Source organism: Pigmentiphaga sp. GD03639 (assembly GCF_029845405.1).
GTDB classification, from domain to species: domain Bacteria; phylum Pseudomonadota; class Gammaproteobacteria; order Burkholderiales; family Burkholderiaceae_B; genus Pigmentiphaga; species Pigmentiphaga daeguensis.
The window spans coordinates 1-57671 of sequence record NZ_JAOCLR010000020.1; the positions used below are offsets into that span (position 1 = coordinate 1).

The following is a 57671-nucleotide window of genomic DNA, read 5'->3' on the forward strand; positions in this document are numbered from 1 at the left end:
GGGCGAACTGCTGGACCGCACGCAGAACAAGCTGGAAACACTGACGGCCCTGGCGCTGCGGCTAGGCGTGGACTTGGGTGACGCCGAGGCTTTCGGGCGGGCGGTGCAGGCGGTAGAGGCGGCACAAGAAGCACGCGCAAGAACACCTTGAGCAACGGCGTCGCAGGATTCTTGCCTTACCTGCGCAGCGGAGCGAGCAGGTCGGACAGGAAGTCGAGCAACGCCCGGGTCTTGGCAGGCAACAACTGGGAGGTCGTCACCGCGTAGACAGGCAGGCTGGTGGCGCTCCAATCGGAAAGCACGGGAACGAGCCGGCCAGCCTCGACTTCGGGAATGGCGAAAACGTCGGCCATGACGGCAATGCCATTTCCCGCCACGGCCAGATTGCGGATGAAGCCCACGTTATTGGCTGCCGCGCGACCCCGTACTTCGACTTCCACGGAGCGTCGAGAGGCCCGCAACGTCCAACGCCGCTCGATCTGGTCGGAACCCCGTTCGCTGCGAAGCACGCACTGGTGCTTCGTCAGGTCCTGCGGGATGCGCGGATGTCCGAAGCGGGCAAGGTAGTCGGGAGAGGCATACAGCCGCCTGGGCAAGTCGCCCAGGCGCCGGATGACAAGCGATGAATCGGGAAGCTCTCCCATGCGCACCGTGACGTCATACCGCTCCGCAAGCGGATCCATCCACTTGGGAGTGAAGTGCAGGTCCAGCGTGACGTCGGGGTACCGATCGAGAAATTCCTGCACCTTGTCCGCGGTGAGGCGGACCGTGAAATCGATGGGAGCCGCGATGCGCAAGGGGCCATTGGGCCGGGACGGCGCCGTCTGCGCCAGCTGCGTTGCCATGGCGATTTCATTCATCCCCCGGCTGCATTGTTCGAAGTAGCGCTGTCCCTCTTCCGTCAGCACCAGCGTCCGGGTGGTGCGATTGATCAATTTGACGCCCAGCTCTTTCTCCAGCGCGGCAATGCTGCGGGAGGTAGACGACTTCGGCATTTCCAGCGCGTTCGCCGCCGCCGTGAAGCTACCCGTTTTCGCGACCTCGAGGAAAACGCGGACGTGATGAATCAGGTGGGGTTTCATGACGATCTTGATTGTTCCTTGCTGGGAACAATGTTATCCGGAAAAGCTATTTGTGGAACGAACCGGCCTCAATAGAATGGCTGCGGCGTAACGATCCGGTGCCTGTACGGCCTTGAGAGATCGCCGCCCAAGAACAAGGAGACAGCATGTTCGAAGAGCAATTTGTCCGCGTACTGGCGATTTCCGCCTTGCTGGGCTTGATGGGGATGGCGGGTTGCGGAGGAGACGACAGTGCGCCGGCCGCCGCGCCGGCAGAAACTTTCGCGGCCGCCACCAGCTGTGAAAGCCTCCGGAGCCTTCGGCTTCAGAACGTCGAGATCACCGCCGCCCAAGCCGTGCCTGCGGGGACTTATCAACCGGCTGGAAGCACCTCGGCTTTCGGCAATCTTCCCGCATTCTGCAGGGTGACCGCCAGTCTGGCGCCGGTACCGGGGTCCAGGATCGGCATCGAGCTGTGGCTGCCCGCCACGTCTTGGAACGGCCGGTACCAGCAGTTGGGGCAGAACGGCTGGGGCACGGCGTTCTCGTCCTACTGGGGCTCGATGGCGCCTCATCTCCGGAACGGCTACGCCATCGCCATCACCGACGGAGGGCACGCCGCGACCGCCGTCACCGATGCCACGTGGGCGATCGGCTTTCCGGAGCGCATCGTTGATTTCGCGTATCGCGCCACGCATGAGACGGCGGTCGCGTCCAAGGCGATCATCAAGGGGTTCTATGGGAAGTCCGCGGTCTACTCCTATTTCAATGGCGCTTCGACCGGGGGCAGAGATGGCCTGATGTCGGCGCAGAAATTCCCGACGGACTTCAATGGCGTGCTTGCCGGCTCGGCGCTGATCAACTGGACCCGCGTGGCGACGCAGAAGCTCTACGCGAGTCAACAGTTGCTGAAGGCCGGGATCCAGGGCGCGGCGGGCGCCTCCTTGCTGGATCTGGCAAGGAAATCGGCCATCGCCGCGTGTGATGCCGACGACGGCATTTCCGACGGCATCTTGCGGGATCCGCGCTCCTGCCGATGGGATCCTCACGCGCTTCTGTGCCATGCCGGCCAAGACTCATCGAGCTGCCTGACCAGCCTGCAAGCCGATGCGCTGACGACAGTCCTGTCCCCGTTGCGCGACCCGGTCACGCTCGAATACCTGTACCCGGGGTACCTGCATGGGTTCGAAAACGACTGGACAGGGTTTGGCTACGTGAATGGCACGCCTGCACACGCGGCCACGGTCTACAAGATCGCGCTGGGGCAGCCCGACTGGGATGCTTCCACGTTCGACGTTCACTCTGACCTGCCCCAGGTCGAGGCCACGCTCGGCTTCATGAACGCCGACCAGCAGGCTGACTTGAGCGCGTTCAGGCAGGCCGGGGGCAAGCTCATCCAGTATCACGGCTGGCAAGACGCGGTGACGATGCCGGAACGCATCGTCCAGTACTACGAGGAGGTCCGGAACCGCACGACAGGTGGCGACCTTGCCGCGGAGCAAAGCTTCTATCGCCTGTTCATGATGTCAGGGGTCGGGCACGGAGGCGCCGGCGAAGGTGCGTGGCACTTCGGGGCGATTGCGCAGCAGGCCGTGGCGGGCGATGCCGAACATGACGCCGTCCTGGCACTGCGCAATTGGGTGGAGAAGGGCGCCGCGCCAGAAAAATTCGTTGCGACGAAGTTCCAGGACGGCGACGTCACCAAGCCGGTGATGTTGCAGCGCCTGATGTGTCCGTACCCCCGTCAGGCTGTCTACAGGGGCAGTGGCGAAACGCAGTCGGCCGACAGCTTCTACTGCGGCTAGACCGGGGATCGTCCGTATTCATCAACTTTTCAAGGCACTGGCAAATGATAAAGAGACGAACATTCCTGGGCATGTCCTCGCTGTTGGCCGTCCCACTGATCTCGCGCGCGAACGATTACCCGCGGATGCCGATCAACCTGGTGACCCCCCTCGCGGCGGGGGATGCCGCGGACCGCGCGGCGCGCCTGATCGGGCAGGAACTCTCGAAGTTGCTGGGCGTTGCCGTCACGGTCATGAACCGCCCGGGCGCCGGCGGTTCGCTGGGGACCCAAGCCGTCATCCGGGCGCCCAAGGATGGATATACCTTGCTCTACGCACAGAACAGCCCGTTGACCATCCGGCGCGTGATCGATCCCGAGGCGGCCAACTACGATCCATTGACGGACCTGACGCCACTGGCGCTGACGACCAGAAGCCCGTCGGTGCTGGTGGTCCACAAAGACGCGCCTTTCAAGACCATCAAGGAAATGGTCGACCTCGCACGACAGCGTTCCGGCGGCATCAACATCGGAAATGCCGGACCCGGATCCGTCGGCGAGATAAGCGTCCAGTTGATGAATGCGGCGGTGGGCGCGCCGTTGAATTCGGTGAACTACAAGGGCGCGGCGCCCGCCGTGACCGACCTGCTCGGCGGCTACATCGATGCGGTGATCCTTGCGCTGGGCGCCGTAAGCGCCCATATCCGCAGCGGATCGTTGCGCGCTTTGGCGATCTCGTCGCCATTCCCGGATTTCCCCGCCATCCCGACGCTGCGCAAGCTCGGATACAACGCCGATCTCCTGGGCGTATGGTTCGGCTTTTTCATGCCCGCCGGCGTTCCCGGGCACGTCATCGACACCTTGCTTCCCGCGCTGGAACAGGCGGCACGCAGCCCCGCCATCTCGGCGCAATTGCTTCCATCGGGCATGACGCAGGAATGGGGATCCCGCCAGGCGCTGGCCGAGGAAATTGCCACCGAGTATCGATCCATCAAGGAGCTGCTCGGTCCCACTTCAAAGAACGGAAAATGAAGGATCAGTGATGTCGAAAAGCATTCAGGTAGCCATTGTGGGTGGTGGCATCGGCGGGCTCGCCGCCGCAGTGGCGTTGTCCTATCGAGGAATCCAGGTCGCGGTCTATGAACAGTCGAGCGTGCTGCGGGAAGTCGGCGCAGGCCTCTTTGTCTATCCCAACAGCCTGAGGCAGCTCGAGCGGATCGGCCTGGGCGAAGCCCTGGCCCGGGTCGGCGCCAGGGTGGGCCAGGGGTCGGAGTATTACCGCATGGACGGTTCGGTCGTCGGCAAGATACTGACCACCGACTCGAGCGGCTGGAACGGGATGTATGGCATGCATCGCGCCGATCTCCTGAAGGTATTGGAGGATGCGATGCCCGCGGGGTCCATACATACCGGTCATCGGTGCATCGGCTTCAGCCAGGATGAAGCGGGGGCAAGCCTGACCTTCGACAACGGCCACGTCGCGCGCGCGGACGTCGTGATCGGGGCCGATGGCATCAATTCGGTCTTGCAGAAATACGTCGTGGAACCGTCGGCCCCCGAATACGCGGGATTCCGGGCATACCGGGGCTTGATCTCCTCTGACCGGATTCCCGAATGGAGACGGGAGGCACACCAGGTCTGGATGGGGGACGGCAAGCATTTCATGGTGTTCCCGGTCCGCCGAGGCGAAATGGTGAACTACGTCGGCTTCGTCCCGACAACGAGCGAGACGGCGGAATCCTGGTCTGCCGTCGGCGACCGTGATGAGCTCGCCGCGTCATTCGCCGGCTGGGACCCGCGCGTGACCGGATTGCTCGCCAAAGTCGAAACGTGTTTCTGGTGGGGACTGTTCGACCGCAGGCCGCTCGAGAAATGGGTGAACGGACGCCTGGCATTGCTCGGCGATGCGGCCCATCCGATGCTTCCCCACCTGGGGCAAGGCGCGAACCAGGCCATCGAAGATGGAACGGCCCTGGCGGTCCTGCTGCAAGGATGCGCCGATGGCGACTCGGTCCAAGACGCGCTGAAGCGCTATGAGGCGCTGCGGCGGCCCCGTACCGCGATGGTGCAGGCGGAAGCCCGGAAGAATGGCTTGCGCTATGACTCCAAGTACGCGGATCTCGGACAGCGCGACCGGGAGATCGCCAACTCTTCGACGTTGCGCAAGTCGCTGTATGACTACGATATCGAGAAGGAGGCCATCGAATGGCAGAGTCCTGGCCAAGGGGTCAGGCCAATCGTGAAGGGCGGCGAAAAGGTTTGAACACGTCGTCCAGGAAATCAAGGAACGAGCGTGCCCGAGGAGGCATGAAACGGGACTGAAGATAGACGGCGTAAAGCGTATCGCTGGGTACGACATGCCCGGCCAGAACGGGGACCAGTCTGCCCTGCGCCAGATCGTTCTCGATCATGATCGAATTGATCTGCGTGATGCCGATGTCCTGAAGCACGGCCTCGCGCAGCTCATCTCCGCTGTTGACGACCAGGTTGCCGTGCGGCGTGAATGACCGGGTGCGTCCTTTTATCCCGAATCGCCAAAGACGGCGCCGTCCGTTGAACAGCAGACACATGCAGTTATGGGAGCGCAGGTCTTCGACGGTGCGAGGGATCCCGTGGCGCTTCAGGTAGGCGGGGGTGGCGACAGTTACTCGCTGCGTGCGGGCCAATTCCTTCACAACCGATCGTCCATCCCGCGGTGAGCCAACCCGTACGGCCAAATCCAGTTGGTATTCCACCAGGTCGATCATATGGTCGACGAGTATCAGCTCGAGCTGGATGCCGGGGTTCGATGCAAGGAAGTCCGGCAGCCGGGGCGTGACGTAGAGCCTGGCCATTGCATGGGGGATGCCGACCCGGAGACGGCCGGATGCCGCGTGCTTCCCCGCGGACAGCTGGCGTTCCGCATCGGCCAGGCTCTGGAGGATAGGGAGGCAGTGGGCCAGGAAGGCCGAGCCTTCTTCCGTCAGCGCGACGCCGTGGGTGGTACGGCTGAAAAGCCGCGCCCCGAGATGCTTCTCGAGCTGCGACACGCTTTTGGTGACGGCGGATGGGCTCAGACTCAGCTGGCCGCCTGCAGCGGTGAAGCTCCCCAGGCTGGCGACCTTGGCGAACACGGTAATGGCGGCGAACTTATCCATGAACATCGGTTCGGAAGAAATGGAAAAACCATTATGCCGGGAAGTGACTTCCCTTCAAGGCAAGATTACCCGATCATCTCTTCGTAAGAACATTTCAACGATACGGAGACATCATGCGCCCTTGCCTGGGCCCCGATCCCCAGACGCGAAAGCCCCATTACCTAGCGCCTGCGGGCGCGACGGACTGCCATGCCCATGTGTTTGGGCCGTCCACTCGCCATCCTTTCATTCCCGAGCGCAGCTTCACTCCGCCCGATGCTCCGGTAGAGAGTTATCTGAAGATGCTCGACGTACTGGGCATCGACCATGGCGTACTGGTGCAAGGCTCGGTTCATGGCGTGGATAACCGCGCGGTAGCAGCCGCCGTGAAGTCCAATCAAGAGAGGCTGCGCGGAGTCGCGATCATCGGTCCCGACACGTCCGATAAGGAAATCCGTGAGCTTCACGACCTGGGCTTTCGCGGCACGAGACTATCGACAGTCGTGAAAGGTACACCCAGTTTCGACCTGCTCGAGTCCATTGCCGCCAGGGTGCGGCCTTATGGGTGGCACGTCGTGGTTCACGTCGATCGTTCGCGGGAGCTGGCGGACCTGGCGCCGCGCCTGGCCGCCATCGGTTGCCCGTTGGTGATCGACCACATCGCCCGCGTTCGCCTGGGGGAAAGCCTTGAGGGGCCGGGCTTCCGAGCGCTTGTTCAGTTGCTCTCCGGCGGCGACTGCTGGGTCAAGATATCCGGGCAGCATCGGATGTCGGCGATGGATTTTCCGTGGACCGACATGCAGCAACTGGTGCGTGCCGTGGTCGACGTACGGCCCGATCGCGTCCTGTGGGGAACGGACTGGCCGCACCCCAACCAGTACGACGGCATGCAAAACGATGGAGACCTGCTGGACGCGTTCGCCCAGTGGGTGCCGGACGAGGCGCTGCGCCGGCAAATCCTGGTCGCCAACCCCGCTGTTCTCTACGAGTTCTAAACAACATGGCCAAGTTCATCATTCGTTCTTCGTTCACGATGCTGGCCGTATGGCTCGCCCTTGGCGCGGGTGTCGCACATGCCCAGGACTATCCGTCGCGTCCGATCACTGTCATCAACAGCTTTGCTCCGGGAGGCAATGCGGACATCGTTCTACGGCTGGTCGCCGCCCGCCTGAGCACCGACCTCGGCCAACCCGTCGTGGTCGACAATCGTCCCGGCGCCAACGGCGTCATTGCCGCCGATGCCGTCGCGCGGGCACGGCCGGATGGCTACACCTTGTTGCTGGTCAGCGGGGCCTATCCCACCTTGGTCGCGACATCCAAGAGTTTGCCGTTCGATCCGGTCCAAGGGTTCTCCTGGATCTCCATGCTGATCACCTATCCCCTGGCAATTGCGGTGCCGGCCGATTCGCCATTCAAGACGCTGTCGGACCTGGTCGCGGCGGCCAAGGCCGCGCCGGGAAGGCTGAATTATTCATCGGCTGGCGTGGGCTCGCTCTTCCACCTTGCCACCGAGTCGTTCGAATCGAGCGCCAGCATCGACATGACGCATGTTCCTTACAAAGGGGGGGCCGCGCCTCTTACGGAGTTGTTGAGCGGCAGCCGTCTTGATCTGACCTTCAATACGCTATCCGTGGTCGAGCCGATCATGAAGGCGGGCCGCGTCCGGGTTCTGGCAATGACTTCCGCCACCCGTTCCCCGCTGTTGCCTGACGTGCCCGTTGTGGCCGAGTCATACCCCGGCTACGAGGCCTCGTCATTTCTGGGAATAGCCGGGCCGGCGGGCATGGCCCCCGCGGTGATCGAACGGCTGAACCAGGCGTTGCACCGGGTACTGGCGACACCCGAGATGCGCCAGCGGTTCGCCGATCTTGGCGGCACGCCGCTGCCGGATTCTCCCGAGCACATGCGACGAGTCATCCAGTCCGAGACGGCAAGATGGAAAGACATCGTCGCCACGAAGAAAATAGATATTCAATAGGATTGAGAGAACTGGCATGAAGTGCGAACCTGGAACCCCCGGCTATGTTCGACGGGTCGTGACCGGCCACGACGAGAACGGCCGCGCGGTCGTGATTTCCGATGGTCCCGCTCCTTTCGTTCATACCTCCGATATGCGCCCCGGTTACGCGTCGACCGATGTGTGGCGTACGGACGGTACCCCCGCTCCGATTTCCGCCGTGGCTCCGGAGCCGACGCTGGGACCACGCCGGCAACTGCCCGCAAAACGGGGCAGTGTCATCCGCATCAACACGCTGGTTCCCGAAACCGATGCGTCCCGCAGCTTCGACAAGGAGCAAGTGGCGAAATTGTTCGCGGGGATGGGCAATGCCACGGCGTCCACCTATGCTGCCGAAGGCAGGCATCCGATGATGCATCGAACGGAGACGGTGGATTACGCGATCGTGCTTTCAGGCGAGATCACGATGCTGCTGGACGATAGCGAAGTCACGCTGAGGGCCGGCGACGTCCTGGTCCAGTGCGGGACAAACCATGCCTGGTCGAATCGTGGCACGGAACCCGCTCGAGTGGCATTCATCCTGCTGGATGGCCAGTATGAGCCGGGGTTGAAAGAGAAGTTGGGGTAAGGCGTACTTCAAGCCGCCATGGTGACTGGTTCGCTCACGCCGCCTGGTCCCTCCAGTTCCAGGAAGCGCTGCGCGTCGAGCGCGGCCGTGTGCGGCACGCCCGGTCTCACTCGGGTACTTTCTGGCCCACGGTCGCCGTTTCCTGGCCGCCCTGGGCTGGCGCCTGGGTGGCATCGGCGGATTGACCGGTGATCAGGAATGTCGCCTCGTCAGCCAGGCGCTCCAATAGTTCCTGATCGCGCTCCGTGATGTCCCTGGGCGCATCGTCCAGGATGCAGAGCGCGCCGAAGACCTGATCGTCTGACGTCATCAAGGGAGCCGCCGCATAGAAGCGGGCATGCAGGGTGGTGCTGATACGATGATCGGCCAGGCTTGGCTCGCGCTGGATGTCGGCAATGGCGATGGGCGTTCCCCGTTGCACGACGTGATAACCGATGCCGTCCTGGCGAGCGATTGCCAAGAGGCCTGACTGATCGAAGGCCATGTCCGGTAGTACCTGGTTCTGCCCCACGATGTATTCGTTCCGGGTATCGATGATGGCAATCACTGCCCATTCGACGCCGAAGGCGTCGGCGGTCTTTTTCGCCAAGTCATGGAGATCCTGCCGCATCGACTCGTTCGCGGCGCAGTGCGCCAGCAATGGTTCTACTGGCTTCCCCGCAGCGTCGCCGGTTTCGACCGGCGTGGCGGCGACCCGGGCAGGCGCTTGCATGATGCGGATGCGTTCGACGGCTTCATTCACCGACGTGGCAAGTTCATCCGCGCCGATGGCGTTCCGCGCTTCCTCCATGGGAAAGGACTCGGGCAGGTTCAGCAGTGCGAGGACGGTACGCGGATGTGGCCATCTGCGCCGTATGCGGCGGCAGAGCTGGCGTGCCGCGGCAATCGGCTGTTCGCTCATGTAGCCCAGGACGACGATGTCGGCGTCGTCGAGCTTCAGCCCATCGAGGTGGCGCGAGGTGAGCGCGCTGGCGGGACGGAAGTCGGCGGAGATCCCCGCCAGGCACAGGGCATGGGCCAGCATGTCGGCCGCCAGGGTGTCGACTTCCCATTTTCCCGCTATGCAGACGACCCTGGGCTTGCCTGCGCCTGCGTCGCCGCCGGTATGGTCTTCCCGGAGTGCTTCGATCAGCGTCTCCATGCCGTTGATGACGCGCAGATGGTGCTCGGGGGTCGCCTGGCCTTGGTAGTCCTGGCTTGCCAGCCCCAGGACAGGAACGGCCACGTCGTTGTAGAAGGCCTGCACCGAGGATCGTTCGATTTCGACCTGCGCGATGTCCAGAGCTTCGTCCGAATCGTCCGCCAGCAGGCGTTGATATACCCGGGTAGGCAAGTCCAGCGCCGGCGAGGTGCCGAGCAGCGTATCCAGGAATTGCAATTGAGGCAGGTTGCGGCCCACGACCAGCAGGCACACGGTGAGCGGCGTGGAGAGCACCAGGCCGACCGGGCCCCACAACGCAGTCCAGAAGGTGGCCGAGACGATGAGTGAAATCGCGGACAGGCCGGTGCTCGATCCGTAGAGCAGGGGTTCGACCACGTTGTTGCTGATGACCTCCAGGACAATGATGAGCCCGAGGGTCCACAGCACCATGCTCCATCCCGGGTCGACGGCGAAGGCCAGGCCCAAGGGGAAGACCGTCGAGATCATCGGTCCTATGTAGGGAATGAACCGCATCACGGCGGCGATCGTCCCCCACAGCAAGGCGCCGGGTACGCCGATCAGCCACAGCCCGACTCCCATGGGCAAGCCATAGGTGACGTTGACCAGCAATTGCATCAGCAGGTACTTGCTGATTCTCGTGCCGGCCTCTTCCATGGCATCCGTGGAGCGGTGCAGGTTGCCGCCAAGCAGGCGAAGGAGGCGCATGCGCAGGTCGCTGCGGTCCACCAGCATGAGGAAGACGAATACGAAGATGATGCCGGCGTTCGCCAGCGGCGCGAGCGCCGGGACGAGCCATGCCTTGGCCGTGTCGAATGGCGTGGGCGGTGCCGGAACCACGCTCACGCGCTGCGGCGCATCGTCGGCGTGCGTTGCCGGCGACTCCACCTCTTTCTGCACGGTGTCCACCGTTTGCATGGCGCCGTCCAGCATGCCCGGCCCGGAAAGATTCTTGCGCAGGTCCGCGAGCTTGGACCGGATCGTGGACTGATAGGTGGGCAGTTCCTGGCTGAGCGCGCGAAGTTGAGAGCCGAGCACCAGCCCGAAGCCACCCATCAGGATCACGACCACGATCATCGTGAGCATGACCGCGGGCAATCGGGAAAGGCCGAGTCTTTCCAGCTTGGCGATCGCGGGGCTCAACGCGAAGCTGATCAGAAAGGCCACCGCCAGCGGTATCAATATTTCCTGGCCGAAGAACAGGCCGGCAATGATGATCGCGGCACTGGTCAACCCCGCGGCGAGCCTCACCGCACTCAGGGAAGACAGGCTCCGCAGGATGTCGCCGTGAGCAACCAAGGGTTCGGCCGCGCCCTTGTTCGGTTCAAGGTCTTGCGTCATCACCCCGGCTCCTCCGCGCTGCCCGACTTGCGTATCCTACTGAATGGGATGGCAGGGCACGGCGGAAAACTGTCTCAAATCGTTCCAGCCGATCAGAGGGGAGGGCCCAGGAGCGTTGAGCTGCCTAACCATTTCGTCCTGATCGCCGGCCCTTCATCTACCGCGGATGCCGCGCCAGCATGCTCTCGGCGATCCGCTGCGCGGTATTGACCGAATCCGTCATGCCGAGATGGCCATGTCCCACGGCCAGCCACAACCCGGGTTCAGTGGCCGGGCCGATGACGGGCAGCGAATCGGGCATGCAGGGACGATGGCCCATCCAGTGTGTAGCCGTTGCGTTAGCCAGTCCGTCGAAGGTTTCGCGTACGATGCGTTCGAGCAGGCGCGCGCGGCGCATGTCCGGGGGACGGTCGAGGCCCGCGATCTCGACCGTGCCGCCTACCCGCAGTCCGTCCTCCATCGGGGCCAGGAATATCTTGCGGTCGGCCAGCACCACCGAGCGCGAGACCAGCCCGGCACAGCCCGAGAACTGTGCGTGATAGCCGCGCTGGCTCTCCAGCGGCAGCCGGATGCCGAGCGGCTCCAGCAGGCGCGTGGACCATGCGCCGGCGGCCACCACCACCCGGGAAAAATGTTCGCCGCCTCGTCCGGAATTCAGCTCCCATCCGTCGCCGTCGCGCTTGAGCGCCCGCACCTCGTCGCGCCGTACCTCGCCGCCGCGCGCGGCGAACGCCCGCACGATGGCCTGGACATAGCGCAGCGGATTGAGGATGGTTCCGTCGTCGGGCAGGAATACGCCAACCGTGTAGCGCTTGCCCACATGCGGTTCCAGTTCCAGGATGCCGGGACGGTCGAGCAGCGTGAAGGGCAAGCCGTGCGAGGCGCGCAGCCGCCACGCGGCTTCGTCCTGGGCGTGGGCACGGCTGTCGGGATAGAGGTGAAGCTGGCCGCGCTGAAGGATGAGTTCCGGGACGCCGACTTCGCGGGCAAGGGCCTGGTGCGCCGCGACGGCGCCGGCGTGCAGGCGTGCCAGCGTGCGCGACGCTTCCGCGACCTTGGCGGCGCGGGCCGACGCCAGGAACCTGAGCAGCCAGGGCAGCGCTCGAGGCAGGTAGCCCAGGGGAAGGAATAGCGGGCTTTCGGGATCGCGCAGCATGCTGGGCAGCGAGGCCAGGATGCCGGGCATGGCCAGCGGGGCGACGGAACTCATGCTGATCGCGCCCAGGTTGCCGAAGCTGCAACCGCGGCCAGGCTCGTCACGGTCGATCAGCACGACGTCGGCGCCACGTCGGCGCAAGGCATGAGCGATACATGCGCCGACGATGCCCGCGCCTATCACGGCGATACGCTGTTCCGGGCCGGGCGATGGCGTTGCCGCTATCCGCATATCTCGCGGAATACGCGCATGTAGTTCGCGCCGACGATCTTGACGACGGTGGATTCGGCCATGCCCCGGCGCAGCATGGCGGCGGTCAGGTTCGGCCATTTGTCCCAGGTTTCCAGGTCCAGCGTCTGCGCGTTCGGATCGAAGCGGTCCTGCGGGCGCCAGCCTACCCAGTTGAAGCTGCCGCTCTCGGGCCGGATCATCGACGGCGTCCAGGCCAGTGCGTTGTAGTAGGGCTTGCCCCAGTCGGTACCGACGCCGACGTGATCCTCGCCCATTACATTGACCAGGTGCTGGAGGTGGTCGACGACGGTGTCGAGCGTGGCCCAGCTGCGCGGCTTGCCGTGTTTCTCGGCGCGGCCGTCGCCTTCGGCCGGCAGGATGAAGGCCGGCAGCACCACCACGCCGGCGTAGCCCCCGCCGTCGGCGATGGCCTTCAGTACGTCATCGGGCAGGCCGCGAGGGTGGCCGCTGAGCGCGCGAGCGGCGGTGTGCGTGGCCACGACCGGAGCCCGGGATGCGGCCACCGCGTCGCGCGCGGTGTTCGCGCTGGCGTGCGAGAGGTCGACCATCATGCGGCACGCATTCATCTTCTCGATCAGCGCGGCGCCGAAGCGGCTCAGGCCGCCGTCGTTCGTCTCCAGGCAGCCGTCGGCGAAGCGGGTGCGCAGGTTGTATGTGAGCTGCATGCTGCGTACGCCGAGTTCGTGCAGGACTTCCACCCGATCGAGGTCGGCCCCGACGGGCTCGGCGTTCTGCAGGTTGTACATGACGGCGTGCCGGCCGTCGCGGTGCGCAGCCTCGAGTTGCGCGGCGCAGGTGGCCAGCGTCACCTGTCCGCCCAGCGAGGCCATGAGCGTTTCGGCGCGCCGCGCGCTGGCGATCGTCGCGTCCAGGGCGGTGTCGGGCGGACCGGATGCGTACAAGGTGTAGTTGCATGCCGTGACACCCGAGCGCCGCCAGTACGAAAGATAGGTTTCGCGTGTTCCGGGATCGTGCGCGCACTGCGCGATGAGGTGTTCGGCCATGGCCTTCTTGATGGCGGGGCGCGAGCCGCCCTGGGCCTGCAAGGCCTTGCCGATCTCGATCATGGCGGGCGTCAGCGCCCATTCGTCGACGAAGCTGGGCGCGAGCGAGTCGATGACGATGTGCTCGGCGTGGATGCGGCGGGCGGTCTCTTCCGCTTGCGCCGCCGTGGGTGTCGGTCTGTTCATGGTTGCCCCGCGTGTCATTGCGGCTGGATGCCGGCCAGGGAGACCAGCTCTTTGAGCTTCGCGATGTCCTGCTTGATGATCGCCGCATACTCCTCCGGCGTGCCTCCCAGTGGGCGGGCGCCCGCCGCCTGCATCTGCCGGATCGTCTCGGGCGATTTCAGGATCGCATTGATTTCGCGATTGAGCCGATCCACGACGTTGCGCGGAACGTTGGCCGTGGTGAGCACCCCCTGCCAGCTCCTGACCGCGTAGCCCGGCAGGCCCGTTTCGTCGCAGGTGGGGGCATCGGGCAGCAGCGCGCTGCGTCGGACGTCGCCCAGGCAGACCACCTTGAGGCTGCCGTTCCGCAGGTAGGGCAGGTAGGCCGTGACGGCGTCGATGGTGACCTTGACTTCGCCGGAAACGATGTCGCGTATGGCTTCGCCGGTGCCTTTGTAGGGCACGTGATTGACCTGGATGCCGGCCATGCTGGTGAACAGGACCTGCGCCATGTGGCTGGACGAGCCGATACCGGTCGAAGCCATGCTGACGCCGCCCGGGCTCGCCTTGGCGTAGGCGATGAACTCGGCGGCGCCGCGCACGGGCAGGGACGGATGGGCGATCAGCGCATTGAGCGTGGTGGTCACCGTGGTGATGGGCTGGAAATCGGCCACCGGATCGAAGGGCAGCGATTTGTAGAGCGCGGCATTGATGGCGTGGGCCGCCGAGGTGTAAAGAAGGGTGTAGCCATCGGCGGGAGCCTTCGCCACGGCACTGGCCGCGATGCTGCCGCCCGCGCCGGGACGGTTCTCCACCACGACCGACTGCCCGAGCCGCTCGGACAACTGCAGCGCGATCATGCGTGCGGACAGGTCGGTGGCGCCGCCCGCCGAGAATCCGACCAGCATGCGGATCGGCCGACTGGGGTAGTCGTCGGCCGCGCCCGCGCGAGGCGCGAAGGCCAGCCCGCCCGCCAGGACGGCGGCCAACGGCGCCCCCAGAGAGAACTTCAAGCCCCACGCTGTTGCATGTTTCATGATTCTTCCCCCGGTTTCGAGCACTATCATTTCCGCGGATGCGCTACTGTCCCCAGCATACAGACGCCGAAATCCGCGATCCAATCCTGTTTTTCTCTGAACCCATAAAAATCGCCTATACCCGATTCCGCCATGTTCAAAGTGCGTCAGCTCGAGGCTTTCCACGCAGTGATGGTCGCGGGAACCGTGACGGGGGCCGCCGTGCGGCTCGGGTTGTCGCAGCCCGCCATCAGTACCCTGATCGCGGGGCTGGAGTCCGATCTCGGCTTTGGCCTGTTCGTGCGCGAAAAAAGCCGCCTGCAGCCCACCGAAGAGGCCAAGTATCTCCACGGCGCGGTGGTGGGCGCGCTTCAAGGGCTGGACGGCATAGCGCAGCTCGCGGCAGATATCCGCGATGCGAAGGCGGGCAGCTTGCGGATCGCGGCGCTTCCCATGCTGGCGCTCGAATTCCTGCCGCGCGTCGCCGCCCACTTCCTGCGGGACTACCCGGGCGTCAACGTCACCTTGCAGGCACGCAGCTCACCCACGGTCGTGACCCTGGTCACCACCCAGCAGTTCGACATCGGATTCTCGGAGACGGCGTATGACCCAGGATGGGTCGACGCCGAAAAGCTCCGCCTGCGCTGCGTCTGTGTCCTGCCCGCACAGCATCCGCTGGCGGGAAAGGATGTCATCCGTCCGGCCGACCTGAGCGGACTGCCCATCGTGACAGCGCCGCGCGACCACATCCGCACGCAGCGCCTGCAGGAGCTGTTCGCCGAAAATGGCGCCACCCTGTCCATCAAGGTCGAGACGCCGCTGTTCGCGTCGATGTGCGCGTTCGTGGCCGAAGGGGTGGGCTACAGCATTGTCGATCCCGTCACTGCCCACGATTTTTCGGGGCGCGGCCTGGTTGCGCGCCGGTTCGAGCCGGCCTTTTTCAATGACTTCGCGATGCTGTTTCCGGCGGGCAAGCCTCGGTCGCTGGTCACGCAGGCGTTCGTGCGCCGGGTTGCCGAATTCCTGAAGGACTATGACTAGTGTCTTGTCCTGCGTCCGGCGGTTGTTGCTCAGCCGAGTAACCAAACCGACATATCCGCCTGTCACCATGCGCGGTCCGAGAATGCTTTCCAGTTCGTGCGGATGCGATCAATCTTTCCAATCTCCCTCGGGACGGGACGCAAAGGCCGGCCAGAATGCGTGCCATGGCTGCGGGGTTGATCGGTTCCGGACTGATGGCCTGGGGAGCATGCGGGTCCGATCCAGCCTCGGGCGCCGAGTCGCCACGCGTTTTCTCTCCTGAGGATTCGAGTTCCGCCCAGCCCGCGGCGGACCGGGCACAGGCTGTGTTCGAGTTCGACATTCCCGCGATGCCGCTGGCCGACGCGCTGCACCGCTATGCCTCGCTGACCCGCCGCGCCGCATTGGTTCGCAGCGAAACGGTTGCCGGCCGCAGGTCGTCGGCGGTGAAGGGGCGTTACACATCCGACGAAGGTCTGGCGCAATTGCTGGCGGGAAGCGGTCTGGAGGCGGAAAGCATAGCGAACGGCCCCGCGGATGCATTCGTGCTGAAGCCCGTCCAGGGTCTGGCGTGGTCCATGGCGTCGGCGCTGAATCGTGCCGGCGACTATCCGGCCCGGGTCCAGGCGCGCTTGTGGGACGCCTTGTGCGATTCGCCCGCGACCATGCCTGGCGCGTATCGTGCCTTGCTGCGGTTCCGGATCGACGGCCAGGGGCGGGTAGGGGCGGTCCAACTGCTGGAATCGACGGGAGACGCGGTGCGCGACCGGGCGGTGCGCAGTGCGATCGGCCTGGTGCGGATGGAGATGCCGCCGCCGTCCGGCATGCCGCAGCCGTTGACCATGATCGTGCTGCCGAACGATCCCGGCGATCCGGCCGGCTGGCGGCACTGCGGAGCGCCCTGACCATGTCCCAGGGCGCGCAACCCATTCTGCTGGATTACCTGACCAAGCGTTACGGCGAACTGAAGTTGCGGCTGGCGCGCGTACTGCGCAATGCCGATCTGGCCGGCGATGCGTTGCAGGACACCTGGCTGCGGTTGAACAGCGAGAAGTCCGGCGGCATCGGGTCGGTGCAGAGTCCGAGGGCGTATCTGATGCGCATGGCGGCCAACGCGGCGGTGGACATCCAGCGCCGGCATGGCCAGTCGTTGCCGCATGAGGAGGTCAGCGCCCTGCTGGAGCTGGCGGATCCGGCGCCCGGCCCGGCCGAACAGGCCGAGGCGCGCTCCGACCTTGCCGCCTTGGTCGCTATGTTGAACCGTCTGCCCAGCCGGCAGCGCGAAGTCATCGTGCTGGTGCGCCTGGAAGGCATGGCGCAGAAGGAAGTGGCCCGGCGCCTGGGCGTGTCGCTGCGAACCGTGGAGATGGATCTGAAGCGCGCGCACGAATATCTGGATGCCCGGATGGCAAATGAAAAATAGTTGCGGTTATGGCGGTCGTCAAACCGTCATAGTCGATCCATGGGAAATCCGGCCGGCGCTGGCCAGGACGGCTGGCACCCACGACAAGTTCATGCGATGAGACGCTCGACATCTTTCGACAGCTCTTCGGCCTCGGCCGACGCGATCCAGCGGCAGGCGCGCCTGTGGCTGCGCACGCTTGCGTCGGGCGACGTCAAGCCCTGGGATGCCGAGGCGTTCAAGCGATGGCTGCATGCCAGCCCGGCTCACCAGCAGGCATTCCGGGATGTCCGGCGGCGGTGGGACGAACTGGGCCCCGGCGTGGCGGAGATGCTGCGAACCAATGCCCAGGCCGCGGCCTTTCACGAGCGCACACTGCGTGTTCCGAGGCACGGCCGACGCGCGTTCCTGGGGGCCGCCGCGGGGGTGGCCGCGGCAGCTTCGGTGGCGGTGCTTTATCCGCCGGCGGGGGTGTGGCCGCCCTTTGCCACATGGGGGGCCGATTTCCACACCGCCGCCGGTGAGCAGCAGGCCCTGAGCCTTGCACATGTCAACGTCACACTCAATACCCAGACGCGCATCCGGCAACAGGGCGCGGGTACCGGCATGCATGGCATCGAGCTGCTGGCGGGCGAGGCCGCCATCGATTTCGACGGCGCGGGCCGGGCCTTCACCGTGATGGCCGGTGCCGGCCGCAGCACGGCGCAGACGGGAAGCTTCGAGGTGCGGAACCTGAAGGGGCGGGTCTGCGTGACCTGCATCGCCGGGCTGGTCCGTATCGAGCATCCGGCCGGCGGCGCCATGTTGCAAGCGCGGACGCAGGCCGTCTATGACGAGACATCCTTGAGCGGAGTGGCCGCGGTCGATCCGGGCAACGTGTCCGCATGGCGCAGGGGGGAGCTGGTCTTCAACCATACCCGGCTGGGCGACGTGCTGGACGAGATCAACCGCTATCGCCCAGGGAAGATCATGTTGCTGAACGATGCGGCCGCACAGCGTCCGGTAACGGGCCGTTTCGTGATCGCGGCGCTCGACTCGGCGCTTTCCCAGCTTCAACACAATTTCGATTTGCACGCCCGTTCGCTGCCCGGCGGATTGCTGATTCTCAGCTGATCGAAAAAACCTGCGGTTTTTCCAAACCACGTTCCGTCTTAGCGCATCGGATCCGGAAACGCACCGGCGGATGGTGCGGGATTCGCGCGGATACGGCCGGCGGCGATGCCGCCGGCATGGCAATGGCTCAACTATTGGCGGGATCGGTCATGGGTACACGGGGGCGCGGCGACATGGGACGTGGGATGACACGCAAGGAGTGGCGGCACTTCAAGCCGGCGCCCGTGGCGCGCGCCATCGCCATGGCGTTGGCGGCAGGCGGCATGGTGGGAAGCGTCCAGGCGCAGCAGGCCTTCAGCCCCGCATGGTTCGCCGCCAAGGGGGCGGCGCAGGCCAACGCCGCGACGACCGGCCGCCTGCCCAACGGCGCGCCGGCATCCAGCCTGGCCGGCATCAATGCGGCGCAACGCGCCAATGCGCAGCGCTCGTACGAGAACCTGAACCTGGCCGCCCGCGCGATCGCGGCACAGCAGGCCGTGCAGGCAGCGGCGCGCGAGGCCGCATGGGGCCGGGGCCCGGACCTCGTCGACGGCTTGGGAGAGGGCGGCCTGAAGGTGGACGGGAACAGCCTGACCGCCGGCTGGCTCAACGCCCAGGCTCCCGTGCAGACGCAGTCGGCAGGCAGGACCGAAGTGGTCATCGGCCAGACCGCCGAGAAGGCGATCCTGAATTGGGAGACGTTCAACGTCGGCCGGAACACCACGGTCAGGTTCGACCAGCGTGGAGGCGCCCAGGCCGACGGCTCCAACACCTGGATCGCGCTGAACCGGGTGAACGATCCCAGCGGCCGCCCCAGCCAGATCGCCGGCCGGATCCAGGCCGAAGGCTCGGTCTATATCGTCAACCGCAACGGCATCCTGTTCACCGGCACGAGCCAGGTGAATACCCGCTCCCTGGTGGCCAGCTCGCTGCGGCTGACCGACGAACAGTTCAAGCTGGGCATCAACAATCCCCGGCGGATGAGCAACGGGGGCAACGATTTCGCCATTCCCCAGTTCGGCGAGTTCACCACCGAGCAGCCTGTCATCTATGGGCAGTCGGGGTACCAGCCCGGAGACGGCACGACACCGGACAAGCTGGGAACCATCGACCGCTTCGTGCCGGGAGCCCCGCCCGGCGAGGTCGTCGTCGAGGCGGGCGCCACGCTGGCCACAGGGCAGGGCGGCAAGCTGATGCTGTTCGCGCCCAAGGTGCGCAACGCCGGCGCTCTGTCGGCGCCCGACGGCCAGGTCATCCTGGCGGCAGGAGAGAATGTGTTCCTGGCCACGCCGCGCCTGGACGACCCCGCGGGCGTGCGCGGCCTGGACGTCGCCGTGTCGGCCGTGCCCGGCTGGGCGTTCACCGGCGGACAGGTCGCGGGAGCGCTGGGCCTGTCGCCGGTCTATGGCGATGCGCAGTTCGTGGCCGGCCTGCGCGATGTGGTCTTTCCCGAGATGGCCCAGCGGGCCGCGCAGGTGGGCTACGAGGTGGTCAACACCGGCAACATCCGGTCCGACCGCGGCAACATCACGCTGCAGGCGCGCGACGTGCGGCAGCTTGGCGCGCTGACCGCGACGACCGCGCTCAACAATCGCAGCGGCTCCATCCTGCTGCGTGCCTGGGGGCTCGGCACGCACATGTATGCGGACGGCATGAACGAACTGGTGAACTGGTCGGCCGGCACGCTGACGCTCGGGCCGTCCAGCGTGACACAAGTTCTGCCCGATGCATCCGACATCGGCGAGATCGAAGCCTCCGCGCTTGCCACCCGCTACCAACCCGGCCGGGTGGACCTGTATGGGCAGTTGATCGATCTCAAGCCGCAAGCGGGCGTGCTGGTGCCGGCCGGCACCATCAACCTCGAGTCGGCGGTCAATCCTCTGTTCACCCAGCAGCCCTGGTACAAACCCGGCAGCGTGGGCGATGCCAGCCGGATCTACATCGACAGCGACGCGTTCTTGAGCGTGGCCGGCGTGAGGGACGTGCTGGTGCCCATGGCACGCAATTTCGTCGAGGTCGAGCTGCGCATCAACGAGTTGCGCGACTCTCCATTGCTGCGCGACTCGTGGCTGCGGGGGTCGAAGCTCATTGTCGACCGTCGCGCCAACGGCATCTTTACGGACGGTCCGATGGCCGGCGTCAATTGGGTGCAGAAAGACAACGGCAGCGGCCAGGTGGGCTACGTGCCGGGCGAGTGGATAGGCACGCCCCTGGGCGACGTCGCCGGCTGGGTGGGCGTGGGCAAGACAGACCTGGCGGAGCTGTCGGCCGATGCGGGCACCATCACGATGCGGGCAGGCGGCTCGGTCATCACCCGCGGCGGTTCGATGCTGGACATCTCGGGTGGCTCGGTGCGGTACACGGACGGTGTCAACACGGCGACCAAGCTGCTGGGGGCGGACGGCAGGCTCTACACCATGGACCGTGCGCTGCCCGATATCGGGTATGTGGGCATCGCGGGCCAGTACGCATCGTCCAGCCCGCGCTGGGGAGTCAAGGAGACCTGGCGCAGTCCGGTCATCGGCGCCAATGCGATGGAAGGGGGGTACGTCGAAGGCCGCAACGCGGGATCGGTCCAGGTCTTCGCCGGCGATGCGATGGTGCTGGAAGGCGAGGTCTGGGGCGGTACGATCATCGGCGATCGGCAACAGTCGGGTGGCAACGGCGGGGGCAGGCTCGAACTCGGAGGCGGCTCGGTCGAGGACAAACCCTGGTCGCCCGGCAAGATCGTCGTCGGCAACGATCCGCTGCGGCTGGGCGCGGACTTCGTCTCGACTTCGGCCCTGGGTGACGAGTTCTACATGGCCGACCCGTCGAAATCGCGCAAGCTGACACACCTGCTGGCCGATGGGCTCAGCCGCTCGGGCCTGGGAGAGATCGCCCTCAACATCGTCCGCGGCGATTTCGTCCTGGCCGCGGATGCGGTGCTGGAACTGTCGCCAGGGGCATCGTTGTTCGTGTCGGGGGGCGAAGGATCGACCTCGGACATCTACATCGATGGCACGATCCGGGCGCCGGGCGGATCCCTCCGGCTGGACTCCTCCGCGGGCCGGCTGTTCCTGGGCGCGGACAGCCGGCTGGATGCCGGCGGACAATGGGTCAACCGGTGGCGCGACGGTGCGATGCCGTCCGCATGGGCCATCGATGCCGGTACCGTCGACCTGGGCGTGGGCGAGCTGGTTGCCGCGCCCGGCGCGATCATCGACGTGTCCGGAGGCGGGCGAGTGGAAAGCGGTTCGCGGGGCGAGCCGATACTGCGGGCCGGCAACGCGGGAAGCGTGCGTCTGGGCGGCCTGCGCGCGGGCATGGACCTGGAGGCCCTGGACCTGCGGGCCTACGCGCTTGGAAACGCCGGCAGCCTGGCTCTGATGACGACGGACTCGGTCACGATCGGCGCGGTGGAACGGGATGATGCGGCACTGCACGTGCCGGCTTCGCTGTTTGCCCAGGATGGCTTCGGAAACGTGTCCATCTCTGTCATGTCCGACGGCGGCGACATTGTCATTCCCGAAGGTGCCGATATCGTGCAGGCCGCCGTGGGGCTCGATCTGGCGCTGCTCGACTACCATCGGCTGGCGACGGGAGAGCGCCTGGCGGACCACCTGCCTGCCACCATGCCGCGTCTGGAGCAGCGTGTGACGCGCGGCGCGTCGGGCTTGTCCCTGGGTACCCGCGGCGGCGACATCGTGGTGGGCCAGGGCGCGCGCGTGCGCACCGAGGTGGGCGGCTCGCTGGCGCTGGCGGCCGGGGTCAACGGCGGTACCGTGGTGGTGGCGGGCCGGCTGGAGGCGCCTTCCGGCCGTATCGACCTGGCCGGCACGCAGGTGACGCTGTCCGCCGGCGGCGAACTGCTCGCGCGCGGCACGCCGGTGATCTATCGCGACGCGCGCGGCTGGCGCCGGGGCGAGGTGCGCGACGGCGGCGCCATTTCCATCAACACCGCCAGGCTGTCCCTGGCCCGGGGAGGGCTGGTGGACGTTTCGGGCGCCTCGGGAAGCATCGACGAGCCGTCGTACGGTCCATGGGGACCGCGCGATCCGCAGGCCGTCACGCTGGACAGCAACGGCGGCTCGATCTCGATCTCGGGAACCGGGCTGGTCGAAAGCACGCTGCGCGGGCTGGCAGGCGGGCCTCGCGCCGCCGGAGGGCGGCTGCGCTTCGACATGCAGGCGGCGAGCGGGCCCGACGGTTCCTCGGCGGAAAGGCTGCGGCAGGCGGTGCAATGGATGGATCCCGACTGCTATGGCCTGGCCGGCAATGGCGTCTGCGACTACAGCAACTGGCAGGAAGCGCTGGACTTCGACTGGAGCCCGTTGATCGGCGGGGCCGCGCCTTTCGTGATTCCGTCCGCCCTGCTGGCTCATCTGGAAGACCGCAAGGAGCTGGTGCTGTCCGAAGGGCTGCCGGCTCCCGCGCTCGAAGCCGAACCGCTCGATCCGGCGGCATTCGGCCTGAGCGATGCGGCGCTCGATTTCTTCCGCGACAGCCTGCTTTACTCGGACCTGTTGCGGGAAGTGTTGCAGAGTCCCGGCAAGATCCACGCGCTGACCGTGAGGCCGGGCGCGTTCGCCGCCGGAGGATTCGCGGACCTGGCCCTGGTCAATTCAGTGCAGGGAGCCATCAGGCTGGATGGCGTGGACGTGTCGGCGAACCGATCCATGGTCTTGAGCGGGCAACTGGTGGGACACAAAGGGGCCTCGTCGTCGCTGCGTGCGCCGCACATCGCCCTGAGCGCGATGGCCACGCCGGGCGGTTCCGCGCCGGTTGCGCAAGGCGGCGCGGGCCGGCTGGCGCTGAATGCGGAGCTGATCGATGTCGTGGCCGATGCCGCCGCGCTGGCGGCCGGCGGCGGCCGGGCCCGGATCACGGGATTCGGCGAGACCCGCTTCCGGGCCGGCGAGATCCGCCTGGGAAGCGCATTGCCGGAACAAATGACCGGTAACGAGGCGCTGCGGGTAGACCTGGACGTAGACGGCGACCTGGTGCTGGAGGCAGGCCAGGTCTATCCCGGCACGGCGATGACCGCCACGCTGCGCGCCGGCAACGCCATCCGGGTCGAGCGCCTGGGCGGCGACCTTCCGGTGCCGCTCTCGGCGGGCGGCACGCTACGTATCGAGGCTCCGGTCATCCAGCAGGACGGCGTGCTGCGCGCGCCATTGGGAACCATCGAGCTGGTTGCCGGCCAGCGTCTCGTCCTGGGCACGGGCAGCCTGACCTCGGTCGCCGGGGCCGGTATCGCCGTCCCGTACGGAACCTTGTCTAACGACGAGCAGTGGCGGGACCCGACCAAAGCCGATGACGGGTCCAGCACGTCGCAGGCCATGCTGGCCGTGCCGCCCGAAAAACGCATTTCGCTGCAGGCGCCCGACGTGGCGGTGGTCGCCGGGGCGGTGGTCGACATTTCCGGCGGCGGCGATCTGTATGCGTGGGAACACGTGCCCGGCCCGGGCGGATCGCACGACGTGCTGGCCATGCCGGGGATGTATGCGATCGTGCCCGATGCGCCGGGAGCGGCGCCATTCAGCGGCCTGCCCGCGGGCGAGCGCGTATGGCTGGCCGGCGGGCCCGGCCTGGCGTCGGGCTGGTACACCCTTTTGCCGGCAAGGTACGCCCTGCTGCCTGGCGCCTTCGCGGTGCAGGCGACGGGTAGGTCGTGGTCCGGTCCGGACCGGCCAGGCTTCGAAACGCCTGACGGCAGCCTCGTCATGCAGGGGCGGCGGGGCAACGCGTATGACGGTTTCGAGCCCGTGACGGCGGCGGTCTGGCGAGTCCTGCCGGGCAGCACGGTGCGGCGCTACACGGAATACAACGAAGCGTTCGCCAACGAGTTCTTCTCGTCCGATGCCTTCAAGCTGACGCAGTACCGATTGACCGGCCAGGACATCGTGACGCCCCGCCTGCCCCGCGACGGCGGCGCCGTGGTGTTCAATGCCGGACAGACCCTGCTGCTGGACGGTTCCCTGCGCTCCGCGCCCGCCGGCGAAGGCCGTGGCGGGCTCGTGGACATCGCCGGAGAAAAGATCGCCATTCTCGGCAAGGGGCAGGACGCCGCGGCGCTGCGGGGCGAAGGCTATCTCGTCATCGACGCCGCAAGCCTGTCGACGTTCGGCGCCGGCAGCCTGCTCATAGGCGGCCGCCGCCAGGGCGCCCCGCAGGGCCTCATGTTGGATGTCACGGCCAGCGACATCATCGTCCGCAACGATGCCGGGTCGGCGCTGTACGGTCCGGAGATCATCCTGGCCGCGAGCGATCGCGTCGCCGTCGATGGGGGCAGCGTGATCCATGCCCGCGGCGACGCCGCCCGAGGCACCGGGGATCTGGTCGTCCAGCCGCAGCGGCAAGCGGTCTACACGGATCCCGACGGCAATCTCGACGATAACTGGGATGGCGTGATCAACGAACTCGATGCCGCGGATGACGTGCTGACGAGTCCCGCGGCCGATTGGGGGGCCCTGATCAGGGTCGCGAATGGCGATGCGCTCAAGGTCATTCGCCAGAATGTGGATACGACGCGAGGCGGGCTGGCCGTGGTGGGGGCGGGCGCGGTCCTGGAAGGCGGCGCGTCGCTGCTGATCGATGCGACACGCACGACCGAGCTGGCTGCAGGCGCACGAATTTCCGCCGACGATCTGTCGGTGGCGGCGGGGCGCATAGGCTTTGGCGGCGGGTCGGGCATGGTGCTCGATACGGCTACGCTCGGCCAATTGTCGGACTCCCGTCACCTGACCTTGCGCAGCTATTCCAGCTTCGATTTCCATTCGTCGCTGGACCTGGGCAAGGCCGGCGTGTCTTCGCTGACCTTCGACGGCACATCGTTCGCCGGCCACGGCGACCATGACATCACGGTAAGAGGAGGCACGATCGTCCTGGCCAACAGCGGCGGCCATGCGGGAGAGGCGGGCGCCGGCCGCGGGCATCTCGTCCTGGACGCCGACATGCTGGTGCTGGGAGAAGGGTCGAAGCGGTTCAGCGGCTTCGACGGCATGACCTTCGCCGGCCGCACGCAGATCGTGGCGGAAGGGACGGGCGGCGTCGATGCCGGGCGGGCTGCCCTGACGCTGGCGACTCCGCTGGTGACCGGCCGTGGCGGCGCCGCGCAGCATCTGGCGACCACGGGCCGCCTGGCGATCGAAGCCTCGGACGGCAACGCTTCCGGCCTTGCTCCGCAGGATAGCCTGGGCGCCCGGCTTTCGTTCACGGGCGCAAGCATCGACGTGAACGGACATGTCGCCGCGCTAGGCGGTGCCGTGGAAATGGTGGCCACCCATGGCGACCTGGTCGTGGCCGAAGGGGCGCGCATCGATGTCGGCGGTTTTGCCAAGGCGTTCTACGACGTGGCCGAGTTCGCGGATGCAGGCCGCATTGCCTTGTCGGCCGTGGGCGGCAACGTCGATCTGCGGGCGGGCAGCAGCCTGAATCTCGCGGCGGACGCGCGTGGCGGCAACGCCGGAACCTTGACGCTTGCCGCGGCCGGCGGCGGCAGCGTCATGCTGGACGGCGCGATCGCGGCGCATGCGGGCGAGGGCGGACAGGCCGGCAAGGTCGCGCTGGACATCGAGACGCTGCCTGCCTTCGGGGCACTCAACGTGCGATTGAATGAAGCGGGCTTCAACCATACCCGCGAGTTCCGGGTTCGCAAGGGAGATGTCCTGCTCGACGGCACGACCATCGTCGAACATTTCCTGTTGACCGCCGACGCCGGCACCGTGGACATCGCCGGTACCGTCGACGCGCGAGCCGGCTACGGCGGATCCATCCGTGTCATCGGCGGCGACGGCGTGAGCATGCGCGACAGCGCCCGCCTCCTGGCAGGCGCCACGGGCGAGCTGGGCAGCGGCCGTGTGACGATCGAGGCGACGGGCGGCGAACTGGCCCTGGCCGGCGGCGTCATCGACGTGGGCGGCGCGGAGGGCGGCAAGGTGCGCCTGCGGGCCGGACAAACCGTTGATCATGCGGACGTCCGGGTCGGCCGGCTGGACGTGGTCGTGGCCGGCGCGCGGTCGGCCGTGCTGGAGGGCGTTGCCGTCTACGACAGCGGTTCGGTCGACGCGGTCAAGGCGGCGGCGATAGAGGATGCCGGGACGTTCATGGCGAATGCCGGCACCATCGCCGCCAGGCTGGGCGGCGATGGCATCACGCTCGCCCCGGGTATCGAGATACGCAGCGCGGCCGACCTGGCACTCGAAAGCGACTGGAACCTGCTGACCGATTTCGCCGCGTCCAGGGAAGGAACGCTTACGCTGCGCGCGGGTGGCGACCTCGTCGTGGGAGGGCACCTGAGCGATGGGTTCGACCGTGCGGATCGTGGCGGCGTCCTGCGGGATACCGCTTCATGGAACTTGAGGCTTGTCGCCGGCGCCGACCTGGCGGCGGCCGATGCGCTGGCGCTGCGTCCGCTGGCGGCGCAGGCCGACGGCAAGGGATCCGCGCGTGTCGGCACCGCAGGCACGGGAAAGGACGGCGACGAGGGGGCCGGCAAGCTCGTACGCACGGGCACGGGAGATATCGAGGTGCGTGCCGGCCGCGATCTGGTGCTGGCCCACAAGGAGTCGGTGATCTACACCGCGGGCCGACGGGACACGACGACGTGGAGCGATTTCACGACGGCCAATCCGGCGGCGGTGTACGGCGTACAGGGAGGCCACCTGGACATCCAGGCGGGCGGAAGCATCCAGGCCAGCCATTCCGGCCAGCGGTTCGTCGAGTGGCTGAACCGGCAGGGCAACGTCGGCGAAGGCATGTATTTCGGCGAATACAACAGCGGCGAGTACGGAGTTCGTCCCGACGGATCGTATGGCTACATCTATCTGCCGCCGGAACAGTCCAGCTGGTGGATCAACTACGGCGCCTTCCAGCAGGGAGTCGGGGCGCTGGGCGGCGGCAACGTGAAGGTCTCCGCCGGCGGCGATCTGGACAACCTGGTCGTCGTCCTGCCCACGACCATGCGCATGCGCGGCGGGCGGACGGCCGACGAGGCCCGCACCATGGAAGTCCGCAACGGCGGATCGATGGAGGTGGAAGCAGCCGGCGCGATCCGCGGCGGCCAGTACTACGTGGCGCGAGGCTCGGGCCAGTTGCGCGCCGGCGAGACCGCCAGCGGCCACAATGTGGTCGTTACCCGCAACCAGGGAGAAATCGACGAGCGGATCACGGTGCTGCCCGTCGCGCCCGTGCTGGCGCTGGGCGATGCGACGCTGCGCCTTGCCACCGCCGGGGACCTGCGCGTGCAGTCCGTGATCGACCCGCTGCTGATCCGCTACGGCGATGACGGCACGGGTTTCCTGCCGCGGCTCGACCACGGTTCCTACATGAGCGGCTATACCGGACGCAGCGCGTTGAGCCTGGTTTCCACGGGCGGCAATGTCACGCTGGTGAACCAGGCCGAGTTCGCGTTCCGCGACGTGTCCCTGCGCAGCAATACCACCGGCCAGGACCGGCTCGTCGGCCTGGGCGGCAATCTTTATCCCGCCCTGACCCGCGTCGTCGCGCTCAACGGCAATGTGGAGAACCAGGGACCGATGTTCGTGATGCCCGGCGCGGGCATGGACTTGAACGTGATCGCCGACGGCGATGTGCGTTTCGATGTCCAGAATTTCAAGGTGATCGACGATGCCACGCGCTCGGCGCCCTACGCGCGCATCGTCATGGCCAGGGCGATTCCCGGGATGATGCCTTCGCCCGATATGCCCGCGGGCGGGGGCGGCAATCCGTTCCAGGCCGATCTGATGGCGTTGATGCAGAATGCCATCAGCCCGTATTCCAGCTTGCATGCCTACTACAAGGGGCTCGCCAACCCCGACGTATTGCCGCTGGCGGACGATCATGAGCCCAGCCGCATCTATGCCGCGCGGGGGTCGATCGTCGGGCTCGACCTGGCCGCCAGCGAGCAGATGAGGATACGCGCCGGCACGGACGTGAGGGGTTTGCTGGTCGATGCGCGCAACGTGCGGGCGAGCGACATCACGCTGATCGATGCCGGCAACGATATCCTGGCGATGAGGCCGGTGCGCGACCGGTGGGGGCTGAACAACGGGACAGGCCGGATCGTGGTGCAGGGGCCGGGCGCGCTGGTCCTGGCGGCGGGCCGCGACGTATATGCGGACAACCTGACGGTCGAGACCGTGGGCAATCGCCAGTTCGATCCGGCCACGAATCGGCCCATCCCCGGTACCGACGTCAACGGCCTGCCGGCGACCGGAGCGGCGATCACCGTGATGGCCGGGCTCGACAAGGCGCCGGGCTACGACGCGTTCGCGGCCGCCTATCTGGACCCGGCGAACGTCGCGGCCATGCCCGATTACCTGAAAGCCGCCGGCGACGGGGGCGCCGTGCTGCCGGTCTACCTGACCGACGGAATCGAGGTCCGGCCCGGCGGGGAGGAGAAAGTGGTGCGGCGCGGCCTCGTTTCCTACATGCGGGACATGACCGGCCAGACGCTGGCCCCGCTCGACGCGTGGAAGCGCTTTCAGGATCTGCCGCGACTGGCTCGCGAACAATTCCTGCGGCAGGTGTACCTGCTCGAGCTGCGCGAGGCCGGGCGCGACCAGAACGAACCCGGCATCGGCGGATTGCCGCGCAATGGCGGCTACAACCGCGGCCATGCGGCCATCGAGACGTTGTTCCCTGGCGACGGCTGGCGGGGCAGCGTGGCGGCCAATACCATGATGCTGCGTACCATGGCGGGTGGCGACGTGAGCGTGCTGACGCCGGGGGGCGGGCTGCAGGTGGCGGCGCTGGGCGCTACGGTCGCGCCAGGCTATGGCCTGGTCACGCTGGATTCCGGCCATATCGACATCTTCGCCAGGAATGACGTCGTGGTGAACCGCTCCCGTATCCTGGCGTTCGTGCCCGAAGCCAGGCGCGAGGGCAGCGACATGATCATCTGGTCCACCGAAGGCGATATCGATGCCGGGCGCGGCGCCAAGACGCTGCGCGTGCCATCGGCGCCGGAGGTGCTGACCGACATCGACGGCTTTACGACGATGCGCGAGCGCTCGGACATGAGCGGCAGCGGCATCGGTACCGTGGGCGACGGCGACCTGGACCTGATCGCGCCGGAAGGGACCGTCAACGCGGGCGATGCCGGCGTGCGGGTGGCCGGCAATCTGAACATTGCGGCCCTGCACGTGCTCAACGCCGAGAACATCCAGGTCAAGGGGCAGAGCAAGGGCCTGCCGCAGGTGGCGGCCGTCAACGTCGGCGCCCTGACCAATGCCAGCGCGGCGGCATCGCAGGCCGTCGCCGCCGCGCAGGACGTGGTGCAGCGCGAGCGCGTCGCGGCCAGGCAAAACCTGCCATCCGTCTTTACCGTTCGGGTACTTGGCTTCGGCGGCGAGCCGGCCAGCGAGAGCCGCGGCGAAGGCCGCGAGGCGCGATCCGGGCCCCAGGCGCAGGCTGGCGGGGACCGGCGGTACGATCCGGGGCATCTGATCCAGCTGGTCGGGCTGGGGCACAACATCGACCCGCGCCTGGCTGCCCGCCTGACGGAAAGCGAAAGACGGCAATTGGAGCGCAACCGCTGAGCGTGGAGACTGGTCCGTCATGGATACGATTAGCATCGCCGCATCCACTCGCGCGCACCTGGTCGGAAACTACGCCAGGCTGCGCCAACGCCTGGCCCGCCGCCTGGGATGCGTGGACCTGGCCGCCGACTGTCTGCACGACGTGTGGCTCAAGCTGTCGCGGCCCGTCGAAGCCGACGTGGCGAATGCCGACGCCTACGTATGGCGGATGCTGTGCCATACGGCCACCGACCACCTGCGATCGCAGCGTCCGTCGGTGTCCCTGGACGATCCGGACATCGACGCCCTCGGACTGGCCGATGCCGGCCGGGGACCGCAGGCGGCCGTCGAGGCCCGCTCCGAGCTTGCACGGCTGGATCGCGCCCTGGAGGGACTCTCGCGCCGCCAGCGCGCGGTCCTGATCGCCGTGCGCGTCGAGCAGCGCAGCCGGCGCGACGTGGCGGATTGGCTGGGGGTTTCCATCAGGACCGTCGATACGGCGCTGCACGAGGCCTTGGCCCACTGCAGCGCCTACTGCGGCCGCAAGGGGACGGACTCCGCTCTGTCCATCCTCGAATAGTTCACCCCCGCGGGAAAATTACTTGCCCCGGCTGGCCTTGCTCACATACAGCGCCAGCGCCTCGATATCCGCGTCGCTCATGGTGGCCTTGAACGACGGCATGCTGCCGATGCCGTCGCGCAGCGCGCGGGCAACGCGGAGAGCGTCGGGTTGCAATTCGTCCAGCACGGGGCCGATGGTGCCTTCGGCACCGGCCTCCTTGAGGGTGTGGCACACGGCGCAGGCCGGGGTGGCGGTAGTGAACAGTTTCTTGCCGCGCGCCATTTGCGCGGCGTCGTCGGCGGCATGCGCCGTGGTGGCGGCCAGGGCCGAGAAGGCCAGCGTACAGAAGGTAAGGACGTTCTTCATGTCTAGAGTGTTGGCTTGAGGAGAGACATGCCCCGGGGAGTGCCCCGGGGCATACCGCCGCCTAGGCGACGGTGATGGTGACGGCGTGGTCGGCCCAGCTGGTGTTGTTGTAGCCGCTCTGGTTTTCACCGCGCGTTTCGGGCTGGACGTTGCCCTGGTCGTCGGTGGCGCGGCTGGCCAGCACGTGCTTGCCCTTGGGCAGGGTGGCCTGCAACACGAACTGGCGCCAGGCGTACTTGCCCATGTCGGGGCCCACCAGGCGTGCGGCGCGCCAGGTCTTGCCGCCGTCCAGCGAGACTTCCACGCCCTTGATGCCATGCAGGCCGCCGAAGGCCACGCCGTGGATCTGCACGGTGCCGGGCGCCACGGGGCCATCCTCGGGCACGGGGCCGTTGATCCAGGACTTGACGCTCATTTCCTGGACCGAGGGCTGGCTCGGGTCGCCCTTGCCGCCCGGGGGCGTGATGCGGTAGCCGTGCGACATGATGCGGGCGTCGCTTTCCTTGGGGGTGAAGGCGAGCTGCTTGATGTACTTGATGTTGTTGACGCCGGTGTAGCCGGGCACGATCAGGCGCAACGGGCCGCCGTGGGCCAGGGGGATGGGCTCGCCGTTCAGTTCCCAGGCCAGGATGGCGTCCTGCATGGCGGCGACGGGAACGGAGCGTTCGACGATGACGGTCTTGGGGTCGATGCCGGCCGGCAGCACTTCGCCGCCGGTGCCGGTCATGTAGGGCACGCCGTCGATCAGGCCGCCCAGGGCCTGGACGACGTCGCGCACGGGCACGCCGCTCCAGGTCACGCAGCCGGCGGCGCCGACCGTCCAAGGAGTGCCGCTGGGCTTGCTGGGGAAGAAGCCGCGGCCGTTGCCCGAGCATTGCAGCACCATGGTGACGGTTTCCAGCCCCAGGGTCTTGAGCTCGCGCAGGCTCAGGGTCCTGGGCTGCTTGACGCCGGCGACCTGCAGTTGCCAGGCGTCGCGGTCGGCCACGATGGATTCGGAGGGCGTGGGCAGGTTGTTGCGTACGTACAGCTGGTTGGTGGGCGTGACCACGCTGGTGCCGAAGGCGCTGCGCTTGGTTTCGATGGTGGTGCTGCTGTGCACGACGACCGCGTCGGCGTTCTTCCAGCCGGCGTAGCCGGGCAGGGGTTTGGCCGCCGCTGGGGCGGCGGCGGCCTGGGCCAGGGCCTGGCCGTGCAGGCCCGCCAGTCCGGCGGTCGCGGCCACGGTGGCGCCGCCCGCGAGCAGGCGGCGGCGGGGCAGGGAGGTGGGGGTGGTGTCTTGCATGGTCTCTCCTTGTTGTTGTGGATGAGAACGGGAAATCAGGACGCGGGGGCGGTTTCGGGTTGCCCCAGCGCGCGCGAGGCCACGGACAGGGCCTGTTTCTTCTGGGCGATGAGTATCAGCGGGCGGCCTTCGTGCGAGCGCACGACTTTCCAGTAGGTGTTGGCCCACCAGCCCTCGCCGTCGGGAATCTGCTGGAACTGCTCGAAGGACAGCACGGTGACGATGCCGCCTTTCTCGAAGAAGGTGGTCAGGTGGTAGGCGCGTTCCCGGCCGATGTCGCAGGGGCGCATCAACTGGATGTAGCCGGGCAGCGCCTGCTGCGGCGGGAGGTCCAGGTGGCGCGCCATTTCGGTGGCGGGCAGGAAGCTGCCGCGCAGCGTGCGCTCGTAGTATTCGTGCTCGATGGCCGAGCGCACCAGTTCGGGCGGGCGCATGGCGAAGACGGCGCCGGCCGCCGAGCCGGCGACCAGCACGGCTGCCAGCATGCCGCGCAGGCCGCGCCGCGCGTGCCAGGGCGTGTGGCGCAGGAGGTGCGCGGGCGGATCGCCCGGTTCGAACGCCAGGGCCAGCTCGGCGCGGGCGCGCAGGTCGAATTCCGTGTCTTGGAGGCTGTCGTCGCAATTCATGGGGTCTGTTTTCGCAGCGGTATGACACTGGCCGCCGTGTCCGGCGCGGCAGGGCGCGGGGGAGCTTGCAGGGCGGCCTTCAAGGCATCGCGGGCGCGCGCCAGGCGCGACAGCACGGTGCCGGGCGCGATGTCCAGCGCCTCGGCCATCAGGGCCGTGGGCATGTCGTCGAAGTAGTACAGCACCAGCACTTCGCGGTGGATGGGGGCGATGCGGGACAGGGCCTTGACCACGTCAAGCTGCTCGTCCAGCGCATGGGCGCGGGGGTCGGCTTCTTCCTCGACCCGGCCGTCCCCTTGCAGGCTCGTCTGGGCCGGATCGAGATTGCGGAAGGCATGGCGCCGCATGATCTGGAACAGCCAGGCACGCGCCATGGCCGGATCGCGCAACTGGTGGCGAAAGCGCCAGGCGCTGGTGAAGCAGTCCTGCACCACGTCCTCGGCGATCGCCCGGGAGCCGGTCAGAGCCCAGGCGCTGCGCAGCAGGAAACGATAGTGTTCGCGCACCCATTGGTTGTAGCGCGACTCGGCGGAAGAGATCATGTCGTACAAGAGCGCGCCGGGCGGGGTTTCATTCCCTCCGGCGAGGGTAAGGGTATTCCCTGACGAGACATCACGCCCCCGGCGTCACGATGCGGGCTCCCTTCCAGACGCCATCGGCCACCAGCGCCTCGCACTGCGTCCGCAGCATCCGCAGGAATTGCCACAGTCCGGTCGTCATGGAGCGGTTGTTCGCATAGGCGATGACGAGCCGGCGCGACAGGTCGGGCTTGCGGATGGGCAGCGCCGCGAGCCGGCCTGTCTCGACCTCGTCGTGCACGCCGGAGAAGGGCAGCACCGTGCAGGCCAGATCCGTCATCGGCATCTGCTTGGTCAGCGTGAGCGAAGTGTCGAACTCGTGGCGCACGTCCAGGCGCACCCGGTGCACCGCCGCCTGGTCTTCCAGCAGCTCGCGCAAGCCGTGGGGGCGGCTGGGCAGGGACAGGGGGAAATCCCCCAACTGCGAGAAGCTGACGGATTTCTTGTTGCGGGCTCGAGCGGGCGTCATGATCAGGCATAGCTCTTCGTCCATCAGCGGGTCGGCATGCAGACCCGCGATCGGGATCATCGTATAGAGCAGCGCGAAGTCCAGGTGTCCCCGGTGCAGGGAGTCGACCAGGGCGCGATGGAAGCCTTCGACGACGTGCATGCGCAGGGTCGGCAGCGTCGTCCTTACAGCGCTCAGGAGCCGTGGGCCCAGGATGTTGGCGATGGATGGCGGCAGGCCCATGGTGACCTGGCGCAGGCCGGCATCCTCGACTTCCGCCATGGCAAGCCGGCGTCCGTTCAGCAGCTGCTCGAAGCCCGGCAGCACGGCTTCGTAAAGGCGCCGCCCCGCCGCCGTCAGCGTCACGCCCCGGCCCACGCGCTCGAACAGGCGGGCATGCATTTCCCGTTCCAGTTTCAGGACGTGGCGGCTGAACGTCGGCTGGCTGACCCCGGCGCTGAGCGCGCCGCGCGAGAGCGATCCCGCCTGCGCGGCCAGCACGAAGAAGTGCAGCGACGTGAAGTCGGCGTTCTGGAGTTCACCGAATTTCATGGCCGGCGCCTTTATTCGATAGTGAATAACAAGTATACGAACTTGCATGCCATGGCGGCTCGCGGCCCAGTAGAGTGGAGCCACAACACAAAGCACAGGAGACATGCCATGGCCTTCATCCGGGTACTCGTCATGCTTGGCGCATTGGCCGTGTTCAACCATGCCGCACAGGCCCAGGACTACCCGGACAGGCCCTTGCGCCTGGTCGTCCCGTTCTCGGCCGGCGGCGTCACCGATCTGGTGGCGCGGATCTACGCCGGCGAACTGGGCAAGGGGCTGGGGCAGACGGTGGTGGTGGAGAACAAGACGGGCGCGGCCGGCGCGGTCGCCATGGATGCGGTCAAGCAGGCGGCGCCGGACGGCTACACCCTGATGCTGGCGACGATAGGCACCCAGGCCCTCAACCCCGCGCTACTGCCGAACCTGCGCTATGCGCCGGGCGACCTGGACTACGTGACCATGCTGACCACCGTGCCGCAACTGCTGGTGGTGAACGCGAAGTCGCCGGTACGCACGGTGGCCGAACTCGTGGACCATGCGAAAAAGCATCCGGGCAAGCTGTCCTACGGTTCGTCGGGCATCGGTTCCGCGCCGCACCTGGCGGTCGAGATCTTCGCCGCGCGGGCCGGTTTCCGGGCCGTGCACGTGCCCTATCGGGGCAGTTCGCAATCGATCACGGACCTGATCGCGGGGCAGCTCGATTTCATGATCGATCCCGTGACGACGACCCTGCCGTACATCCATTCCGGGAAACTGCGGGCGCTGGCCGTGTCGACGCCCCAGCGCCTGCCCGCGCTGCCGGACCTGCCGACCATCGCGGAGTCCGGATATGCCGACTATGACGTGGGCGTGTGGAACACCATCGCGGTGCTCAAGGGTACGCCGCGCCCCATCGTCAAGCGCCTGGCCGCGGAATCGGCCCGTATCCTGGCTTCCGAGCCCGTACGCAAGCGGCTGCTGGAGGTGGGCGCGGTGCCCATTCCGGCGTCGCCGGACGAGACCCGCGCGTTCGTGGAGCGGGAGCAGGCCAAGTTCCTGCAGATCGTCCGCGATGCCAACCTGAAGGTGGAATAGGCATGGATCTCGGTCTGCAAGGACGCCGTGCCCTGGTGTGCGCGGCCAGCAGCGGCCTCGGGCTGGCCTGCGCGCAGGCGCTGGCCGGCGAGGGCGTGGAGGTGGCCATCGTCGGAAGGGACCCGGCCCGGCTGGACGCCGCGGCCCGGCACATCGCCGGCACCGGCGCCAGGGCGGCGGTGACGACCGTCGTCGCCGATCTGTCGGATCCACGGGTATGCGGCGAGCTGCCGAGCCGCACCGGCATTCCGGACATCCTTGTCACCAATGGCGGCGGGCCGCCGGTACGGCATGACGCGACCGGCATCGACGGCGCGCTGTGGGAATCGGCGATGAACGGCCTCTTCCATGGTCCCAGGGCATTGATCGGCGCTTGTGTGGACGGGATGCGTGCGCGGGGCTTCGGCCGCATCGTCAACGTCTCTTCCGCGGCGGTGCTGAGTCCGCGCTCCGGATTCGCGCTGTCGGTGTCGCCCCGCGCGGCGCTCATCGCCTTCTGCGACCTGCTGGCGCGCGAGGTCGCGCCGTACGGCGTGACGGTGAACCATCTGCTGCCGCACAGCATCGAGACACAAAGGCTGCGCGACAACCTGGCGGCCGAGGCCGCCAATCTGGGAATCGGCGCGGACGAGCTGCGCGCACGCCGCGTGGCCTCGATTCCCGTGCGGCGAGCGGGCCGGCCACAGGAGCTCGGCGCCTATTGCGCATTCCTGTGCGGCGCGCAGGCAGGCTATGTGACGGGGCGCAGGCACGTCATCGACGGTGGGACCTATATCTGATGGAGATGGAAACGATGAACGACTCCGCGGCGGCATCGCCGAGCGGCGGCGAGCTGCTGGTGCGTTGCCTGATCGAGCAGCGGGTGGACCTGGCCTTCTGCGTGCCGGGCGAAAGCTACCTGGATGCGCTGGATGCCCTGTTCGAACAGCGCGGGCGGCTGCGCCTGATCGTGTGCCGCCACGAGGCGGCGGCCGCCAACATGGCCGAGGCCTACGGCAAGCTGACCGGCAAGCCGGGCGTGTGCTTCGTCACGCGCGGGCCTGGCGCCACGCATGCCAGCATCGCCGTGCATACCGCGCACGAGGACGAGACGCCGCTGGTGCTGTTCGTCGGGCAGGTCGCGCGCGGGCACATGGGCCGCGGTGCCTTCCAGGAGGTCGATTACCGCGCCATGTTCGGCGGCATGGCGAAATGGGTGGCCGAGGTGGATGATCCGGCCCGGCTGCCCGAGATCGTCGCTCGCGCCTTCCAGGTCGCGGCCGGCGGCCGGCCCGGTCCGGTCGTGCTGGCGCTGCCGGAGGATGTGCTGGAAGCGCGAACCCCCGCTCCCGTCGCGCCGTCGCGCGCGTGGTCGCGGCTCGGCATCGAACCGACGGCGGCCGCGCTGGCCCAGGTGCACGGCGAACTGGCGCGCGCCCGCAAGCCACTGCTGGTCGTGGGCGGCGGCGGGTGGAGCGCGCAGGCGTCCGAAGCCCTGGCCGACTTCGCGCGAACCCTGCGGCTGCCGGTCGTGGCCGAGTTCCGCTGCCAGGACTACCTGGACAATCGCCACGACAGCTATGCCGGCGACCTGGGGCTGTCGACCAATCCGGCGCTGGCGGCCCGCGTGCGCGACAGCGACCTGCTGCTGGTGCTGGGCGGCCGGTTGTCGGAAGCCCTGACCGGCGGCTATCGGCTGGTCGACGTGCCTCGGCCGCGCCAGCGGATGATCCATGTGCATGCCGACGTCGATGAGCTGGGCCGCGTCTACCAGGCCGACGTCCTCGTGCCCGCGACGCCGGAGGCTTTCCTGCGCGCGGCGCTGGCGGCCCGCCAGCCGTCGCTCGCGGCGGATCCTCCCTGGCAGGACTGGACGCGCTCGGCCCGGTCCGATTATCTGCGCTTCCTCGCGCCCACGCGGGAAGGTGGCACCGTCGACATGGCCCAGGTCGTGGCCACCCTGGACCAGGAACTCGCACCCGATGCCATCGTGACCAACGGCGCGGGCAACTACACCACCTGGCTGCACCGGCACTACCGCTACAAGCATTTCCGCGGCCAGCTCGCGCCGCTGAACGGCGCCATGGGCTATGGCCTGCCCGCGGCCATCGCGGCCAAGATCCACGAGCCGCGGCGACAGGTCGTGTGCCTGGCGGGCGACGGCTGCTTCCTGATGAACGTGCAGGAGCTGGAGACGGCCGTCCGCTACAACGCCGCCATCGTCGTCGTGGTCGTGGCCAACGGTTCGTACGGCACGATCCGCGCCCACCAGGAGCGGCGCTTTCCCGGGCGGGTCTACGCGACCGACATCGGCAACCCCGATTTCGTGGCGCTGGCCCGCTCCTTCGGATTGTCCGCCGAGCGGGTCACGCGCCACGAGGACTTCGCGCCGGCGCTGCGGCGGGCGCTGGACGCGGGCGTGCCGAGCCTGATCGAGCTGCCCACCGAGATCGAAAACCTCAGCGCCCAAAGCCGGCTGTCAGCCGTCCGCGATCGCGCGCTCGCCGCGGCGCGCCAGCATTCTTCCCAACCCCAGGTTCCAGGAACGCCAGCATGATTCCCAATCCTCTCGTCAAGAAACTCGCCGCTTCGCAGACCGTCCTGGGCGTCGCGGTGCGCCAGGCCCGCACCGTGGACATCGCGCGGATCATGAAGACCGCGGGCTACGATTTCCTGTTCATCGACACGGAACACACCCCCGTGCCGGCGGACGTCGTGAGCCAGATCTGCCAGGCCGCCCTGGGCTCGGGCATCGCGCCCATCGTGCGCACGCCCAACCTGGAGCGCGTCCACGCCATCCATGCGCTGGACAGCGGCGCGCAAGGGCTGGTCTTTCCGCACGTGGAAAACGCCGACGAGGCGCGGCACATCGTCGACATCTGCCGCTATGCGCCGGTGGGCCACCGCTCCATGGCCTACGGCCTGCCCCATGTGGAGTTCGCCAGCCACGATCCCCGCGAGCTGATGGATTTCGTGAACCGCGAAACGCTGATCGCCGTCATGCTGGAGACGCCCCAGGCCATCGAGCGATGCGAGGAAATCGCCGCCGTCCCGGGCATAGACATTCTTCACGTGGGCACCCAGGACCTGTCCGCCGAGATGGGCATTCCGGGCGAAGTGGGCGCACCGGCCGTCGCCCAGGCCATCGCGCGGGTGTCGCGCGCCTGCGCGGCGCACGGCAAGGTGCTGGGCGTGGGCGGATGCTACGAGCCGGAGTTCATCCGGCGCTACGTCACCCGGGAGCAGGCCCGCTTCTTCGTGGTCGGCAGCGATCTCGGCTACCTGCTGGGCGCCGCCCGCGCGCAGGCCGGCAAGGTGCGCGCGTCGCTGGAACTTCAGGGTTGAACGGCCATGGCCGAGGAGAAGAACGTCATGCACGACATCCATGAACGGCTCCGGTCCGCCGGCGCCAGCACCGTGTGCGCGGTGCTGGACATGCTGGGCGTGGCCGGCACCATCACCGGGCTGCCCGCCGTCCGTCCCGGCGCCTCGTTCGCGGGTCCGGCCTTCACCGTACAGGCCTCGACGGGGCCGCTCGGGACCTATGACCCGGGCGATTTCGACATCGCGCGGTATGCCGACCACGCCGGCGCGGGACAGGTGATCGCGATCGACGCGGGCGGCGCGCGCGTCTCGGTGGCCGGCGGCATCGCCGCGATGGCCAGCGCGCGGCGCGGCGTGGCCGCCTGGGTGGTCGACGGCGGCATGCGCGACGTGGACGAACTGGGGGAAGCCGGCATTCCCATCCACGTCCGCCACGGCGTGGCCGTGACCGGCCGCACCCGGGTCCGCATCGAACGGGTCAACGGCCCCATCGCCATCGACGGCGTTGCCGTGGCGCCCATGGACGTGCTCGTCGGCGACGCCAGCGGGATCGCCTGCGTGCCGGCGCAGCGGCTCGATCGGGTCGCGGCCATGGCCGGCTGGGTCGCCGGCAGGGACCGGATCGCCGGCCGGCTGGTCCGGGAAGGACTATCGTTTTCCCGCGCTTTCAAGGAAGCGACCGCGGAGTACGCGGCCTTGCACGGGCCGCTGGAAAACTGAGCCTGCTCAAACTTTTCACCCACCGAAAACTTCCAAAACTCGCCTTGCTGGCGAATGACGCCGGGGTGCATTCTTCATCGAAAAAAGCGGAGCCCGCTTCCCGCGGGCTTCTCGACATGCTGGACACAGCACATGGAGACAACGATGAAGCCCTACGCATCCCCCCGCGCATGCGCCACACTGGCGGCGCTGATACTTGCCCTGCAGGGGGCCGCCGCCCAGGCGGACGGCCCCTGGCCCAACAAGCCCGTCCGCGTCATCATGCCATTCGCCGCCGGTGGCAGTTCCGACCTGGTCGGACGGCAGGTGGCGCAAAGCCTGAGCGCGCACTACGGCCAGCAGTTCGTGGCCGAAAACCGCGCGGGCGCCGGCGGCAACATCGGCGTCGATGCTGTGGCGAAGTCGGCCCCCGACGGCTACACCTTGGGCATCGGCACCTCCGGCCCGCTGGCCAACAACAAGTCGCTCTACCACCCCATGCCCTTCGACGCCGAGAAGGACCTGACGCCGATCGCGCTAGTCGGTGAAATTCCGGTCGTGATCGCGGTCAATCCGGCGGTGAAGGCGAACACGCTGGCCGAGTTCGTCGCCCTGAGCAAGTCGTCCGCCAACGCGGTGACGGTTTCCAATCCGGGCAACGGCACCATCGGCCACCTTGCCACCGAGTACCTGAGCATCCACACTGGGGCGAAGCTCCAGCCGGTGCCGTACAAGGGCGATTCGCCGGCGATGGTGGATGCGATGAGCGGCTCGGTGTCGGCGGTCGTGGCGCCGGTCACGTCGCTGATTCCCAATATCCAGGCCAACAAGCTCAGGGCGCTGGCGGTGATGTCCAAGACGCGGTTCCCGGGCCTGCCCGACGTGCCCACGGCCAACGAGCAGGGCGTCAAGCTGGAAGCCACGGTATGGAGCGCCATGGTGGGGCCCGCCGGCCTGCCCAAGTCCGTCGTCTCGTCGCTGAATGCCGAGATCAACAAGTACACGGCGTCGCCGGAAGGCAAGGCCAAGCTGAACTCGCTGGGCATGGTGCCGCTGTCGGGCACGCCCGAGCAGTTGCGCGAACTGATGAGGAATGAGGCGACGAAGTGGCAGGAAGTCGTCAAGTCCGCGCGGATCTCGATCGAATGACCATGGACGCATTGAAGTTCTATATCGATGGCGCCTGGGTGGATCCGCTGGCGCCGAAAAGCCTGGAGGTCGTCAACCCGGCCACCGAGGAAAGCTTCGCGCGCGTCAGCCTGGGCTCGCCGCAGGACGTGGACCGCGCCGTGCGGGCCGCCCGGCGGGCGTTCCCGGCCTACGCCGCGACGAGCGTGCAGGCGCGCCTGGGTTGGCTGGAGAGGATCGTCGCGGGTTTTCGCGCGCGGCTGCCGGAGCTGGCGCGGGCGATGACGCGGGAGATGGGGGCGCCCATCACGTTCTCCACCGAACGCCAGGCCACCGTTGCGCTGTTCCACTTCGAGGAGGCGCTGCGCGTGCTGGCCGACTACCCGTTCGAGGAACGCATGGGTAGCGGCATCGTGCGGCGCGAGCCCATCGGTGTCTGTGGGCTGATCACGCCGTGGAACTGGCCGCTGAATCAGGTCGCGTCCAAGGTGGCGCCGGCGCTGGCGACCGGCTGCACCGTCGTGCTCAAGCCCAGCGAGATCGCGCCGCTCAGTTCGCTGCTGTTTGCCCAGGTCGTGCATGAGGCCGGGCTGCCGCCCGGCGTCTTCAACCTGGTCAACGGCGACGGGCCGACCGTGGGCGAGGCGATCGCCGGTCATCCGGAGGTCGACATGGTGTCGTTCACCGGCTCCACGGGCGCGGGGGTGAAGGTGGCCAAGCTGGCGGCCGATACCGTCAAGCGCGTGGCGCAGGAACTGGGCGGCAAGTCCGCCAACATCATTCTGCCCGATGCCGACCTCCGGGCCGCGGTGATCGCGGGCGTGCACGCGTGCAACACGAATGCCGGCCAGAACTGCCAGTCGCCCACCCGCATGCTGATTCCGCGAAACCGGCGGGACGAGGCATTCGCGGCGGCGCGCGAGGCGGTGGCAGCGATACGCCTGGGCGATCCGATGGACCCGGCCTGTACGATGGGGCCGCTGGTCAGTCAGGCGCAGTTCGACAAGGTCCAGCAGCTGATCCGCTCGGGCATGGACGAAGGCGCCACGCTGGTGGCGGGCGGCACAGGCCGGCCGCCCGGCCTCGAACGAGGCTACTACGTGCTGCCCACGGTGTTCGGCGACGTCACGCCCGACATGCGGATCGCGCGCGAGGAGGTCTTCGGCCCGGTGCTGTCCATCATGAGCTACGACACCGAGGACGAGGCCATCGCCATCGCCAACGACACGCCCTTCGGGCTGGCCGGTTTCGTGCAGTCGCCGGACCTGGAGCGGGCGCGGCGCGTGGCCAATGCGATCCGCGCCGGCCGCGTCTACCTGAACGGCGCGCCATTCGACCGCAGCCTGCCTTTCGGCGGCTACAAGCAGTCCGGCAACGGACGCGAATTCGGTGTCTTCGGATTCGAGGAATATCTTGAAGTGAAAGCCATACTCGGCTACGGAAACTGACTCATGACGACTGTTGCAACGCCTGCCTCCCCGTCCGCCGCGAACGGCGGGGAGGCCCGCTGTTTCGAGGATTTCCAGGTTGGGGAACGCTGGACCAGCGAACCCACGGTGATCACCGAGGAAGAGATCATCGCCTTCGCCCGCGCCAACGATCCGCAACCCATGCACCTGGACCCGGAAGCCGCGCGGGCCGGCCCCTTCGGCACGCTGATCGCCAGCGGCTGGCAGATCGCCGCGCTGTCCATGCGTGTCTTCCTGCAGGCCGGGGGCTATGGCAAGACGCCCATGGTGGGCATGGGCCTGGACGAGTTGCGGTGGACCAGGCCCGTGAAGGCCGGCGACACGCTGGTGGTCGAGCGCGAGGTGATCGAGACCGTGCGGTCGAAGTCCCGTCCGGGCATGGGCATGATCCGCACGCGCGTCACCGTGCGCAACCAGGATGGCGATGCCGTGATGTCGCTGGTGTCGCTGGGCAGGGTGCCGGCGCGAGCGCAGGCCTGACAGTTTTTTCATCGTAGGGCCGTCCCAAGATGAAAAAAGCCCCCTTGGGGGGCAGCGCCGCCGCGAAGCGGCAAGCGTGGGGGTATTTTTCAAGGGAGTCGTCATGGTGGTTCTCGACCGTCCCGCCGATCTGGAGGCGTGGATAGGCAAGGAAATAGGGGTCAGCGAATGGCTGGCCATCGATCAGTCGCGCATCGACGATTTCGCCCGGATCTCGGGCGACGATCATTGGCTGCACGTGGACGTGGAGCGCGCGCGGCGCGAGATGCCGGATGGCAAGACCATCGCGCACGGCTTCATGACCCTGTCCCTCATTCCCTACCTGGTTCGCTCGGTCTATGCGATCACGCACCGGGGGCGCGGGTTGAACTACGGCACCAACAAGATCCGCTTCGTCAATCCGGTCCAGGTCGGCGACCGCATACGCCTGCGCCAGCGCATCAAGGCGGTCGAGCGCGGCCAGGGCGGGGGCCAGGAAGGCGCTACCCGCGTGGTGTCGGACTGCACCATCGAAATCGAAGGCAAGGAGCGTCCGGCGCTGGTCGCCGAGTTCCTGATGCTGGTCTATGACGAGTGACGCCGCCATGACCCGGAACGTTCAAGACATCCTGGCGCTGCAGGCGCAGCAGCCCTTCGTCGATTTTCCTTCCCTGATCGCCCGGCATGCGGGCGAACGGCCCGATGCGCCTGCCTTCGTGTGCGGCGACGATGCGCTCGACTGGGGCGGACTGGCCCGGCAGGCGGACCGCGTCGCCGCCGCGTGCGCCGCCATGGGCGTGGGAACCGACGGCAAGGTCGCCTTGCTGGCCTCGCCCGGCCTGCGCGCGATCCAGGCCTTCTTCGGCGTGGTGAGGGCCGGTGCCTGCGTGGTGCCGCTGGCCACGTCGGCGACCGCGGGGACCCTGATGGGCATGCTGGGCGATTCGGATGCCACGGTGCTGGTGGCCGACGCCGACGCCCGCGAGACCCTGAAGGCCGTCGAGGCCGAATTGATGGCCGCGTTTTCCCAACGCCTGGTCGCCCTGGATTTCCAGGCGCCGGGCTGGCTGGGCTGGGACGACTGGCTGGCCGGGGGCGGCCGGCCTCCTGCCGTCGACCTCCGGGCGGACCAGGCCTTCAATTTGATCTACAGTTCGGGCACCACCGGCAAGCCCAAGGGCATCCTGCATCACCATGGCATGCGGTCGCGGCAGGCCAACCGCCGCAGCTTCGGGCTGGGGCCGGACAGCGTCATGCTGCTGTCGACGCCGCTGTATTCGAACACCACGCTGCAGCCCATGCTGGCCACGGTGGCCAACGGCGGGCTGACGGTGCTGATGCGCAAGTTCGACGCCGCCGAATACCTGCGGCTGTGCGCCGCGCATCGGGTCAGCCACACCATGCTGGTGCCCGTGCAGTACCAGCGCCTGCTCGCGCACGATGATTTCGCGCGTACCGACCTGTCGTCCTTCGTGCTCAAGCAATGCACCGGCGCGCCGCTCGACGCCCGGCTCAAGTCGCAGATCCTGGCGCAATGGCCGGGCGGGCTGCGCGAGATCTACGGCATGACCGAGGGCGGATGCAGTTGCGTGCTGGATGCCCACGAGTTCCCGGACAAGCTCGGCACGGTCGGCCGTCCGGCGCCGGACCACGACATGCGCATCGTCGACGACGACGGGCGGGTGCTGGCGCAGGGGGAGGTCGGCGAGATCGTCGGCTGGTCGCCGTACATGATGGCCGGCTACTACAAGCAGCCGCAGGCCACCGAGGCCTTCTACTGGCGCGACGAATCGGGTATCGCCTTCCATCGCAGCGGCGACATCGGCCGTTTCGACGAGGAAGGTTTCCTGATCCTGCTCGACCGCAAGAAGGACTTGATCATCTCCGGCGGATTCAACATCTATGCGACCGACCTGGAGTCGGTGACCGCGGCCCATCCCGAGGTGGCCGACGTGGCCGTCATCGGCATTCCCAGCGAGCAATGGGGCGAGACGCCGCTGGCCCTGGTGGTGCTCGAGCCGGGCAGCGCGCTGGATCCGGAGGCGCTGCGCGCGTGGGTAAACGCCCAGGTCGGACGCACGCAGCGGCTGGCCGCCGTGGAGTATCGAAGCGAGCTGCCACGTTCCGCGCTGGGCAAGCTGCTCAAGCGCGAACTGCGCCAGCCTTACTGGACATGAAAGGGGAAAGCATGGAACAAGTCTGCCTGGTGACCGGCGCGACCGGCCGCAACGGCGCGGGGTCGGCCACCATCAAGTTCTTCGCCAGGCAGGGCTGGCGAGTGGTCGTCAACTACTCGCGCGACGAGGCGGCGGCGCAGGAGGTAGCGGCCGAGTGCCGCGCGCTGGGCGCGGCCGACGTGCTCGTGGCCCGCGCCGACGTGACCAGCGACGACGCCTGCCGCGCCATGGCGCGCGACATCGAGCAGCGCTGGGGGCGACTGGACGCGCTGGTCAACAACGCGGCCGTGACCACCTTCAACGACCACAAGAACCTGGACGGCCTGTCGTTCGACGACTTCCAGCGCGTCTTCGCGGTCAACGTCTCGGGGGTCTATGTCGTCACGCGGGCAATGGCCGCGCTGCTGCGGCGGACCGGCAATGCCTCGGTCGTCAACATGTCCTCGGTCGGCGGACTGCGGGGCACGGGTTCGAGCATGGCCTACGCCGCGTCCAAGAGCGCGTTGAATGCCATGACATTCTCGTTCGCGCGCGTGCTGGCGCCCGAGGTCCGCGTCAACGCGCTGCTGCCCGGTTTCATCGAAGGCGACTGGCTGATCAACGGCATGGGGCGCGAGCGCTACGAGGCCGTGCGCGCCGCGCTGATCGCCAAGAACCCGCTCAAGTCGGTGCAGACACCGGACGAGATCGCCGAGGCGGTGTGGTGGCTGGTGCATGGCCCGGCCGCGCTGACCGGGGAACTGATGCAACTGGATGCCGGGGGCCGATTGGTGGTGTAGCTGCGGCGGGCTCAGTCGAGCTTGCGGGCGAATCCGCGCTGCACCGCGGGCCGCTCCATCAAGGCCGCATACCAGCGTGCCACGTTGGGGTAGGCCGCCAGGTCGACCTGATGGCGCTCGTGCCGCCAGGCCCAGCCCAGGATGGCGAAGTCGGCGATGGATAATTCGCCGGCCACGTAGTCGGTCGAGGCCAGGCGGGCGTCCAGCACGCCGTAGAGCCGGTGCGTTTCCACGCTGAACCGCTGCAGGCCGTAGCGGCGGTCGGTCTCGTCGGCCACCGCGCGGAAGTGATGGACCTGCCCCGGGATGGGGCCGAAGCCGCCCATCTGCCACATCAGCCATTCCATGACCGCGGTCTGCGCGCGCAGGTCGGCCGGCAGGAATTTGCCGGTCTTGCGCGCCAGGTAGAACAGGATGGCGCCGGACTCGAACACGCTGATCGGCTGGCCGCCGGGCCCGTCGGGATCGACGATGGCGGGGATCTTGTTGTTGGGGCTGATGCGCAGGAAGGACGCCTCGAACTGCTGCCCGTTGCGGATGTCGACGGGCACCACCTCGTAGGGCAGTTCCATTTCTTCCAGGGCCACGCTGATCTTGCGGCCGTTGGGTGTGTTCCAGGCGTGGAGCTCGATGGTCATGGGCGCGGATACCGGTTGTTGGAGGCCGAGGTCATTATCCACCACCGGCGGCCGGCACTCCATCTAGGGCCTGTGCGAGCCTCTTTGTAGCGGGAGCAGTCCCTACGACGAGAACGCCGTGCCGGCGTCGGCCAGCGTCTCGCTCAGCTTCGCCGCTTCCGCGTTCATCATGCCCACCACTTCCTCGCGCCTGTCCCCGCGCAGCCGGTGGTTCAGCGCGACGATGCTGATGGCCGCGTAGTGGCTGCCCAATAGCGTCGGCACGACCACGCCCAGGCCCGTCACCTCGGGCAGGATGTCGCCGTCGTTCAGCGCGTAGCCCAACTGGCAGGCGCGTTCGACCATGTGGTCGAGCACCGTCTCGGATAATTTTCCGTAGCGGTTCAGCCGGTGCCGGTTCCTGCGCATCACGTCGTCGCGCTCGGCCGCCGGCATGGCGGCCAGCAGGGCCAGGCCGCCGGCCGTGCTGCCCAGCGGGCGCCGCTCGCCCACCATCTGGGTCAAGGCCTTGACCGGATAGCTGCCTTCCGCGCGTTCGATCACCACGCTGTCGGTGCCGCTGCGGGTGGTCAGGAACACGGTGTCGCCAGTGTCGCGCGCCAGCCGGTTCAGCACCGGGCCGCACAGTTCGCGCAGGTTGAAGTGGCAGTTCGCCGCCAGCCCCAGCTCGTAGGCCAGCATCCCCAGGAAGTACTCGCGCCGCGTTCCCCGCTGCATCAGCAGTCCCTGTTCGACCAGGCAGGCCAGGATGCGATGGGCCGTGGGGGACTTGAGCCCGGTCTCGCGCGCCACCTCGGCCAGCGTGATGCCCGCCGTGTTGCGCGCGGCCACCTTCTTCAGGACCAGGATGGTCCGTTCTATGCTTTGCGTGCCTGTGGGGATGGCTTGATTTTCCATATTATGGACTCGTATTGACAGCGATGTTCTGAAGAAAACACACTGGATCAACGCGAAAGGCGTAATAAATCCACATTTTATTCCATATTGTGGATTGAAGGGTTTTCTTCAACCGATCACTACAGCCTGCTATCCAGGGAGACAGGAAGATGGCGCAGCAACTGAATCAGGCGCACTACGACGTCGTCGTGCTGGGCGGAGGCGCCGCCGGCGTCGCGGCCGCCGCGGCAGCGGCCAGGAACGGCCGCAGGACGCTCATCATCGAGGCCAACCCCATCCTGGGCGGGGAACTGCTCAGCGGCATGTCGCTGGACGGCGTGCTGAACGCGCGCGGCGAATATGTGGTGGGCGGTATCTCCGACGAATTGTTCGACGAATGCCGGCGCATGAACGGCTTCATCGGCCCGGTGCACGACCATCGCCTGATCTGCTACGTGTGCGTCGATCCGGAGATCATGAAGATCGCCGTGATGCGCGTGCTCGACCGCCATGGCGTGACCGCCTGGGTCAATTCGTTCGCCGAGGACGTCGTGGTCCGGGATGGCGTGGTCACCGGCCTGGTGGTGGTCAACAAGAGCGGCCGCACGCTGGTGACGGCGGATCATTTCCTGGACTGCTCGGGCGATGGCGACCTGGCGGCCCGCGCCGGCGCGCCGTTCGAGATGAGCGACGACAGCGGCGACCTGCAGCCGGTGTCGCTCATGTTCCGCGTGGGCAACGTGGACAGCGCGACGCTGCTGCGCTTCGCGCGCGAGAACCCCGCGTCGATGGCGGTGGGCGAAAGCGACTACATCCGCGGGGACAAGACCGACGAGCAGTTGCTGGACCTGCTGGTCGAGCAGGGCCAACCCTCGGTGTTCTTCAAGAGCGAAGGCCCTTTCCTGGGCGATGCGATCCGCCGGGGCGACCTGGCGCCCACCGCGCTGATCATGATCCAGCCGACCTCCGCAGCCCGCAAGGAAGTCTGCGTCAACGCCACCCGGGTGGGGGGCAACATCGACGGGACCGACACGGCGGCGGTCAGCGCCACGGTGGGCACGCTGATGGAGCAGGTCTGGCAGACCTATGAATTCGTCAAGGCCCACCTGCCCGGCTTCGAGCACTCGGTGTTCGCCGGACTGGCCCCGCGCGTGGGCGTGCGCGAGACGCGCCGCATCATGGGCGACTACCTGCTGACCAAGGAAGACGTGGTGTCGGGCCGCAAGCAGCCGGACTCGGCCGTCGCCAAGGGTGCGCAGCACGTCGACATCCACCAGTCCGGCACGACCCAGATACGCATTCCCATCGCCAATGGCGGTTCGTATGACATCCCGTTCGGCTGCCTGTTGCCCAAGGGGCTGAAGAACGTCATGGTCGCGGGCCGCTGCCTGTCGGCCACGCGCGAGGGCATGGGCACGGCGCGTACCATGGGCCCCTGCATGGCCATGGGGCAGGCCGTGGGCACCGCGGCGGCGATGTGCGCCGAGCGCGGCGATGCCGACGTACGCGCCCTGCCGGTGAAAGAGCTGCAGGCCCGGCTGCGGGCGCAAGGGGGCGTGATCGACGGCGTGTATTGAGCGCCGCACCGTCCGGCGCCACCCTCCGGGAACAAGCGATGGGGTGCCGGGCGTCTTGCCGACAACGAGGAAGGAGACCAACCATGCATCGTTATCTTGCCAAGTTTTCCCTGGCCCTGTCGCTGGGCTGCGCGGTTTTCGCGGCCTGGGCGGGGGCCTATCCGGACCGGCCGCTGAAGATGATCGTGCCGTTCGCCGCCGGCGCGTCCAGCGACATGCTGGCGCGTACCGTGGCCGACGGGCTGGCCACGCGCCTGGGCCAGCCCGTGGTGGTCGAGAACCGGGCCGGCGCGGGCGGCAACATCGGCGCCGACCTCGTCGCCAAGGCCGCGCCGGACGGCTACTCGCTGGTCATCGGATCCATCGGCACCCATGCGACCAACAGCCTGATCTATGGCTCCATGCCATACGACACCGTGAAGGACTTCACGCCGATCACCCTGGTCGCCGCGGTGTCGCTGGTGCTGGTCGTGCACCCCTCGGTACCCGCGCGCGACGTCAAGGAACTCATCGCCTACCTGAAGGAGCGGCCGGGCAAGGTCAGCTATGCGTCCGGCGGCGTGGGCGCTTCCCGGCACCTGGCTGGCGAACTGTTCAAGTATCTTGCCAAGGTCGACATGGTGCACGTGCCCTACAAAGGCAGCGCGGGGTCGATTCCCGACCTGATCAGCGGCCGGGTCCCGGTCATGTTCGCCGACCTGCCGCTGGTGCTGTCCTACATCCAGAACGGTTCGCTGCGCGCCCTGGCGGTGGGCGACCGCGAGCGCAGCCCGGTGCTGCCGTCGGTGCCCACGCTGGCCGAATCGGGCGTGCCCGATTACCAGGCCAATGCCTGGTATGGCTTGTTCGCCCCTGCGGGCACGTCGCCGGACATCGCCAGCCGCCTGCAGCGCGAAGTCGCCGCCATTCTGGAACAACCCGACGTGCGCAAGCGCCTGGTCGCGCAGGGCGCCAATCCCAGCGGCATGGCGCCCGACGCGTTCAAGACGTTCCAGCGCAAGGAGATCGATCGCTGGAAGACGGTGGTGCATGCGGCGAACATCAAGATGGATTGATATCTAGGGTAAACCCTAGGTTTGAGGTAGAATAGTCGTTTATCGCGCCTGCGCCTGGCCGCAGGCCCCGACGCGCTGAACGCTCCGCCGCGCAGGCGGAGCCGTCCTTTCCGCGGTTCCCCATCGCCTCCGCCGGTACGGTATCCGCCGTTCCGGCGCGCACGCGTTGTTCCGGCAAACCCGGCACGGCGCGCGGTTTTTTTCAGGATGCCCATGATTGACGAAGACGATCGCCGTCCGCCTGCGCCTGCCCGGCCGCGCGGGACGACGCGCGCCACCGCGGCGCGGTACCTGCTGACCCCGGCCCAGCTGGAAGAGAGCCTGGCCATGGCCGCGCCGCCGTCCGTGCGCAACGCCGTGGTGGCGGGGTTGCAGGCGACCCTGGCCGTGGTCGCGGCGCTGGCGTGCTTTCACTATTCGCCCTGGCCGCAACTGGTGGGCTTTGGCGCGTTGGGCGCGCTGGCCTCGCTGTTCGGCCGCTATGCCTCGCGCGCCCGCCGCCGCCGCATGGTCTTCCTGAGCGCCTTCCTGCTGGTCGCGGCCACCTTCGTGACGTCGGTGGCGGCCCACGCCGGGGCCTCGCCCACGATGATGGTGCTGGTCCTGGCGCTGGTGGCGGGGGCGTCCACGGTCGCGGTGTCGAGCTGGAGCCTGGGCAGCCCGGGCGCCGTCATCATCGTGTTCGCGGCGGGCGCGGCGCTGGGCGGGGCCGGGTCCTGGGAAGCGGTGTTCGCGCACGCCGCCGCCACGGCGGCGGGCGGCGCACTGGCCTGGATCGTATGCGTGTTGACCGACCGTCTCAGGCACGAAGAGCCCGCGACGGGCGCATTCCCCAGCGATCCTCCCCGCCCCATGCGGCACCGGCTGATCGCCGCCGGCCGCATCGCCGTGGGCGCCGCCGTGGCCGCGCTGGTCGCGCACGCGGCCGGCTGGCAGCATCCGTCGTGGGCCGCCATAGGCGCGACCGCCGTCATGCAGGGCGGGCATCTGCACATCACGATGAGCCGCGCACTGCAACGGATGGCCGGCACCGTGGCGGGCGCCTGCCTGGTGGGCGCTATCCTGGCTCAGTCGCCCTCGTTCTGGGGCGTGGTGGGCCTGATCGCGGTCTTTCAGTTCGTGACCGAGATCATCATCGGCTACAACTATGCGCTTGGACAGATCACCGTGACACCCATGGCTCTCCTGATGACGCATCTGGCGGCGCCCGCCATGGCCGGCAACATGGCGCTCGAGCGCGTATTCGACACCATCGTCGGCGCGGCGGCGGGCATCGTCCTGGCGGTGCTGTTCTCCAGCCTGGACGACCGGGCCTACCTGGCGCGCCACCGGGGGGCGGCGGCGCGCGGCTGATCAAGGCCGCGCCCGCCAGGGCCCACGCCCGAAATGCTTTATCATCGGGCGGCTCTCACGCGCAGGCTCCGGTCGCCGCGCGGACTCCTGCAGCGTGCCATGCTAGACCCCATCAGCGTCATCTTCGTCACGATTTTCTCCGCCATCATGAGCACGGCGGTGCTGGGGTCGCTGCTGCCTACCGCCATTCCCGGGGTCCGGCGCTGGTTCAACGCCAGCGTGATGGCCATGGTGGCGCTGGCGCTGTTCCTGCTCCAGAACGTCGGCCCGCGCTGGCTGACCATCCTCGTCTCCAACCTGTTGCTGGCCATGGCCATGCTGGTCATCCTGCAAGGGTGCCGGCAGTTCGTCGGGATGCAGCCCGTGCGTCGCGCGGAATACGCGGGCTGGGGGGCGCTGTTGGCCGCCATGGCCTACTGGACCTATGTGGTGCCGGACATCAACACCCGCATCGCGCTGGTGTCGGCGTTCTATACCTATGCCTACGTCGTGGTCGCCGTGACCGTGTTCATGGCGCGCCCGCTGTCCCGGCCGCACTACGCCTATTGGTTCGTCAGCATCGGCGCGTGCCTGGGGGCGATCGGCCATGTGGGCCGGGGGCTGGCCTACGGCGTGGGATGGGTCAGGCAGGCGGAGCTGTTGCAATCGACGCCCGTCAACATCGCCTTCCTGGCGCTGGGCGTGCTGGCGCTGCCCTGGCTGTCGATCGGCATGGTGCTGCTGACTCATGATCGCCTGGCCCACCGGCTCGAACGCCTGGCGAACCTGGATGAACTGACCGGCATCCTGGCGCGGCGCGCGTTCCTGGCCCAGGCCGACGCGGCCGCCCGCACCGCATCGCGCTCCGGGCGGCCGCTGGTGTTCGCCATCGTCGACATCGACCACTTCAAGAACATCAACGACACCCATGGGCATGCGGCGGGAGACCGGGTGCTGGCCCATTTCACCGGCGTGGTGGCCAGCAACCTGCGCGCCGGCGATGCCTTCGGCCGGCTGGGCGGCGAGGAGTTCGCCATTCTTTGTCCGGACACGTCCATGGGGGACGCGGTCAAGCTGCTGAACCGGCTGCGCGCCCGGGTCGCGCAGGCCGAGAGCGCGCTGCCGGGAAGCAAGCTCAAGGTCACGTTCAGCGTCGGGGTCGACCAGTATCGCCCCGGCGAGGAACTGAGCAGCCTGATGGCGCGGGCGGACGCCGCGCTCTACACGGCCAAGGCGATGGGAAGGGACCGCGTCGTGACGGTGGCTGCCGATGCGGATCCGCTTCCCGCCGAAGGGTCTCCCGGATTGGCGACGTGACGCGCCTGCCGTGCCGGCGGACGCTCAGCCCCCGGGCGCGCCCGTCTGTTGCAGCAGCCAGCCGCGAAAGGCCTGCAGGGCGGGCAGCGTGACATTGGCGGGCGGGTAGACCAGATAGTACGAAGTCGGCGAGCGCACCACCGGCCCGAAGGGCGATACCAGCCGGCCATTTTCCAGCTCGTCTTCCACCAGCAGGCGGGGCACCACCGCGGCGCCCAGGCCCGCCATGGCTGCCCGCAGCACCAGCGAGAACGACTCGAATTTCATTCCTCCGGTGGTGCCTTCGGCGGGCAGGCCGCTGGCGGCCAGCCAGTCGTGCCAGGCATGCGGCCGGAACGTCATCTGCAGCGTGGGCACGCGCGGCAGGTCGTCCGGCGTGCGCAGCGTGGTCGCGGCCATCTCCGGCGTACAGACCACGACCATGTGTTCGTCCATCAGCCAGTCCGAGCGGGCGCCGGGCCAGCGGGTGTTGCCCAGGTTGATGGCGGCGTCCAGGCTGTTGTTCTGGAAGTTGAAGGGCAGCCGCGTGACGAGGGTGAGCGCGATGCGCGGATGTTCGCGCTGGAAGCGGGGCAGGCGCGGGATCAGCCATTGCGTGGCGACCGCGGGCACCACGCCCAGCCGCAGCACGCTGGCCGCGGGCTCGGTCGACACGGTTTCGATGATGGCCGATTCCAGCGCGTCGAGCGCGGGCGTCAGGCGCAGCAGCAGGATCTCGCCCGCGGACGTCAGTTGCAGACGCTTGCGTACGCGTTCGAACAGCCGGACCCCGAGGAAGTCCTCCAGCGCCTGGATCTGGTGGCTGATGGCGCTCTGCGTCAGATTCAGCGAGTCCGCCGCCTGCGTGAAGCTCAGCGTGCGTGCCGACAGCTCGAACGCCTGGAGCATGACGGGCGAGGGGATCTTGCGACGCATGTCATTAATCCTGCTAATGAATTCATGATGAGACGTCGCTTGTGGGCAGGCGGACGTCTCCGATAACTTAGTCCCGCGTTTCGTGGTTGCGGCACCGGCATTGTGCAGTAAGTCTGCTTGCATGGGAGTGAGTCGATGAATCGTCGAGATGTACTGCGTCTGGGAGCGGCTGCGGGCCTGGGGGCCGCGGGCAGGGCATGGGCTCAGGAAGAGTTTCCGAACCGCCTGATGAAGGTGGTGGTTCCTTATCCGCCCGGGGGCATCACCGACCTGCTGGGGCGGGTGCTGGCGGACATCCTGGCCAAGGAGTTCCCCGCCAAGCCCGTGATCGTCGAGAACAAGGGCGGCGGCACAGGCACGGTGGCCCAGCAATACATCCTCCAGCAGCCGCACGATGGCCACCTGCTGCTGTCCGGCGGTCTGGGCGGGCTGATCCTGCCGACCATCCTGAATCCTCGCCTGCCCATCGATCCGCAGGAGAACTTCGTTCCCGTGGCCCAACTGGCCGAGCTGATGAACGTGCTGGTGGTGGGCCGGGACGTCGAGGCCCGCACGCTGCCCGAGCTCATCGCCTACGGCAAGACGCGCGTGGGCAAGCTCAACTACGGCTCCAACGGCGTAGGCACGCTGGCCCATTTCACCTCGGTGCTGTTCAACCAGCGCGCGGGCACGCATTTCGTCCATATCCCGTACCGCTCCAGCGGTGAAATCATCACCGGCCTGAAGAACGGGGACATCCAGGTGTCCTTCGCCAACCTGCCATCGGTGGCCTCCCTGGTGCGCGCCGGTTCGCTGCGGGCGATCGCGGTGACGGGGGCCAGGCGCGCGCAGGCGCTGCCCGACGTGCCGACCCTGCTGGAACTGGGCATGGAGGACTTCGTCGCGACGGGATGGCTGGGGGCCTACGCGCCGGTCGGCACGCCCCAGGCCAACATCGACAAGCTGGCCGATGCCATCGTCAAGGGTGGCAGGCAGTCCGAGAACATCCAAAGGCTGCAGACCGCGGGTTTCGAGGTGACGGTGCGCGGCCACGCGGACTTCGCCGCCTGGAACCGCAGCGAATTCGTCAAGTGGAACGAACTGGCCCGCCGGGAGAACATCCGGCCCGAGGCCTGAGCGGCAATTTTCAACAAGGACTGCACATGTTGCCCACCGCAAGAAAACTGGTTTTTTCGGAAGTGCCCATCGTCGACCTCGGGCCGGCCTGGCGCGATGATGCCGGCCGTGCCGCAGTGGCCGAGGCCATCGCCGCCGCCGCCGGCACCGTGGGGTTCTTCTACGTCAGGAACCACGGCCTGGCCGAGCAGGACATCCGCGACATCTTCCAGACCGCCGTGGATTTCCACAGCCTGCCCATGGAGGCCAAGATGGAGGTCTCGCTCAAGCTCAACGACCATGCCCAGGGCTACCTGCACGGCATGAGCAAGGGCAACGACGCGAACATCAAGGAGAACCTCCAGGAAGCGTTCCAGATCCGCCGGCCGCTGGCCGACGACGATCCCGACCTGCTGGCCGGCAAGCCCTTGCACGGCCGCATTCCCTGGCCGTCCGCCATGCCGGACCTGAAGCCGCGGATGATGGCTTACTACGACAAGGTCAACGACCTGGGCTATCGGCTTCTGGATCTGTTCGAGCTGAGCCTGGGCCTGACGGCCGGCGCGCTGAAGGCGAGCTTCGCCAAGGACATGAATTCGCTGCGCCTGCTGCACTATCCGCCGCAGCGCCCCGACGAATCGGGCGAGCACCTGGGGGCGCGCGGACATACCGATACCAATGCCTTCACCATCCTGGCCCAGGACGCGAATGGCGGGCTCGAAGTGCGCAACCGGGACGGCGAATGGGTGGCGGTGCCGCCCATCGGGGGAACGCTGGTGGTCAACGTCGGGGAAGTGCTGAAGGTCTGGACCGACGGCGTGTTCACCTCGGCGGTCCATCGGGTGATCAACCGTTCCGGCAACGAGCGCTATTCCATCCCGTTTTTCATGTATCCGAGTTTCGATGCCTGGATCCAGCCCTTGATCCGCAATCCCGATCCCGCGAACGTGGCGCCCGAGGACCTGCCGACGTCCTTTCCGCGCGACCGGCCTTTCGTCTACGGCGAGCTGAAGGCGCGCAACGTCGCGCGCATCATGCCGCAGAAGAGCGCGGCATAGCGGCAATCGATCATCCAGGGAACCGGAGGGTGGACATGGCGGCCTACGTCATCGGCGAGGTGAAGATTCTGAAGCCCACTGAAATGGGCGAGTACGGCCGCATGGTGGCGGAGGCGGTGGCCGCGCATGGCGGGCGCTACCTGGCGCGCGGAGCCGAGCCCTTCGTGCTCGAAGGCGGGCCGGCCCACAACGTGCTCCTGATCGAGTTTCCCGACAAGGACGCGGCCTTGGCCTGGTACGCATCGCCGGCCTACCAGGCGGCGAAGAAGCTGCGCGAAGGCAAGAGCAACCTGAGGCTGGTCGTGATCGACGACGCATGAGCGGCGCTCACGCGCCGCCGCTCCGGTGGCGCGGCGAGGCCGTGCGGAAGGTGATGGACCAGCGCAAGGCCCGGGCCGGCGCGATGCTGTGTTGCCAGGCCCAGCGCGCCGGTCCGCGCATCAGGTAGATGGACCGGGGCGCCAGCGCCAGGCGTACGATGTCGGCCTTCCTGGGATGGTCGGGCGGGTAGGGCCTGAATCGCATCACGATCTCGCTGCCCAGCGAGATGCCGACCACGTCCTGGAAGTCCGGCACGTCGCGATGCCAGCCCAGCGGCGCGCCGGGCGGATACTCCGCCGCCAGCGCATGGACGAAGGCCTGTGGCGGCACGCCCAGCCATCGCGCCGCGCGGTCGCGCAGCGCATGGAGTTCGGCGATCAGCGCCGTGGCCGGCTGCAGCCGGTTGGCATCGTAGTCGAAGCTGCCGCCGTAGCTCACTACCCGCCTGCGCGCGGTATAGGTCTTGTAGCGGGCAGCGGCGAAGGGCAGGGTGGCCATCAACGCCTCGAGCTCCGCCGCTTCGGCCGGCTCGAGAAAATCCGGTTCATAGACCAGCCCTTCCGGCAGATCGGGCGGAAGCGGGGGCGGCAGGTCGAACAGCGGCGGTTGTTCCATGATGCGATCCGTGTGGCCGCGAAGGCGGTCCCTTACCGGCCGTTGGCGGCGCCCATTGCGGCGGGATAGAGCTTGCGCAGGATCTGCAGGCAGGCGTCTTCGAGCAGGGCGGCCAGTTCCGTGGCTGCCTCCCGGGGGCTGTCGTCCTGGCGTGCCCGGGCCCATATGCGCTGCAACGCCGCCGTCCGCGCCTGCACCACTTCCATGACCTCGTCGCGCCAGAAGGCCGGCGCCTCGCCTTCGACGTAGTCGCCCCGGCCGCGGCCGAAGTGGATGATGGCGAGATAGCGCAGAAGGTCCGCCGCCACCAGCGCGTGCAGGAATTCGTCGGTCAGGCGGGCGGTCGCGTGTTCGGTGCCCTTGGCCTTGTTGATGCCCCAGGCCGCGCCGGCGAACGTGGCCGCGCCGACTATGGCCCCTACCAGCATGCCTCCGCCCAGGGTCAAGCCGCCGGCCAGGAGGTCGGCCGACGCGCCGGTGGCCGCGCCCGACGCGATGGCGCCCAGCAGCCCCGCCTGCTTCACATCGACGGGCGCACTGAAGGCGAAGTTCTCGCGCAAGCGCTGGTTCAGCGGCGCCGCCGCGCTGCCCTGGAGCCCGTGAAGCGCCAGCAGGCGGGCCGTGGTCTGGGCGCCGGCGCGCGACAGGCGCGTGGTGATGGCGGCCATGGCCGCGTCCCGCGCGCTTTCCGGCGCGGACCGGGCCAGGCCCAGGGTGCCCAGTGCCGACCGGATCGCCGAGGCATCGCCCACCGCTTCGGCGTCGCGGGCGGCATCGACGATCTGGCGCGCGATGAGATCCATGGACTGCTGGAAACGGTCGAGATTGCGCTTGTCCCAGGCCGAGGCCAGCCGGGCATAGCCGCGCTGGACGGCTGCCGGCAGGCAGGCGCGGATGGCGTCGAACAGCACCCGCTCGTGTACCCAGCTGCGGGCGAATGCATCCAGCGGCACGACGTCGCGCACCACGCCGTAGGGCCGGAGATGGTCGGTCCAGCGCGCGACGTCTTCCTGCTCGCGCGGGGCGGGACGAGGCGGCCCCATCTGGTTGAGCAGCACCACCACGGGCTTGCCCAGCCATTGCAGGATCTGCATCTCGGGCGCGACATAGCCCGCATCCTGCGGATCTTCCGAGGCATTGACCAGATACAGCACCACGTCGGCGTTGTCGCGCGCCGCCTGCAGTGCGCGCTGGCTGAGCCAGAAAGCGCGGTCGCTGACCCGGTCCCAGACTTCGGTCAGGAACCATCCCACGGGGTTGCCCGCCATCTCCAGCCGCCTGGCCAGCCGCGCGGAGTCGCCGAAACCCGGCGTGTCCCACAGGTACAGTTCGTCGCCGTCGCCGGTGGTGAACAGGCGATACGCATCGGCAGCCTGCGTGACGTGAGCCGCGTCGCGGACTTCTCCCACGTCCGCGCCCAGCAGGGTGCGGGCCAGCGTCGTCTTGCCGGCGTTGGTGTGGGAGACCAGGCAGAGCTGTATGCGGACGGGTTTGTCAGGCATCGGGAGGATGGAGCAGATCGACGAAGGTGACCGGCACCTTGTGCAGCGTGCCGAAATCCTGCCACAGGCGCCGGCGTTCTTCCAGGCGGCGGTCGGCGCCGGCCTGGCCGTCGAGGCGCGCCGCATAGGCCGACTGGTCGACGGCCAGCGCGATCTTGCCGGGCAGGGCGCGCGCCAGGTGATCGAGGAAGGCGCCGTGGTTCTCGGCCTCG

At 67.7% G+C, this 57671-nt stretch carries 47 protein-coding genes (1 of these 47 running past the window's edge); 30 read left to right on the forward strand and 17 right to left on the reverse strand.

Going from position 1 to position 57671, the window contains the following annotated elements:
• Window positions 1–176 precede the first annotated feature (176 nt).
• Window positions 177–1082, reverse strand: coding sequence for a LysR family transcriptional regulator (locus N5K27_RS19290; protein WP_279818155.1), 906 nt, complete (start codon window positions 1080–1082; stop codon window positions 177–179).
• A 146-nt stretch (window positions 1083–1228) separates the two neighbouring features.
• Here N5K27_RS19290 and N5K27_RS19295 point away from each other — a divergent pair, with 146 nt between their 5' ends.
• From N5K27_RS19295 to N5K27_RS19305, 3 genes are all read left to right on the forward strand, one after another.
• Window positions 1229–2866 (forward strand): tannase/feruloyl esterase family alpha/beta hydrolase, encoded by a 1638-nt coding sequence (locus tag N5K27_RS19295; protein ID WP_279818157.1) that lies wholly within the window; start codon window positions 1229–1231, stop codon window positions 2864–2866.
• Window positions 2867–2937: 71 nt separating this feature from the next.
• Window positions 2938–3876 carry a tripartite tricarboxylate transporter substrate binding protein gene (locus N5K27_RS19300; protein WP_165963301.1) on the forward strand — a complete coding sequence of 313 codons (939 nt, stop codon included), beginning with the start codon at window positions 2938–2940 and terminating at the stop codon, window positions 3874–3876.
• A gap of 10 nt (window positions 3877–3886) precedes the next feature.
• Window positions 3887–5107, forward strand: coding sequence for an FAD-dependent monooxygenase (locus tag N5K27_RS19305; protein WP_279818158.1), 1221 nt, complete (start codon window positions 3887–3889; stop codon window positions 5105–5107).
• On the opposite strand, the gene N5K27_RS19310 is transcribed toward N5K27_RS19305, so the two are convergent.
• Window positions 5073–5981, reverse strand: coding sequence for a LysR family transcriptional regulator (locus N5K27_RS19310; RefSeq protein WP_279818159.1), 909 nt, complete (start codon window positions 5979–5981; stop codon window positions 5073–5075). The genes N5K27_RS19305 and N5K27_RS19310 overlap by 35 nt on opposite strands.
• A gap of 113 nt (window positions 5982–6094) precedes the next feature.
• Between N5K27_RS19310 and N5K27_RS19315 the strand changes: the two genes are divergently transcribed.
• Genes N5K27_RS19315 through N5K27_RS19325 form a run of 3 tightly spaced genes read left to right on the forward strand, consistent with a single transcriptional unit; the run spans window position 6095 to window position 8545 of the window.
• Window positions 6095–6955 carry an amidohydrolase family protein gene (locus N5K27_RS19315; protein ID WP_279818160.1) on the forward strand — a complete coding sequence of 287 codons (861 nt, stop codon included), beginning with the start codon at window positions 6095–6097 and terminating at the stop codon, window positions 6953–6955.
• Window positions 6956–6960: 5 nt separating this feature from the next.
• Window positions 6961–7938 carry a tripartite tricarboxylate transporter substrate binding protein gene (locus N5K27_RS19320; protein WP_279818162.1) on the forward strand — a complete coding sequence of 326 codons (978 nt, stop codon included), beginning with the start codon at window positions 6961–6963 and terminating at the stop codon, window positions 7936–7938.
• Window positions 7939–7954: 16 nt separating this feature from the next.
• Entirely contained in the window at window positions 7955–8545 is a 591-nt protein-coding gene (locus N5K27_RS19325) for a cupin domain-containing protein (RefSeq protein WP_279818163.1), read from the forward strand.
• A 106-nt stretch (window positions 8546–8651) separates the two neighbouring features.
• Here N5K27_RS19325 and N5K27_RS19330 read toward each other — a convergent pair whose 3' ends face one another.
• The 4 genes from N5K27_RS19330 to N5K27_RS19345 form a co-directional block, all read right to left on the reverse strand.
• Window positions 8652–11045 (reverse strand): AI-2E family transporter, encoded by a 2394-nt coding sequence (locus tag N5K27_RS19330; protein ID WP_279818164.1) that lies wholly within the window; start codon window positions 11043–11045, stop codon window positions 8652–8654.
• A gap of 157 nt (window positions 11046–11202) precedes the next feature.
• Entirely contained in the window at window positions 11203–12432 is a 1230-nt protein-coding gene (locus N5K27_RS19335) for an FAD-dependent oxidoreductase (RefSeq protein ID WP_279818166.1), read from the reverse strand.
• Complete coding sequence (locus N5K27_RS19340; protein WP_279818168.1) at window positions 12423–13643, reverse strand: membrane dipeptidase; 1221 nt, start codon at window positions 13641–13643, stop codon at window positions 12423–12425. Before N5K27_RS19340 ends, N5K27_RS19335 begins: the two co-directional genes overlap by 10 nt.
• 14 nt (window positions 13644–13657) lie before the next feature.
• The gene (locus N5K27_RS19345; protein ID WP_279818171.1) at window positions 13658–14659 is read right to left on the reverse strand and encodes a tripartite tricarboxylate transporter substrate binding protein; all 1002 of its coding nucleotides are present in this window, start codon (window positions 14657–14659) and stop codon (window positions 13658–13660) included.
• 132 nt (window positions 14660–14791) lie between these two features.
• On the opposite strand from N5K27_RS19345, the gene N5K27_RS19350 reads away from it, so the two are divergent.
• The 6 genes from N5K27_RS19350 (at window position 14792) to N5K27_RS19375 (ending at window position 30233) form a co-directional block, all read left to right on the forward strand.
• Window positions 14792–15679: a LysR substrate-binding domain-containing protein gene (locus N5K27_RS19350; protein ID WP_279818173.1), complete on the forward strand. Its 888-nt coding sequence runs from the start codon at window positions 14792–14794 to the stop codon at window positions 15677–15679.
• Window positions 15680–15984: 305 nt separating this feature from the next.
• Window positions 15985–16563: a TonB family protein gene (locus N5K27_RS19355; protein WP_279818174.1), complete on the forward strand. Its 579-nt coding sequence runs from the start codon at window positions 15985–15987 to the stop codon at window positions 16561–16563.
• A gap of 2 nt (window positions 16564–16565) precedes the next feature.
• On the forward strand, window positions 16566–17081 hold the full coding sequence (locus tag N5K27_RS19360; protein WP_132980479.1) for an RNA polymerase sigma factor: 516 nt from the start codon (window positions 16566–16568) through the stop codon (window positions 17079–17081).
• Window positions 17082–17120: 39 nt separating this feature from the next.
• The gene (locus tag N5K27_RS19365; RefSeq protein WP_279818177.1) at window positions 17121–18173 is read left to right on the forward strand and encodes a DUF4880 domain-containing protein; all 1053 of its coding nucleotides are present in this window, start codon (window positions 17121–17123) and stop codon (window positions 18171–18173) included.
• A gap of 185 nt (window positions 18174–18358) precedes the next feature.
• Window positions 18359–29674 carry a filamentous hemagglutinin family protein gene (locus N5K27_RS19370; RefSeq protein ID WP_279818179.1) on the forward strand — a complete coding sequence of 3772 codons (11316 nt, stop codon included), beginning with the start codon at window positions 18359–18361 and terminating at the stop codon, window positions 29672–29674.
• A 19-nt stretch (window positions 29675–29693) separates the two neighbouring features.
• Complete coding sequence (locus N5K27_RS19375) at window positions 29694–30233, forward strand: RNA polymerase sigma factor (RefSeq protein WP_087836706.1); 540 nt, start codon at window positions 29694–29696, stop codon at window positions 30231–30233.
• Window positions 30234–30251: 18 nt separating this feature from the next.
• Here the strand turns inward: N5K27_RS19375 and N5K27_RS19380 are convergent, their stop codons facing one another.
• The 5 genes from N5K27_RS19380 to N5K27_RS19400 all read right to left on the reverse strand — a co-directional run bounded on the left by N5K27_RS19380 (window position 30252) and on the right by N5K27_RS19400 (window position 34070).
• Window positions 30252–30497 carry a cytochrome c gene (locus N5K27_RS19380; RefSeq protein WP_243724659.1) on the reverse strand — a complete coding sequence of 82 codons (246 nt, stop codon included), beginning with the start codon at window positions 30495–30497 and terminating at the stop codon, window positions 30252–30254.
• Window positions 30498–30642: 145 nt separating this feature from the next.
• Entirely contained in the window at window positions 30643–31866 is a 1224-nt protein-coding gene (locus tag N5K27_RS19385) for a sulfite oxidase (RefSeq protein WP_132980483.1), read from the reverse strand.
• A gap of 35 nt (window positions 31867–31901) precedes the next feature.
• Entirely contained in the window at window positions 31902–32492 is a 591-nt protein-coding gene (locus tag N5K27_RS19390) for a hypothetical protein (protein WP_087836709.1), read from the reverse strand.
• Entirely contained in the window at window positions 32489–33034 is a 546-nt protein-coding gene (locus N5K27_RS19395) for an RNA polymerase sigma factor (RefSeq protein WP_087836735.1), read from the reverse strand. The genes N5K27_RS19390 and N5K27_RS19395 overlap by 4 nt, the downstream gene beginning before the upstream one ends.
• Window positions 33035–33104: 70 nt before the next feature.
• Window positions 33105–34070 carry a LysR family transcriptional regulator gene (locus tag N5K27_RS19400; RefSeq protein ID WP_279818183.1) on the reverse strand — a complete coding sequence of 322 codons (966 nt, stop codon included), beginning with the start codon at window positions 34068–34070 and terminating at the stop codon, window positions 33105–33107.
• Between the two features lie 108 nt (window positions 34071–34178).
• On the opposite strand from N5K27_RS19400, the gene N5K27_RS19405 reads away from it, so the two are divergent.
• The 11 genes from N5K27_RS19405 (at window position 34179) to N5K27_RS19455 (ending at window position 45158) form a co-directional block, all read left to right on the forward strand.
• On the forward strand, window positions 34179–35144 hold the full coding sequence (locus N5K27_RS19405; protein ID WP_279818184.1) for a tripartite tricarboxylate transporter substrate binding protein: 966 nt from the start codon (window positions 34179–34181) through the stop codon (window positions 35142–35144).
• A gap of 2 nt (window positions 35145–35146) precedes the next feature.
• The gene (locus N5K27_RS19410) at window positions 35147–35923 is read left to right on the forward strand and encodes an SDR family oxidoreductase (RefSeq protein ID WP_279818186.1); all 777 of its coding nucleotides are present in this window, start codon (window positions 35147–35149) and stop codon (window positions 35921–35923) included.
• A gap of 14 nt (window positions 35924–35937) precedes the next feature.
• On the forward strand, window positions 35938–37680 hold the full coding sequence (locus tag N5K27_RS19415; protein WP_279818188.1) for a thiamine pyrophosphate-dependent enzyme: 1743 nt from the start codon (window positions 35938–35940) through the stop codon (window positions 37678–37680).
• Window positions 37677–38468: an aldolase/citrate lyase family protein gene (locus N5K27_RS19420; protein WP_130355511.1), complete on the forward strand. Its 792-nt coding sequence runs from the start codon at window positions 37677–37679 to the stop codon at window positions 38466–38468. Before N5K27_RS19415 ends, N5K27_RS19420 begins: the two co-directional genes overlap by 4 nt.
• A 27-nt stretch (window positions 38469–38495) precedes the next feature.
• Window positions 38496–39167, forward strand: a complete 672-nt coding sequence (locus tag N5K27_RS19425; RefSeq protein WP_279818192.1) for a hypothetical protein — start codon at window positions 38496–38498, stop codon at window positions 39165–39167.
• A gap of 144 nt (window positions 39168–39311) precedes the next feature.
• Window positions 39312–40295 (forward strand): tripartite tricarboxylate transporter substrate binding protein, encoded by a 984-nt coding sequence (locus N5K27_RS19430; protein WP_165404356.1) that lies wholly within the window; start codon window positions 39312–39314, stop codon window positions 40293–40295.
• Entirely contained in the window at window positions 40292–41722 is a 1431-nt protein-coding gene (locus tag N5K27_RS19435) for an aldehyde dehydrogenase family protein (protein ID WP_279818194.1), read from the forward strand. Before N5K27_RS19430 ends, N5K27_RS19435 begins: the two co-directional genes overlap by 4 nt.
• Before the next feature lie 3 nt (window positions 41723–41725).
• Window positions 41726–42223 (forward strand): MaoC family dehydratase, encoded by a 498-nt coding sequence (locus N5K27_RS19440; protein WP_279818196.1) that lies wholly within the window; start codon window positions 41726–41728, stop codon window positions 42221–42223.
• Between the two features lie 103 nt (window positions 42224–42326).
• A complete protein-coding gene (locus N5K27_RS19445) occupies window positions 42327–42800 on the forward strand; it encodes a MaoC family dehydratase (RefSeq protein ID WP_130355506.1) in 474 nt (157 codons plus the stop codon).
• A 7-nt stretch (window positions 42801–42807) separates the two neighbouring features.
• Window positions 42808–44379 carry a class I adenylate-forming enzyme family protein gene (locus tag N5K27_RS19450; protein ID WP_279818198.1) on the forward strand — a complete coding sequence of 524 codons (1572 nt, stop codon included), beginning with the start codon at window positions 42808–42810 and terminating at the stop codon, window positions 44377–44379.
• Between the two features lie 11 nt (window positions 44380–44390).
• The gene (locus tag N5K27_RS19455; protein WP_130355504.1) at window positions 44391–45158 is read left to right on the forward strand and encodes an SDR family oxidoreductase; all 768 of its coding nucleotides are present in this window, start codon (window positions 44391–44393) and stop codon (window positions 45156–45158) included.
• 11 nt (window positions 45159–45169) lie between these two features.
• Here N5K27_RS19455 and N5K27_RS19460 read toward each other — a convergent pair whose 3' ends face one another.
• Together N5K27_RS19460 and N5K27_RS19465 are read right to left on the reverse strand one after the other, a co-directional pair.
• Window positions 45170–45796: a glutathione binding-like protein gene (locus N5K27_RS19460; RefSeq protein WP_130355503.1), complete on the reverse strand. Its 627-nt coding sequence runs from the start codon at window positions 45794–45796 to the stop codon at window positions 45170–45172.
• Window positions 45797–45898: 102 nt separating this feature from the next.
• Window positions 45899–46693, reverse strand: a complete 795-nt coding sequence (locus tag N5K27_RS19465; RefSeq protein ID WP_279818199.1) for an IclR family transcriptional regulator — start codon at window positions 46691–46693, stop codon at window positions 45899–45901.
• Window positions 46694–46842: 149 nt separating this feature from the next.
• Between N5K27_RS19465 and N5K27_RS19470 the strand changes: the two genes are divergently transcribed.
• From N5K27_RS19470 to N5K27_RS19485, 4 genes are all read left to right on the forward strand, one after another.
• Window positions 46843–48249 (forward strand): FAD-dependent oxidoreductase, encoded by a 1407-nt coding sequence (locus N5K27_RS19470; RefSeq protein ID WP_279818201.1) that lies wholly within the window; start codon window positions 46843–46845, stop codon window positions 48247–48249.
• 83 nt (window positions 48250–48332) lie between these two features.
• Window positions 48333–49304: a tripartite tricarboxylate transporter substrate binding protein gene (locus N5K27_RS19475; protein ID WP_279818203.1), complete on the forward strand. Its 972-nt coding sequence runs from the start codon at window positions 48333–48335 to the stop codon at window positions 49302–49304.
• A 213-nt stretch (window positions 49305–49517) separates the two neighbouring features.
• Complete coding sequence (locus N5K27_RS19480) at window positions 49518–50657, forward strand: FUSC family protein (RefSeq protein ID WP_279818205.1); 1140 nt, start codon at window positions 49518–49520, stop codon at window positions 50655–50657.
• A gap of 99 nt (window positions 50658–50756) precedes the next feature.
• Complete coding sequence (locus N5K27_RS19485) at window positions 50757–51953, forward strand: diguanylate cyclase (protein ID WP_279818207.1); 1197 nt, start codon at window positions 50757–50759, stop codon at window positions 51951–51953.
• Between the two features lie 24 nt (window positions 51954–51977).
• Here N5K27_RS19485 and N5K27_RS19490 read toward each other — a convergent pair whose 3' ends face one another.
• Window positions 51978–52868, reverse strand: a complete 891-nt coding sequence (locus tag N5K27_RS19490) for a LysR substrate-binding domain-containing protein (protein WP_176400628.1) — start codon at window positions 52866–52868, stop codon at window positions 51978–51980.
• A gap of 135 nt (window positions 52869–53003) precedes the next feature.
• Between N5K27_RS19490 and N5K27_RS19495 the strand changes: the two genes are divergently transcribed.
• Genes N5K27_RS19495 through N5K27_RS19505 form a run of 3 tightly spaced genes read left to right on the forward strand, consistent with a single transcriptional unit; the run spans window position 53004 to window position 55341 of the window.
• Window positions 53004–53984 (forward strand): tripartite tricarboxylate transporter substrate binding protein, encoded by a 981-nt coding sequence (locus tag N5K27_RS19495; protein WP_087836730.1) that lies wholly within the window; start codon window positions 53004–53006, stop codon window positions 53982–53984.
• A gap of 26 nt (window positions 53985–54010) precedes the next feature.
• Window positions 54011–55021, forward strand: a complete 1011-nt coding sequence (locus N5K27_RS19500; RefSeq protein ID WP_087836731.1) for a 2OG-Fe(II) oxygenase family protein — start codon at window positions 54011–54013, stop codon at window positions 55019–55021.
• 35 nt (window positions 55022–55056) lie between these two features.
• The gene (locus N5K27_RS19505; RefSeq protein WP_087836732.1) at window positions 55057–55341 is read left to right on the forward strand and encodes a DUF1330 domain-containing protein; all 285 of its coding nucleotides are present in this window, start codon (window positions 55057–55059) and stop codon (window positions 55339–55341) included.
• A gap of 7 nt (window positions 55342–55348) precedes the next feature.
• On the opposite strand, the gene N5K27_RS19510 is transcribed toward N5K27_RS19505, so the two are convergent.
• The 3 genes in view from N5K27_RS19510 to N5K27_RS19520 are tightly spaced (at most 32 nt apart) and all read right to left on the reverse strand, a layout consistent with a single transcriptional unit that may run on beyond the window.
• Window positions 55349–55957: an alpha-ketoglutarate-dependent dioxygenase AlkB gene (locus N5K27_RS19510; RefSeq protein ID WP_087836733.1), complete on the reverse strand. Its 609-nt coding sequence runs from the start codon at window positions 55955–55957 to the stop codon at window positions 55349–55351.
• A 32-nt stretch (window positions 55958–55989) separates the two neighbouring features.
• Complete coding sequence (locus tag N5K27_RS19515; RefSeq protein WP_087836734.1) at window positions 55990–57459, reverse strand: GTPase domain-containing protein; 1470 nt, start codon at window positions 57457–57459, stop codon at window positions 55990–55992.
• Window positions 57452–57671 carry the 3' end of a DUF2868 domain-containing protein gene (locus tag N5K27_RS19520; RefSeq protein ID WP_279818213.1) on the reverse strand. It continues 1205 nt past the right edge of the window, so the window shows 220 of its 1425 coding nt (coding positions 1206–1425); its start codon lies off the right edge, out of view; its stop codon occupies window positions 57452–57454. Before N5K27_RS19520 ends, N5K27_RS19515 begins: the two co-directional genes overlap by 8 nt.

Coding starts and splice junctions, on each gene's coding strand:
- N5K27_RS19330 (WP_279818164.1), bottom strand. CDS start 11,045: ATGACGCAAGACCTTGAACCGAACAAGGGCGCGGCCGAACCCTTGGTT.
- N5K27_RS19430 (WP_165404356.1), top strand. CDS start 39,312: ATGAAGCCCTACGCATCCCCCCGCGCATGCGCCACACTGGCGGCGCTG.
- N5K27_RS19370 (WP_279818179.1), top strand. CDS start 18,359: ATGACACGCAAGGAGTGGCGGCACTTCAAGCCGGCGCCCGTGGCGCGC.
- N5K27_RS19390 (WP_087836709.1), bottom strand. CDS start 32,492: ATGAATTGCGACGACAGCCTCCAAGACACGGAATTCGACCTGCGCGCC.
- N5K27_RS19500 (WP_087836731.1), top strand. CDS start 54,011: ATGTTGCCCACCGCAAGAAAACTGGTTTTTTCGGAAGTGCCCATCGTC.
- N5K27_RS19480 (WP_279818205.1), top strand. CDS start 49,518: ATGATTGACGAAGACGATCGCCGTCCGCCTGCGCCTGCCCGGCCGCGC.
- N5K27_RS19335 (WP_279818166.1), bottom strand. CDS start 12,432: ATGCGGATAGCGGCAACGCCATCGCCCGGCCCGGAACAGCGTATCGCC.
- N5K27_RS19475 (WP_279818203.1), top strand. CDS start 48,333: ATGCATCGTTATCTTGCCAAGTTTTCCCTGGCCCTGTCGCTGGGCTGC.
- N5K27_RS19450 (WP_279818198.1), top strand. CDS start 42,808: ATGACCCGGAACGTTCAAGACATCCTGGCGCTGCAGGCGCAGCAGCCC.
- N5K27_RS19440 (WP_279818196.1), top strand. CDS start 41,726: ATGACGACTGTTGCAACGCCTGCCTCCCCGTCCGCCGCGAACGGCGGG.
- N5K27_RS19375 (WP_087836706.1), top strand. CDS start 29,694: ATGGATACGATTAGCATCGCCGCATCCACTCGCGCGCACCTGGTCGGA.
- N5K27_RS19515 (WP_087836734.1), bottom strand. CDS start 57,459: ATGCCTGACAAACCCGTCCGCATACAGCTCTGCCTGGTCTCCCACACC.
- N5K27_RS19460 (WP_130355503.1), bottom strand. CDS start 45,796: ATGACCATCGAGCTCCACGCCTGGAACACACCCAACGGCCGCAAGATC.
- N5K27_RS19425 (WP_279818192.1), top strand. CDS start 38,496: ATGCACGACATCCATGAACGGCTCCGGTCCGCCGGCGCCAGCACCGTG.
- N5K27_RS19315 (WP_279818160.1), top strand. CDS start 6,095: ATGCGCCCTTGCCTGGGCCCCGATCCCCAGACGCGAAAGCCCCATTAC.
- N5K27_RS19345 (WP_279818171.1), bottom strand. CDS start 14,659: ATGAAACATGCAACAGCGTGGGGCTTGAAGTTCTCTCTGGGGGCGCCG.
- N5K27_RS19420 (WP_130355511.1), top strand. CDS start 37,677: ATGATTCCCAATCCTCTCGTCAAGAAACTCGCCGCTTCGCAGACCGTC.
- N5K27_RS19350 (WP_279818173.1), top strand. CDS start 14,792: ATGTTCAAAGTGCGTCAGCTCGAGGCTTTCCACGCAGTGATGGTCGCG.
- N5K27_RS19445 (WP_130355506.1), top strand. CDS start 42,327: ATGGTGGTTCTCGACCGTCCCGCCGATCTGGAGGCGTGGATAGGCAAG.
- N5K27_RS19290 (WP_279818155.1), bottom strand. CDS start 1,082: ATGAAACCCCACCTGATTCATCACGTCCGCGTTTTCCTCGAGGTCGCG.
- N5K27_RS19400 (WP_279818183.1), bottom strand. CDS start 34,070: ATGAAATTCGGTGAACTCCAGAACGCCGACTTCACGTCGCTGCACTTC.
- N5K27_RS19300 (WP_165963301.1), top strand. CDS start 2,938: ATGTCCTCGCTGTTGGCCGTCCCACTGATCTCGCGCGCGAACGATTAC.
- N5K27_RS19365 (WP_279818177.1), top strand. CDS start 17,121: ATGGGAAATCCGGCCGGCGCTGGCCAGGACGGCTGGCACCCACGACAA.
- N5K27_RS19470 (WP_279818201.1), top strand. CDS start 46,843: ATGGCGCAGCAACTGAATCAGGCGCACTACGACGTCGTCGTGCTGGGC.
- N5K27_RS19405 (WP_279818184.1), top strand. CDS start 34,179: ATGGCCTTCATCCGGGTACTCGTCATGCTTGGCGCATTGGCCGTGTTC.
- N5K27_RS19495 (WP_087836730.1), top strand. CDS start 53,004: ATGAATCGTCGAGATGTACTGCGTCTGGGAGCGGCTGCGGGCCTGGGG.
- N5K27_RS19505 (WP_087836732.1), top strand. CDS start 55,057: ATGGCGGCCTACGTCATCGGCGAGGTGAAGATTCTGAAGCCCACTGAA.
- N5K27_RS19385 (WP_132980483.1), bottom strand. CDS start 31,866: ATGCAAGACACCACCCCCACCTCCCTGCCCCGCCGCCGCCTGCTCGCG.
- N5K27_RS19455 (WP_130355504.1), top strand. CDS start 44,391: ATGGAACAAGTCTGCCTGGTGACCGGCGCGACCGGCCGCAACGGCGCG.
- N5K27_RS19340 (WP_279818168.1), bottom strand. CDS start 13,643: ATGAACAGACCGACACCCACGGCGGCGCAAGCGGAAGAGACCGCCCGC.
- N5K27_RS19360 (WP_132980479.1), top strand. CDS start 16,566: ATGTCCCAGGGCGCGCAACCCATTCTGCTGGATTACCTGACCAAGCGT.
- N5K27_RS19490 (WP_176400628.1), bottom strand. CDS start 52,868: ATGCGTCGCAAGATCCCCTCGCCCGTCATGCTCCAGGCGTTCGAGCTG.
- N5K27_RS19310 (WP_279818159.1), bottom strand. CDS start 5,981: ATGGATAAGTTCGCCGCCATTACCGTGTTCGCCAAGGTCGCCAGCCTG.
- N5K27_RS19435 (WP_279818194.1), top strand. CDS start 40,292: ATGACCATGGACGCATTGAAGTTCTATATCGATGGCGCCTGGGTGGAT.
- N5K27_RS19410 (WP_279818186.1), top strand. CDS start 35,147: ATGGATCTCGGTCTGCAAGGACGCCGTGCCCTGGTGTGCGCGGCCAGC.
- N5K27_RS19380 (WP_243724659.1), bottom strand. CDS start 30,497: ATGGCGCGCGGCAAGAAACTGTTCACTACCGCCACCCCGGCCTGCGCC.
- N5K27_RS19320 (WP_279818162.1), top strand. CDS start 6,961: ATGGCCAAGTTCATCATTCGTTCTTCGTTCACGATGCTGGCCGTATGG.
- N5K27_RS19395 (WP_087836735.1), bottom strand. CDS start 33,034: ATGATCTCTTCCGCCGAGTCGCGCTACAACCAATGGGTGCGCGAACAC.
- N5K27_RS19325 (WP_279818163.1), top strand. CDS start 7,955: ATGAAGTGCGAACCTGGAACCCCCGGCTATGTTCGACGGGTCGTGACC.
- N5K27_RS19510 (WP_087836733.1), bottom strand. CDS start 55,957: ATGGAACAACCGCCGCTGTTCGACCTGCCGCCCCCGCTTCCGCCCGAT.
- N5K27_RS19415 (WP_279818188.1), top strand. CDS start 35,938: ATGAACGACTCCGCGGCGGCATCGCCGAGCGGCGGCGAGCTGCTGGTG.
- N5K27_RS19295 (WP_279818157.1), top strand. CDS start 1,229: ATGTTCGAAGAGCAATTTGTCCGCGTACTGGCGATTTCCGCCTTGCTG.
- N5K27_RS19465 (WP_279818199.1), bottom strand. CDS start 46,693: ATGGAAAATCAAGCCATCCCCACAGGCACGCAAAGCATAGAACGGACC.
- N5K27_RS19305 (WP_279818158.1), top strand. CDS start 3,887: ATGTCGAAAAGCATTCAGGTAGCCATTGTGGGTGGTGGCATCGGCGGG.
- N5K27_RS19485 (WP_279818207.1), top strand. CDS start 50,757: ATGCTAGACCCCATCAGCGTCATCTTCGTCACGATTTTCTCCGCCATC.